Below are 57,671 nucleotides of genomic sequence, written 5' to 3'. Positions count from 1 at the left end.
ACCGATCTGCGCACGGTCGCGCCGTTGACGTGGCAGAACAATGCCGGCGCAGGCGGTATCTATTCCAACGTGCACGACATGGCGCGCTGGATGCAGGTGCAGTTGGCGCACGGCACGCTGCCCGATGGCACCGCGCTGTTCAGCGCGAAAAGCCAGCAGCAGATGTGGCAGATGATCACCCCGCAGGTGGTCGCCGAACCGACGGTGCCGGAGCTGCTGCCGGCGCGACCGAACTTCGCCGGCTATGGCGAGGGCTGGAGTCTGAGCGATTACCAGGGAAAGAAACTGGTCTGGCATACCGGGGGATGGCCCGGCATGGTCTCGCGGGTGACCTTGGTGCCCGAGGCGAATCTGGGCGTGGTCGTACTGACCAATCAAGAAGTGGGTGCGGCCTTCAACGCGATTACCCTGAGCGTGCTGGATGCGTACCTGGGACGCAGCGGGCATGACTGGGTGGATGCCTACGGCAAGGCCGTGGACAAGGGACGCGGCAAGGCGGACGAGGCGTGGGCGAAGCACCAGGCCGCGCGTGATCGGACCAGCCGGCCATCGCTACCGCTGGACGCCTACGCCGCTACCTACCGGGACAGCTGGTATGGCGACATGCACATCTCACGCAACGGCAAGGTGCTGCGCCTGCAGTTCGACAAGACGCCGCAGCTGGTCGGCACGTTGGAACATTGGCAGTACGACACGTTCATCGTGCGCTGGGATGATCGTTCGCTCAATGCCGACGCGTTCGTGAACTTCAGCCTGGATCCGGATGGAAAGGTGCGCGATGTGCGCATGCAGGCGATATCCGAGCTGACCGACTTCAGCTTCGACTTCCAGGATCTGCTGTTCGTGCCGCAAGGGTGATGCGCACCCGGGGGTGACGGGCCCGGCGGCCGTCACTACCGGGCACGCGCTTGGTGGGATAATCAGCGGGTTCCCGTGCTGTGAGCGACTGTGATGTTCCGCTGGTTTGAATCCCTGATCCCGGTGTTTCCGCCGGTGGACAAGCGCACGCCGCCGCGCAGCGTGGTGAAGTTCTATCTGTTCTATCTGCGTCCGGTATGGCCGGTGCTGCTGGCCACGCTGATCGCCGGTCTGCTGCTGGCGCTGGTGGAAGTGGCGATGTTCGACTTCCTCGGCCGCATCGTCGACATGGTGGCCGAGCAGCCCGGCGCGGGATTCTTCCAGCGCCATGCGCAGGATCTGATCTGGATGGTGGTGGTGTGTGTCATCGCCCGTCCGGTGCTGGTGGGCCTGCACAACCTGCTGGTCAACCAGGCGATCGTGCCGGGCCTGAGCAACCGCTCCCGTTGGCTGATGCACAACTACGTCGTGCGGCAGAGCCTGACGTTCTTCCAGAATGATTTCGCCGGCAGCATGGCCAACCGGGTGATGCAGACGGGCACTTCGCTGCGCGAATCGGCGGTGCAGATGGTCGACTCGCTCTGGTACATCGTGGTCTACACCGGCACCGCGCTGTTCCTGTTCGCGCAGGCCGACTGGCGGCTGATGATTCCGCTGCTGCTGTGGATGCTGGCCTACGCGGTGATCATGGTGTACTTCGTGCCGCGTGCGAAGGAGCGCGCATGGATCGCATCGGAAGCGCGATCCAAGGCAATGGGCCGCATCGTGGATGGCTATACCAATATTCCGACGCTGAAGCTGTTCGCCCACGGGGGGCGCGAGCAAGCGTACGTGGCAGAGGCAATCGAAGAACTGGCGGTCAAGCACCGTCGGCAGACGCGCATCACCAGTGGCATGGACCTGACCATCGCCATCGTCAACGGCTTCCTGATTGCCGGCACCTGCGGACTGGCGTTGTGGCTGTGGAACGACGGGCTGATCACAGTCGGTGCGATCACCCTGGCCACCGGTCTGGTGATCCGCATCCACAACATGTCCGGCTGGATCATGTGGACCATCAACGGCATCTTCGAAGACATCGGCACGGTGCAGGACGGCATCACCACGATCTCCCAACCGCTGACCGTGCAGGATCGCGATGACGCGCCCGCGCTCACCGTGAGTGCGGGCGGCGTGCATTTCCAGAACATCCACTTCCACTATGGCAAGCGTGGGGGCGTGATCGACGGGTTGGACCTGCAGGTGAAGCCGGGCGAGAAGATTGGTCTGGTCGGACCGTCGGGTGCGGGCAAGTCGACACTGGTCAACGTGCTGCTGCGGCTGTATGACCTGGAAAGCGGGCGCATCGTCATCGACGGCCAGGACATCGCCTCGGTGACACAGGAGAGCCTGCGTGGACAGATCGGCGTGGTCACCCAGGATACGTCGCTGCTGCATCGTTCGATCCGCGACAATCTGCTGTATGGCCGGCCCGAGGCGACCGACGACGCGGTGCGCGCGGCGGTGGCGAAGGCGCGTGCCGATGGCTTCATCGAGTCGTTGGTGGATGCGCAGGGGCGCAAGGGGTATGACGCGCTGGTGGGCGAGCGCGGCGTCAAACTGTCCGGTGGCCAGCGCCAGCGCATCGCCATTGCCCGCGTGTTGCTGAAGGACGCGCCCATCCTGGTGCTGGACGAGGCAACGTCGGCATTGGATTCGGAAGTGGAAGCCGCGATCCAGGACAACCTGGACGAGCTGATGGCGGGCAAGACGGTGATCGCCATCGCGCACCGCCTGTCGACCATCGCCCGGATGGACAGGCTGGTGGTGATGGACCAGGGCCGGATCGTTGAAACGGGCACGCACGCAGAGCTGGTGGAGGCCGGTGGCCTGTATGCGCGGTTGTGGGCACGGCAGACCGGCGGCTTTGTTGCCGCCGAGGGCTGAAAGGGTTGCGCCGAGCATGGCTCGGCGCATTCCGTCCGCGACTTCGGTTGGCGTTACTCGATCGGCTGGTCCAGCATCAGCTGGCGCGCGAAGCGCACCGGCGGCGCGCCGTAGGACAGCATCTTGTCGTGGTACGCCTTCAGGTTGAACTGGTCGCCCAGTTTTTCCTGCGCGGCCTTGCGGGTGTCGAAGTGCTCCTGCGCGCCGACGAAGTAGGTCGGCAGCTGCGCCGACGTCAACTGAGCGCGCACCCACTTGCCCGATGCTTCGCTGTCCTGCTGGAAGGCATCGTGGGTCATCAGGTGCATCGCCTGTTCGCGCGTCCAGTTGTCCACGTGCACGCCCTGATCGAGGATCGCGTTGGAAATCGTGCGCAGGTAGAACTTCAGCTGCACCAGGTGGAACAGCGGGTCGTTATCCAGATAGCCCTGTTCCTGCATCATGCGTTCGGTGTAGACCGCCCAGCCTTCTGCGAACAGGCCCGAACGCAGCACCGCGCGCAGGGTCGATGGGAACTTGGCCGAATGCCAGCCTTCGAGGTAGTGGCCCGGGGTGCCTTCGTGGATGCTCAGCAGGTGGATCATGCGTGAGTTGTATTCACGCAGGAACGAGTCGACCTGCTTCTGGTCCCAGTCGTCCGGGATCGGCGACACGGCGTAGAACGTCTTCAGGTTCTTGTCCAGCGGACCCGGTGAATCGCAGTAGGCCACCGCCACGCCGCGCTGGAACTCCGGCATCAGGATGATGTCCACCGGCGCGTCGGGCAGGGTCATCAGGTCATGCTCGCGGACGAACGCAGTGGACTGGTCCAGCGCCGCCTTGGCATCGTCTACCACCTTGTCGCGCGCCGGCTTGTCCGCATAGGCAAGTTCCAGCGCGGCTTCGATGGCTTTCTGCTGCTGCTCGTCGCTCGGGTTGGCCGGCATCTGCGGCGCGCCGGGCTTGTCCTTCAGCACGGTCTGGGCGATGCCATACATGTCCTGGCGCACGCGCTTGAGCTCGGCACGCGCACGCTCGCCGATCTCCTGCCGCGACAGCGACGAGTTCAGCGCAAACTTCAGCTTCTGGTCGTACAGCGCAGCACCCACGCGGAACTCACCCTTGGCGTTGGGCACCAGCGTCTTGTCCAGCCACTGCTGCTGCTCGTCCACGGCCTTCTTCAACCCATCGATGGCCGCCTGCAGGCGCTGCTGGTCGGCTTGCGGCAGTTCGCCGATGTGCGGGGTGATGAAGGTATCGACGATGCTGAGGATGCCGCGGTTCTGCTTGGCCACCGTTTCAGCATGGATCTTCGGCACGCGGGCCGGATCGAGGTTCTCGCGGGCCTGGGCGAAGATCGCCGGGATCTTTTCCATGCGCGCGGTGGCCGACTTCAGGCGCTCTGGCAGCGGGGCGAACTCACGTGCCATCAGGCCGTAAATCGCGCTGCCGGCCAGACCGTTGTACATCTGCGGGTCCCACTTGGACGACTGCAGAACTTCCGCATTCCAGATATCGGACTGCAACTGGTTGCGCAGGATTGCCGCATCCACCTGGTTCTCGCGGCCCAGCTTGGCCACGTCCATCGTGTCCAACTCGGCGAGCAGGCCCTTGTAGGCGGCGAGCGTTTTCTGCTGGCCCGCGGCGCTGAGGTCATCGATCTCGCTGTCGAACCGGTGGTCACCGATCTGCGTGGCACCGACCGGTGACCGCTGCATCCAGCTGTCCAGGGCGCGCTTGGACAGGTCGGCGAAGGCCGCATCGGCGGTGGCCGCCCCTGCCTGGGCGGCGGCGGGCGTGCTGGCAGAGGGAGCGTCGGTCTGCTGGCAGCCACCAAGGGCGGCGATCAGGGCGAGGGCAAGAAGATGCGGGCGCATCGGCAATCCTGTATTCGGGTCAATGCCCAAGCATAGGCTGGCCCCGGTGCGCTGTCTGCGTGCCAAAGGATTACCATCGTCGCATTCCCGTGCGGAGGTGTGTCATGCAGTACGAAGGAAGTTGCCATTGCGGCCGGATTGCGTTCACCGTGCAGGCTGAAGCGCCGATCACCGATGTCATCGACTGCAACTGTTCGCTGTGCCGTCGGCGCGGCGGCCTGCTGTGGTTCGCCGCCCGTGACGCGCTGGTGCTGTCCAGCGATCCGGCGCAGCTGGCGACCTACCAGTTCAACAAGCACCACCTGCATCATCACCATTGCGCCCACTGCGGCATCGCGCCGTTCAGCGAAGGGGTCGATCCGCGCAGCGGTCAGGCCATGGCGGCGGTGAACGTGCGTTGCCTGCCGGGTCTTGCGCTGGATGGCCTGTCAGTCACCGCCTTCAATGGAGCCGATGCGTGAGCCTTCCTGTAACGCGACGTGGCTTGGGTATCGGTGCGGCATTGTTCGCGCTGATGCTCGCCGGGTGTGGCAAGCCGGGGATGGCCGATGCCGGCGGCGCTGGCGCGGGCGCCGTGGCTTCTCCCGAAGGCGCATCACTGGCCTACGAGCACGATCTGGACATCCGCCTGGAGGCGATGCAGATCGGTCCGCGCGTGAAGCAGATCGCCGACGCGTGCCAATCCGCGCGCTTCGGCGACTGTGCTGTGCTGCAGGTGGGGCAGCAGGGGGGGGACTATCCGACCGGCTCCATCCGTGTCCGCATCGCGCCGAAGGGCGTGGAGCCGATCATCGGCCTGGCGGGGCAGGGCGGCGAGGTGTCCTCACGCAATACGCATGCAGAAGATCTTGCCCAGCAGGTCGCCGATACCGCGCTGGCCAAGGCGCGTCTGCAGAAAGAGCATGAGCGGTTGCTCGCTTACCAGGACAGCAAGGACATCAAGTTGGCGGACTTGCTGGTGATCACGCAGCGTCTGTCGGAGATCGAGGCGGGTGTCGAACAGGCGAACAAGGATGCGGCGCAGCAGCGCAGGCGCATCGATACGCAACTGGTGACGATGCAGTTCAACACACCGTCGGGGCAGCGTAGTCGTAGCGAAATCGGCCAGGCGTTGCGTGAATCGGGCGCCATCCTGACCAACAGCGTGGCCTTCCTTATCCGCGCCGTGGCTGCGCTGCTGCCGGTCGCGGTGGTGCTGGGTCTGGTGGGGTGGATCGGCGTGCGCCTGTGGCGTTGGCGCCGACGCCGGAAGGCCTGACCGCCGGAAGCCCGGAGGGAGCGCCAAGCCGAGCTTGGCGCCCCTTGCCCCGGATCAACCTTCGTCGGTTTCGTACTCGACGAACACATCGAGCTCCAACGCGAGCTCCTGCACGGCATCGCGCACTTTCTGCGCGGTGGCCTCATTGCCTACCTCGACCTCCAGTTCGTGGCTGCCGGGGCCCATGTCGTCGGACAGGCCGGCCGAGCTGGAATCATCGTCGTCCATCTTCGGCATCAGGTCGTCGGTTTCTTCGACATGCTCGATGCCTTCGATACCGAGCAGCAGATCGCTGATGGCACGTGCATCGTCTTCGCTACCGGTGATTCGCAGTCGCAACATGGCCATGGGGCGTTTCCTCATTGAATGCAGGCACCCAGCCTAGCCAGCAGATGGAAAAAAGCGGGTGAGGGTGGCGCATGCAGGACGGTAGCGCCGACGGGTAGAGCCGACTTCAGTCGGCTGCACAGACCATGCAGCCGACTGAAGTCGGTTCTTCCGTCGGCGCGGAACGCCACGCAGCCGACTGAAGTCGGCTCTACCCGTGACCCCGTCCAGCCCCGCCGGTGGGGTTACCGTACCGGCACCGGGATGTTGCAGAGGTCGATATGGCCGGCTGGACGCTTGTAGAAATCGTCCACGCGGTTGCGGCGCGCTTCCACCGTCGCCGCAAACGTCTTCGACTCGGTACGCAGGACCTGGATCGGCGTGCGCTCTGCTTCAGGCACCTCGCTGACGCGGCGTATCGAGATGATCGGCGTACGCTGCGCCGCATCCGCGTAGAAGCCCATCGGCGCCGGGCCGCGAGGCAGTGCGCTCAGCAGTTCCATGCCCTTCAGCACGCGCCCCACGACGGTGATGTTGCGATCCAGTTGGCGTGGCGACTGGCCGGTGACGACGTACAGCTCCGCACCGATGCTGCTGTCTTCGTCGTTGTTGCGGCCTGCACCCAGTGCGCCGTAGCAATGCGCAAGCCATGCCTTCCCCGCCTTGGGGTCCGCGCCAGTCGCGAAGCCATCGACGAACCCCGTACGTGCCGCCCAGCCATCGCGGTCAGGCAGCGCGTTGAAGGTCAGCCCGGCACTGGGGCGCTCGAACTCGGCGGGGAGCTTGCGTGCGGCCGATCCGAGCGGCTTGGCTTTCCCCGCATCATCCGCGTCTGCATCGCCGAACTGCACCACGAAGTTGTCCTGCGCGCGGTAGATGCTGGTGCCGTTCCAGAACGCCTCATGGGCGAGGGTCTGGATATTGGCGACGTGGCGCGGGGCGAATTGCGGCGCCAGTTCAAGGATTACCCGTCCCGTCGGCAGATCCATGTACAGCAGGTTGGCCGGGTCCGGCGTGCGCCAGTCACTCGCCGGGGCCGCGTCGAGGATCTGCTGCGGGCTGCGGTACGGCGTGGCGGCAGTGGCCAAGGAGGCGAGCGCACACGCTGCAAGCGCAAGGCCAAGAGCCAACTGAACAGGGCGACGATCCATGACGAGCCTTTTGACGAGGAGCCTTCGATTCTGCCATCAGACCTGCGCAGCGCACAGCCGACGGGTAATGCCATCGGTAAAAGCCATCGGGGAAACGCCATGGGGTAAACGCTGTCGGGCAAACGCCGTGGGGTAAACGCCATGCGGTAGAGCCGACTTCAGTCGGCTGCTCCAACCGCCAGCCGGCTGAAGCCGGCTCTACCCCCCGGGGCGCCGCAGGCCATCGACAGCCCGGCGCCGACAGCGAACGCAAAAGGACACCGTGACCAATGACACCTTTCACTACTCCGAACTTCACACTACTGTTCACTTCAACGTAGTGGAGCAGCCGCCATGGTCGACGAAGAGATCCAGCTGAAGAAGTTCCAGAAGGAGCTCAGTGCGGGGACCGTATCGCTGGCGCTGATGGCCGTGTTGGCCAAGGCACCGGAGCCGTTGTACGGCTACCTGATCGCCAAGGAGCTGGAGCAGGTGGGCGAGGGCGTGCTGAGTGGCAAGCAGAGCGCCCTGTACCCGGTGCTGCGCAATCTGGAAGGCGCCGGGTTGCTGGAAAGTCACGTGGAGCCGTCCAGCAGTGGACCACCGCGTCGCTACTACCGCATGAACGAGCAGGGACGCGCCGTGCTGGAGCAATGGATCCAGGCATGGCGTGCCACCCGCGATTCCGTCGATTCCGTACTGGAGGGCGTACTGCAATGAACACTGAACACACCCTGGGCAGGACCCTGCCAGCGACCATTCCCGACTACCTGGTGCAGTTGCGCGCAGCACTGCGAGGCGCCGACCCGGCGATGGTGCAGGACGCGTTGTATGACGCCGAGGAATACCTGCGTTCGGAGCTGGCTGCACAGCCGGGCCGCAGCGAAGCGGAGGTGATCGCCGACGTCGCCGGCAGCTACGGTGCGCCGGAAGAAGTGGCCGATATCTACCGCGAAACGGAGATCACCGTCAGCCGTGCGCTGCGTACGCCCAGTACGCCGCTCGGTACCCGGGTGGTGGCTGCGCAGGTCGCGCCTTCGGTTACGCCGGCAGCCAGCATCACCCCGCCGAATGGCCGGGACGGTGACCCGTCGCCGCCGCCGTCGCGTTCGCTCGCTGCGCGCTTCTTCGGCGTCGTGGTGGATCCGCACACCTACGGCGCGCTGCTCTACATGCTGCTCTCGCTGGCCACGGGCACGTTCTTCTTTACGTGGTTGGTCACCGGGCTGTCGTTGTCGGTGGGGCTGCTGATCCTGATCATCGGCATTCCGGTCGCCGTGCTGTTCTTCGGCTCGGTTCGCGGCCTGGCGTTGCTGGAAGGACGGTTGGTAGAGGCGCTGCTGGGCGAGCGCATGCCGCGGCGCCCGCGTTACAGCGACCGCAGCCGCAGCTGGCTGCAGCGGATCGGTGACATGTTCACCGACGGGCGCACGTGGCTGACCTTGCTGTACTTCGTGTTGATGCTGCCGCTGGGCATCGTGTATTTCACCGTGGCCACTACGCTGCTGGCGGTGTCGCTGGCCTTCATCTGGTCACCGGTAGCGGCGTTGGTGCCGGGCGATTATTCCGGCTTGACGATCCAAGGCCTGCCCCTGTTGGAGGGCGCATGGGCCACGCCGGTCCTCGCAGTCGTCGGTGTGCTGTTGCTGTTTGCCACGCTGCATCTGGCACGCGGCGTGGGGCGTCTGCACGGCACGCTGGCAAAGCATCTGCTGGTGCGGCTGTAACGCCGAGCCTTGCTCGGCGGCTGTCCGGTCCGGGACCTTGGCGCCTGATACCGGCCGCGCTGCGCGCTCGCCGAGCGTGGCTCGGCGCAACCGGTGCGATCCGGCGTTTGTTGTTTGCGTTCCAGTGCCGTCGCGCGGCAGGGTAGCGCCGAGCCGTGCTCGGCGGCTTTCCGGTCCGGGCCCTTGGCGCCTGACACCGGCCGCGCTGCGCGCTCGCCGAGCGTGGCTCGGCGCTACCAGTGCGATTCCGCGTTTGACGTTTGCGATCCAGGTCGTCGCGCGGCGCGGTAGCGCCGAGCCGTGCTCGGCGGCTTTCCGGTCCGGGCCCTTGGCGCGTGATACCGGCCGCGCTGCGCGCTCGCCGAGCGTGGCTCGGCGCTACGGGATGATGATCAGCCGGCTTTCCGCCGCAGCGGGGTGACGTTGCTCTTCTTCTTCGGCTTCGACGCTGCCGGTGCTTCGGCATTGGCAGCGAAGAAATCACGCACCTTCGGGTACACCACTTCACGCCAGCGGCGGCCGCTGAAGATGCCGTAATGACCCGCGCCTTCCACGATGAAGTGTTCGCGGCGGCTGGCATCGATGCCCGTGCACAGCGATTGCGCCGCTTCGGTCTGCCCCAATCCCGCGATATCGTCCAGCTCGCCTTCGATGCTCAACAGTGCGGTATCGCGGATCGCCGACGGATCCACCTTTTCGCCCTTGATGAACCACTCCCCGCGCGGCAGCAGGAAGTCCTGGAAGACCACGCTGATGGTGTCCAGGTAATACTGCGCCGGCATGTCCAGCACGGCGTTGTACTCGTCGTAGAAACGACGGTGCGCGTCGGCATCTTCCAGATCGCCCTTCACCAGATCGGTGTAGAAATCCCAGTGCGAACTGAAGTGCCGGTTCGGGTTCATGGACAGGAAGCCGGCGTGCTGCAGGAAGCCCGGATACACGCGGCGACCCGCACCGGGATAACCCGGCGGCACCGTGTGGATGACGTTGTTTTCAAACCAGGACAACGGATTCTGGGTGGCCAGGTTGTTCACGGCGGTGGGGCTGCAGCGCGCATCGATGGGTCCCCCCATCATCACCAGCGACTTCGGCGTGGGTTCGCCGCGGCTGGCCATCAGCGAAACCGCCGCCAGCACGGGCACGGTGGGCTGGCAGACGCTGACCACATGCAGGCGCTCCACGCCAAGGTGGCGGATGAACTCCTGGATATAGTCGACGTAATCTTCAAGGCCGAACTCGCCTTCGCTGCCAGGCACCATCCGCGCGTCGACCCAGTCGGTGACATACACCCGGTGATCGCGCAGCAGCGTGCGCACCGTATCGCGCAGCAGCGTCGCGTGGTGGCCGGACAACGGTGCAACGACCAGCACGAACGGCTGGTTCAACATCGTGTGCAACTGGTCAGCTTCGTTGCTATGACGTTTGAACCGCAGCAGCTTGCAGAACGGCTTGCTGACTTCTTCGTGGACCACGATCGGCACGCGTTCGCCATCCACGTCGATTTCGTTGATGCCCCACTCCGGCTTTTCGTAATCCTTGCCCACGCGATGAAAGAGCTCGTTCATCGCGGCCAGCCGGTCGGCACCGGGCATCTGCGACCACCAGTGGCCGGGATTGTTGAAGAAGTGGGCATTGGCCTGCGCCTGATGCACCCAAGGGGCGAGCAGGTTGCGGGTCAGTTCGTGCAGTTGGTAGAGCATACTGACTCAATATGTATGGTCATATGTTGCCGCGCAGCATAACCGATCAGGCCGGCCGGTATATTAATTGGGCGCGGGAAGGCGGGCCGCTGGCCCTCATGCCTTTTCCAGCGCGGATGCATCCGTTGCCAACGGCGGTCCGAGCCAGCAATGCGAGCCAACGGGCACCAGGCCCTGTTTGCCCAGCTCGCGCCGGTACCAACGGGCCGGACGTGCGTGGAAACCCTCATGATCGCCTTCGAAATCGTCTTCCGCGGCAAAGGTTTCGAGGAACGCCACGCCACCGGTGAGCTCACCCAGCCCTGCCATGCCTGCGCGCAGTTCGCGGTCGGGCACGTAATGCATCACGTCCGAGCAGATGAGCAGGTCGACCGGTGCACACGGCCGCAGCCACGCGAAGTCACCGAAGGCCGCAGGACGCAGGTTGCGCGTGCGGCCATAGCGCTGCACGGCGTAATCGCTGCTGTCGAAACCGAGGTAGTGCAGTTTTGGGCGCAGTTTCAGCAGTGGCGCGCGCCACGCGCCTTCGCCACACCCGATATCCAACACGGTGCGGATCGGCCGCTCCAGGTAGTACTCGGCGGTGGCGACGGCCAAGGCCACCTTGCGCGCCAAGCGGGCGCTACCGCCGATGTCGGCGCGGCTGTACCAATGCTGGAAATAGGCGGCGTCGTAGGTCTTGTCCATGTACGTGGGTCTGCGCATCGGTGAAAATGGCGTTCATCCTACGCCAGCCACCGGAGCAAGCGCATGCAGTCGTACTTCTGGGTCAAGACTTTCCATCTCGTGTTCGTGGTGGCCTGGATGGCGACGGTGTTCTACCTGCCTCGCATCCTGGTGAACATTGCCGAGACCGCCGGGCAGGTTGCGGTGAGCGAGCGCCTGCAGCTGATGGGGCGGCGCCTTTATCGCTTCGGGCACGCGATGTTCGGTCTGGCCTTCGTGCTGGGGCTGGTCCTGTGGATGGGATATCGAATGATTCCGGATTTCCCCACGATGGTGGCGCCGGGCGGTGCCGGTTGGTTGCATGCGAAGTTGGGTCTGGTGGTGCTGCTGCTGGCCTATTTCATCTGGACCGGGCGCCTGCTCAAGGGCGTGGCCAAGGGCCGCGCGCTGCCCTCGCCGGTCGCATTGCGCTGGATCAACGAAATCCCCTTGCTGGCCTTCATCCCGATTGTCTGGCTGGTGGTGGCCAAGCCGTTCTGACGAGTTGCTGCCGCCGGGTCTCGCACGGTAGCGCCGAGCCACGCTCAGCGAGCGCGCAGCGCGGCCTGCCTCGGGTGTGGTGGTGCCGGATCGAAAAGCCGCCGAGCACGGCTCGGCGCTACCAGTGCAAGTGCAGCGCGCTGCCGTCCGGACCGCAACGGTAGCGCCGAGCCATGCTCGGCGAGCGCGCAACGCGGCCGCGGTTTACGCGGCTTCGTACGTACCGTAGCTGCGCAGACGCGTGTAGCGTCGGGCCAGCAGTTCGTCGGTCGGCAGGGCCTGCAGGGCGTCCAGCTCGTTCAGCAGCACGGCCTTCAGGCGCTTGGCCATCTGGTTGGGGTTGCGATGGGCGCCGCCGGTGGGCTCACGCACCACTTTGTCGATCAACCCCAGGCCCTTCAACCGCGGCGCGGTCATGCCCAGCTGCTCGGCGGCTTCCTTGGCCTTGCCCGCGTCCTTCCACAGGATCGAGGCGCAGCCTTCCGGCGTGATGGTCGAGTACACGCTGTATTCCAGCATGATCGTCCGATCACCCACGCCCAGCGCCAACGCGCCGCCGGAGCCGCCTTCGCCGATCACCGTGCAGATCACCGGCACTTTCAGCTCGGACATCTCCAGCAGGTTGCGGGCGATCGCTTCGGACTGGCCACGGGATTCGGCATCGATGCCTGGCCATGCGCCGGCGGTGTCGATCAGGGTCAGCACCGGCAGGCCGAAACGCTCTGCCATCTTCATCAGGCGCAATGCCTTGCGGTAGCCCTCGGGCTTGGGCATGCCGAAGTTGCGCTTGATCTTTTCCTTGGTGTCACGGCCCTTCTGGTGACCGATCAGCATCACCGAACGGCCGCCGATGCGGGCCAGGCCGCCCATGATCGCTTTGTCATCGGCGAACGCGCGGTCACCGGCCAGTTCCTGGAACTCGTCGCAGAACAGGCGGATGTAGTCCGCGGTATACGGACGCGACGGGTGCCGGGCGAGCTGCAGGATCTGCCAGGTGGTCAGGTTGCGGAAAATCTGCGCGGTGCGCACGCGCAGCTTGTCGCGCAAGGTATTCACTTCGGCTTCGACGTTGACCGCCGGACCGGCACTGGCGCTGCGCAGTTCCTGGATCTTGGCTTCCAGGTCGGCGATGGGTTGCTCGAAGTCGAGGTAGTTCGGATTCATCGGAAGCCGTCGTGTGAAGTGAAGAGGGGGAGTTTAGCCGAATGCGTGCAGATGCCCCGTACGCCGTCGTCTGGTCAGCTCGCCCAGGGCGGGCTGTAACGCACCTTCAGGGTGCGGATCGCCGGGTCCGCGCGCAGGGCGTCGATCAGCTTGGAATCGATGCGCACCGCGCTGTCGCCGCCCACGTCCAGCATGCCCGCGAGCGAGCCTTCCTCGTCCTTCAACAGCAGGTCCAGGCGCAGGGGCGTACGGCCGGGGCGATGCCGGTCCAGCAGTGCGTTCAGGCGCTGCCACACGGGGCGTTCACGGCGCAGGTCCACCCGCAGTGAAAGCCGGGTGGCGTAGTTGGCACAGACCTCGTCGAAATCCCAGCACTGGCGGATGCGCAGGGCGAAGCCGCCATTGAACTCATCTTCGCGCAGGCCGCCCTTGACCACCAGGATGCGGTCCTTGGTCATCAGGTGGCCGAACTCGGCCATCGCATCGGAGAACGCACTGCATTCCACCCGGCCGCGACCATCTTCCAGCTGGATGAAGATCTGGCTTTCGCCCTTGCGGCGCACGCCAACCACCTGGCCGGCCAGTACCGTCTGTACTTCCGGGCGCCAGCGCTTTTCACCGCCACCACCGCCGCTGTTGGCACTCCAGATTTTTTCCACGGCGCCCAGATCGGTGCCGACCAGGTCACGCACATCGTCGCGATGCGGGTCGAACGGATGTCCGCTGAGATAGAACCCCAGCGTGTCGCGCTCGCCGGTGAGCCGCTGCAGCAGCGGCCATTCGTCGGTCTCCTGCAGTTCCAGGTGGATTGCCGGCGCACTCGGGTCCGGTCCACCGAACAGCGAGTTCTGACCCGATGCACGCTCGCGCGCCATCTGCTCGGTGGCCTTGATCACCTCCGGTAGCTGCAGCATCAACGACGCGCGGTTGCGGCCCAGTTCGTCCAGCGCACCGCAGTTGATCATCGCCTCCAGCGTGCGCCGGTTGAGCTTGGCCGAGCCGATGCGCGTGCAGAAATCCAGCAGGTTGGTGTACGCGCCCTTCTGCAGGCGCTCATCGACCACGGCCTCGCAGGCGCCCTGGCCCACGCCCTTGATTGCTCCCAGACCGTACTGGATGGTGTCCGGCGTGGCGGCCTCGAACATGTAGGCGGACTGGTTCACCTTCGGCGGCAGCACGGTCAGGCCGAGGTTGCGCACCTCGTCGAGGAAGCCGACGACCTTCTCGGTATTGTCCATGTCCGACGACAGCGTGGCGGCCATGAACTCGGCGGGATAATGGCGTTTCAGCCACGCGGTCTGGTAACTCACCAGCGCGTAGGCGGCAGCGTGCGACTTGTTGAAACCGTAGCCGGCGAACTTCTCCATCAGGTCGAAGATCGCATCGGCCTTGGCTTCGCCTACACCGTCCTTGGCCGCGCCCTCGCGGAAGATTTCGCGGTGCTTGGCCATCTCGGCCGGCACCTTCTTGCCCATCGCGCGACGCAGCAGATCGGCGCCACCCAGCGAGTAGCCGCCGACGATCTGCGCCATCTGCATCACCTGCTCCTGATACACCATGATGCCGTAGGTGTCGCGCAGGATGCGTTCGGTGCGCGGATCGGGATACTCCACATCCTCGCGCCCATGTTTGCGGTCGACGAAGGAGGGAATGAGGTCCATCGGGCCGGGGCGATACAGCGACACCAGCGCGATCAGGTCTTCGAACCGATCGGGCTTGGCATCCTTCAGCAGGCGACGCATGCCGGAGGATTCGAACTGGAACACCGCGCCGGTGTTGCCGGAGGCGAAGATGTCCTTGTAGGTCGCCGCATCATCCAGCGGCAGCGCGGCGATATCCACCGGCGGAATGCCGGCGCGCTCGTGGCGCTTGTTGATCGCCTTGACTGCCCAGTCGATGATGGTCAGCGTGCGCAGGCCCAGGAAGTCGAACTTCACCAGGCCGATTTCTTCCACATCGTTCTTGTCGAACTGGGTAACCGGGTTGCGGCCGATGCCGTTTTCATCGTGTTCGGCGAACAGCGGGCAGAACTCGGCCAGTGGTTCGGGGGCGATGACCACGCCACCGGCATGCTTGCCGGCATTGCGGGTCAGGTCTTCCAGCTGGCGTGCCAGATCGATCAGGTCGCGGACATCGTCTTCGCTCTGGTAGCGCTGGATGAGTTCCGGCGAGGCCATCTCGCTGTCCTTGCCTTCCCCCATCGCATCCTTCAGCGAAATGCCGAGGATGTTCGGAATCAGCTTGGCCACGCCATCGACCAGGCCGTACGGGAAGCCCAGCACGCGACCGCAGTCACGCACCACGGCCTTGGCCGCCATGGTGCCGTAGGTGATGATCTGGCTGACCCGCTCGCGGCCGTACTTGCGCGCCACGTAGTCGATGACTTCGTCGCGGCGGTCCATGCAGAAGTCGATGTCGAAGTCGGGCATCGACACGCGTTCCGGGTTGAGGAAGCGCTCGAACAGCAGGTTGTAGGGCAGGGGATCCAGATCAGTGATCTGCAGCGCCCACGCCACCAGCGAACCGGCACCCGAACCACGGCCGGGCCCGATCGGGATGCCCTGGTTCTTGCCCCACTGAATGAAGTCCGCCACGATCAGGAAGTAACCGGGGAAGCCCATCTTGATGATGGTATCCAGCTCGAATTCCAGACGCTCGCTGTAGTCCTGCGCGGTCATGCCCGCAGCGACCGGGTTTTTCTCCAGGCGCAGTGCCAGGCCCTTGCGCGACTCGCTCCTGATCCAGCTGTCCAGCGTCTCGTCGTCGGGCACCGGGTAGTTGGGCAGGAAGTAGGTGCCCAGCCGCATCTCGATGTTGCAGCGCTCTGCCAGCGCACGCGTATTGTCGATGGCATCGGGGATGTCGGCGAACAGCGCGCACATCTCCTCGGCCGACTTCAGGTACTGCTGGTCGCTGTAGTCCCGCGGGCGCTTGGGGTCATCCAGCACGCGACCGGAGGCGATGCACACGCGCGCTTCGTGCGCGTTGAAATCGGTCGGTTGCAGGAAGCGCACATCGTTGCTGGCGATGACCGGCAGGCCACGCTGGCCCGCTGCCATCAGCGCGAACTGGTTGAAGGCTTCTTCGCCGTCGCGGCCGGTGCGGGTCAGTTCCAGGTGCAGTCCATCGCCGAACACGCGCTGCCAGTCAGCCAGTTGTTGCTCGGCCAGCTCATGTTTGCCTGCCGCAGCGAGACGTCCGGCGAGACTTTCACGGCCGGTAAGCGCGAACAGGTTCTGACAGCCGGCCTTCAGCCATTCCGGATGCACCGCGACGCCGCCTTCCGGGCGATGGCCCTCCATCCAGGCACGCGTGAGCAGCCGGGACAGGCTGAGATAGCCCTCGCGGTCACGGCACAGCAGGGTCATCCGCCACGGATCCTGGCCTTCCTCGGCGATCATCACGTCGGCGCCGGCGATCGGCTTGATGCCCACGCCTTCGGCCGCCTTGTAGAACTTCACCAGGGCGAACAGGTTGTTCAGATCGGTGACTGCCAGCGCGGGCAGCCCGAGCTCGACCGAGCGCGACAGCAGGTTGGCCTGTTTGGCTTTCTTCGGGTCAGCCTGTTCCGGCTTCGCCGGCACACGGATGGTGGAATCCGCCAGCGAAAATTCGGTGTGGACGTGGAGATGGACGAAACGGGAGTTGGACATGCCGGACCAGGTTGGAGCGCACCGGCCCCGGGAGCAGGCGTAGGAACGGCCGCCGGGGTCACAGGTGCGCAGGAGTGCCCGCTCAGGGTACCGGCGGTGACCTGTACGGACAAGGTCTTGACGTAGAGGAAGGGGCGCGCTGCGCGGGGGGGCTTCGAAGCCAGAGCTACAGCTGCAGCTACAGCTGCAGGGCTGCTTGTTGGCGGGGCGGGGTGGGTTGGCGGGGGACGGCAACAACCGCATCCTGCGGGCCTCGTTTCGCGCCATCCATGGCGCTCAACGCCCCCGCCAACCCACCCCGCCCCACCTTCGACAGGTTCATGGCGGCCACCAGAGCGCCGTGGCGTGTCGGGGGGAGGGAGCCCCTGAGTCAGGGGCGGCCGCGAAGCGGCGGGGTGTGGGTGTTGGTGAGACGGGGCCCGCGGTTTGCGCAGCAAAGCGTGGGAGCGGCAGCGCGAATGCGATGACGTGTACCCGTGCCATGGATGGCGCGAAACGAGGCACGCATGGACGCAGTTTTTGCCGTCCCCCGCGCAGCCCCACCGCCCGGCCCCAAGCTCGGAACCCGCTGTCAGAGCCACCCGCGAGGGGGTCTCACCCGTTCGACCCACCTACAGCGCCAGCGCCATCTCCAAAGGAGCAGCAACCGGCACGGCGAGGCACTCCCGCACGGGCGCGAAGCTGCGCCGGTGTTCCAGGCACGGTCCGTGTTCGCGCAATGCCGCCAGGTGCATGGGCGTGCCATACCCTTTGTGCTGGTCGAAGCCGAAATACGGAAACTGCTCGTGCACGCGCTGCATGTAGCGGTCACGGCTGACCTTGGCGAGGATCGAAGCAGCCATGATCGCGCGGTCGATGGCGTCGCCCCCGATCAACGCTTCGCCCGGCAGCGCCAGACCCTTGGGCACCACGTTGCCATCGATGCGTGCCAGATCGGCCGCGTGCGCAACCGCAGCCACCACCTCGCGCATGCCCTGCAGCGTCGCCTGATAGATGTTCAGCCGGTCCACGGTGGGAGCATCGACCAGGACCACATGCCACGCCAGCGCACGGTCGATGATGCGGTCGTACAACTGGTCACGGCGGGCCGCAGTCAACTGTTTGGAATCGTCCAGGCCGTTGATGCGAGGCCGCGCAGGATCGAACACCACCGCAGCCACGGACACCGGGCCGGCCAACGGGCCACGACCGGCCTCATCCACGCCGGCGATACGCTGCACGACCACGGTTGCCGCTGCGGTGCCGCTGAACAGCGTCATCGTCGCGGCAGCGGCAGCACGACGGCTCACCGGGGCACCACATCGCGCGCCACCAGCTCGGCCACGGCATCGGCCGCGCGGGCCGAGGCATCACGCCGCAGCAGGGTGTGCAACTGCTGATACGTGGCCTGCAGATCGATGCTTTTCTGCGGATGGTCGAACCACTGCTGGATCGCAGCGGCCAGCTTCTCCGGCACGCAATCGTGCTGCATCAGTTCCGGCGCCAGATCCTTGTTGGCCAGGATGTTCGGCAGGGCATAGCGATCGACCTTCAGCAGGCCAAGCGCCTTGACCAGCCGGTAGGTCAGCTCGTTGACCCGGTAGCCGACCACCATGGGCCGCTTCACCAGCATCGCCTCCAGCGTGGCCGTGCCCGAAGCGAGCACCACCACGTCGGCGGCGATCATGGCGGTGCGCGCCTGCCCGTCCAGCACATGGGAATGCACCACAGGGAACGCAGAGCGGGAGAGCTGCTGGTCGATCAACTGACGGCACGCGGCGTTCGCGGCCGGCACGACGACGTGCAGTCCGGGAATGCGTTCGCATACCTGCCAGGCCGCCTCAAAGAAGGGCTCGCCCAGCCGGCTGATTTCGCCCAGCCGGCTGCCCGGCAGCACCGCCAGCACTTTCGCATTGGACGGCAGGCCCAGGTCGGCGCGTGCCTGTTCGCGATCCACGTGCATCGGGATGTCATCGGCCATCGGGTGGCCGACAAACCGCGCATCAATACCGTGCCGCGCATAGATGGGCGGCTCCATCGGGAACAGGCACAGCACCAGGTCCGCGCTCTCGCCGATCTTCTCCGCGCGTTTCTCGCGCCATGCCCACACCGAGGGACTGACGTAGTGCACGGTGCGGATGCCGCGCAGCTTCAGCCAGCGCTCCACGCCCAGGTTGAAGTCGGGCGCGTCGATGCCGATGAATACATCAGGCTGCCACTCCAGCACGCGCTGGCGGAACTGCGAACGCAGCTTCAGCAACCGCGGCAGATGGCGCAGCACTTCGGTCAGCCCCATCACCGCCAACTCGCTGGCGTCGAACCAGGTCTGGCAGCCCGCATGGCGCATCCCATCACCGCCAATGCCAGCAAACTCTGCATTGGGGAAGCGTGCCTTCAACTCCCGTACCAACCCTGCGCCCAGCTGGTCACCTGATGCTTCGCCCGCCACCAGCGCCACGCGCAGCGGACGCGTATCGACACGCGCGGGGGCGCTGGCAGCCGGTGCTTCACGCAACAGGATGACCTCGGCCGTGGGCGGCAGCGTGGTCTGGTTCATCGCAGCAGCGGCCGCTCGGCCTGTTCGATGAACTCCAGCAGCGCCTTGACGTCTTCGCTGCTGCGCGCCTGCTCGGCCAGCTGCACCTTGGCCTCGGCCAGCGGCAGGCCGGCAACGTACAGGGTGCGGTACGCGCGCTTGATGCTGGCGATGCGCTCGGCGTCGAAGCCACGGCGCTTCAGGCCTTCGCTGTTGATGCCGCGCGGACGGCCCAGCGAATCACTGCCGACCATGGTGAACGGCGGGACATCGCCATTGGTCAGCGCGCCCATGCCCAGGAAGGCATGCGCGCCGATACGGCAGAACTGGTGGGCACCGGCGAAGCCGCTGATGATCACATGGTCGCCCACGGTCACGTGGCCGGCCAGCGTGGTGTTGTTGGAGAACACACAGTGGCTGCCGACGTGGCAATCGTGCGCGACGTGGGTGTACGCCAGCATCCAGTTGTCATCGCCGACGGTGGTGATGCCACCGCCACCGCCGGTCCCCCGGTTGATGGTGACGAACTCGCGGATGACATTGCGGTCCCCCATCACCAGCTCGGTCTTCTCGGCGTTGTATTTCTTGTCCTGCGGCTCGCCACCGATGGCGGCGTGGCCGATGAACCGGTTGTCGCGGCCGATACGGGTCGGGCCGTGGATGCTGCAATGCGGGCCGATCTCGGTGTTTTCGCCGATTTCAACATCGGCCCCGATCAGGGTGAATGCGCCCACGCGGACGCCGTCGGCGAGCTTCGCCGACGGATCGATCACTGCCGTGGGGTGGATCAACGGAGCGTGTCCGCTCATCGGTGGTCCTCCTCGTAGGTTATTCGCGGGTGCCGGCACACATGACTTCGGCGCAGGCGACGATCCTGCCGTCGACGAAGGCCTTGCAGTCGTACACCGCCATGTTGCGGATCACGCGCTTGATCTCCACGTGCATCTCCAGCACATCGCCGGGGACCACCTTGTCGCTGAAGCGGACATTGTCCACCTTCACCATGTAGAACAGCTTGGACTGCGCATCCCGGCCCAGCGTGAGCTGGGTGAGCACGCCGCCCGCCTGCGCCATGGCTTCGATGATCAGCACGCCGGGCATGATCGGCTGTTCGGGGAAATGGCCCTGGAAGAACGGCTCGTTGATGCTGACGTTCTTGCGGGCGACGATCTTGCGCTTCTCGAAGTCGAGCGACACCACCTTGTCCACCAGCAGGAAAGGGTAGCGGTGCGGGATCAAGGCCCGGATCTGGGCGATGTCGGGCAGGTCGATGTCCGACGGGGTCTGTTCCTGGCTCATTCCTTCTCCTTGCTCACAGACAGGATGCGACGGGCCAGCGCATCGAGCTGTTTGAAGCGCGCGGCGTTCTTGCGCCACGTGCGGTTGTCGGTCAACGGCGTGCCGGAGGAATACTCGCCCGGCTCGGTAATGGAGTTGCGGACCACCGATTTGCCGGTGACCACGACTTTGTCGCAGATTTCAAGATGGCCCACCACGCCGACGGCCCCGCCGAGCAGGCAGTAACGGCCAATCTTCGCGCTGCCGGCGATACCCGTGCAGCCGGCAATCGCCGAATGCGCGCCGATCTGCACGTTGTGGGCGACCTGCACCAGGTTGTCCAGGCGCACGTCTTCGGCCAGCACGGTGTCCTCCAGGGCGCCACGGTCCACGCAGGTATTGGCGCCGATCTCGCAGTCGTCGCCGATGCGCACACCACCGAGCTGCGGAACCTTGATCCACTTGCCCGCGTCCATGGCCAGGCCGAATCCATCGGCGCCGAGCACGGCGCCGGGATGGATGCGCACCCGCTTGCCCAGCTTCACCCGGGTGACCAGGGTGACCCGCGCGATGAGTTCGCAGCCGCTGTCCAGGCTGCAGTCTTCGCCGATCACGCTGCCCGCGCCAATGATGCAGTTCTCGCCGATCACGCTGCGCTCGCCGATGATGACGAAGGGCCCGACATGGGCACTGGCGGCCACCTGTGCACTGGGGTCGATGACCGCGCTGGGATGGATGCCCGGCGGGCGGGTGGGGGCCACATCGAACAGGGCCGCGATGCGGGCGAACGTGTTGTACGGGTCCTTGGTGACCAGCGCCGTGCCGGGCGCGGACTCGGCATCCTCGGCACGCAGCACCACGATGCCGGCCTGGCTGTCGGCCAGCTGCACACGGTAGCGGGGATTGGCCAGGAAGGTGAGCTGGGCCGGTCCGGCATGGGCCAGCGTCGCCACGCCACCGATCACGGTGGAGGCATCGCCATGGACCTGCAGGCCGAACTGCTCGGCGAGTTGCTGGGCGGAGTAGGTAGGAGTATTCACGCGGGGAGTTTACCGTGTGGCGTGACAACGGTCATGTTACTGCCCCCACCAGGGCGGTCAGGACGAGGGCCCCGGTGCCGTTCCACCGGTCCCTCGCCACATTCGGCACGCCCACCTAGCCGTGTCCGCCACGCCCACCCACCCGTGTCCGCCACGCCCACCGACCCGTGTTGGCCACGCCCGCCGACGCCGTAGCGCCGAGCCATGCTCGGCGAGCGCGAAGCGCGGGGTGCCTTGGAACGGGAGGGCGTGTTGCCGCTGCATGAGCCCGCCAAGCATGGCTCGGCGCAACGCGGAGCTGCCAAACAGAAACGCCGGGCAATGCCCGGCGTTTTTGTGTTTCGTGCGGACTGCTTAGAACTGACCGCCGAACGTGAACTGCAGGCGTTCGATTTCGTCGCCGTCTTCCTTCTTGAGCGGGAAGGCGTAGCTGATCGAGATCGGGCCGACCGGGGCGCGCCACAGCAAGGCCACACCGGTGGACACACGCAGCTCGTTGGCCTTGAAGTTGTCCGTGCCGTTGTATACGTTGCCGAAGTCCAAAAACGCCGATACGCGGGCCGACGGGCTGTCGAACAGGCGCGGGAAGTACGCTTCCACCGACCCCACCGTTTTCAGCGAGCCGCCAAGCGGCTGGCCATTCGGATAGCCGGGTGTGACTTCGCGCGGACCCAGGGTGTTGTCCTCGAAGCCACGTACCGAGTTGGTGCCGCCTGCGTAGAAATTCTCGTAGAACGGCAGGCCGGACGCGGTAATCACGCGCTGGGTGCCATCCGCCTCGGTCACAACGCGCGACACGTCGTTTCCGTAACTATCGCCGTAGCCGACTTCGAAACGGGTGTTGATGACGAGGGACGGAATGATCGGCCAGTACTTGCTGATCTGGTAGTTCAGCTTGTAGTACTCAACGGTCGACCCAGGCAGAGTTGTTTCCAAGCCTACGCGCTGATAAGTGCCGCGGGTGGGCATGAAGTAGTCATTGCGCGAGTCACGCGCCCAGCCAAGCTCGGTACGCCAAGCGTGGAAGGTCTGATGCCCCACCGCATTGATGTAGTCCCTGATCGAAGCCGGCGTGCTGCCATACGTCTGGATCTGGTTGCTATCGATACCGAACATCAACGAGACCGTATCCGTCTCGGTGATCGGCACGCCGAACACCATCTGCGCTGCACCGTTGGTGCTGTTGTACTGCGCAGTGTTGAAGTCGGAGTAATCGAGCTCGCGCCACGACAGGTTGTAGCCCAGCGACACGCCGTCATCGGTGAAGTACGGGTTGGTGTAGCTGAAGCCATAACGCTGCAGGTAGCTGCTGCGCGACGCTTCCACCGACACGCGGTTGCCGCCGCCCAGGAAGTTGTTCTGCGACAGCTGCACCGAGGTGGTCATGCCGTACGACTGCGAGTAACCCAGGCCGAACACGAAGCTGCCCGACGTGGTTTCCTTGACGTTGTAAATCACGTCGACCTGGTCGTTGCTGCCGGTGACCGGGGTGGACTGCACATCCACCGCTTCGAAGTAGCCCAGGCGCTGCAGGCGGATCTTGGAACGGTCGATGGCGGCCTGCGAGTACCAGCTGTTCTCGAACTGGCGCATTTCGCGACGCAGCACTTCATCGGAGGTGCGCGTGTTGCCGCGGAACTGGATCTGCCGCACGGACACGCGCGGACCCGGCACCACCTGCATGTTGATCGCCACCGTGCGGTCAGCACGGTTGGTGGTCGGGATCGGGTTCACCTTGGCAAAGGCATAGCCGATGTTCGACAACGAGTTGGTGATGCTGTTCGAGCTGAATTCCAGCAGGGCGCGCGAGAACGTGTCACCCGACTTCTGGATGACCATGCGCTCGACGTCTTCCTGCGGCAGCACGGTATCGCCGCTGACCTTGATCTCGGAAATCTTGTACTGCTCGCCTTCGGTGACGCCGGCGCTGATGAACATGTCGCGCTTGTCGGGGCTGATCGACACCTGGGTGGAGTCGATGCTGAAGTCCACGTAGCCGCGGTCCAGGTACCAGGAGTTCAGTTTCTCCAGGTCGCCGGACATCTTTTCCTTGGAGTACTGGTCATCACGGCGGTACCACGACGCCCAGTTGTGCTCCTTCGATTCCCACGTGTCCAGGATGTCTTCGGCCGGGTATTTCTCGGTACCGATCAGGTTGACGTGGCGGATCTTGGCCGCCTTGCCTTCCTTGATGGTGATCGCGATATCGACCCGGTTGCGGTCCAGCGGGCTCACCGTCGGGGTGATTTCCACGTTGTATTTGCCGCGGTCGTTGTACTGGCGACGCAGTTCCTGGGTCACGCGGTCCAGGCTCAGGCGGTCGAACGTGCCGCCTTCGGTCAGGCCGATGTCGCTCAGGCCCTTCAGCAGCTGGTCGGACTTGATGTCCTTGTTGCCGGTGACGGTGAGCTTGTTGATCGCCGGACGCTCCTTGACCGTGACCACCAGGATGTCGCCCTGGCGGTCCAGCTGGACGTCTTCGAAGAAGCCGGTCTTGTACAGGGCGCGGATGGTTTCGCTGACCTTGGCGTCGGTGAGCGCCTGGCCACGTTCCACCGGCAGGTAGGTGAACACGGTGCCGGAGCTGATGCGCTGCAGGCCGTCCACGCGGATGTCGCTGACCGTGAAGGGGGCGGCAGCCTGCGCCAGTGCGGGGGCGCCGATTCCAACAGCGAGGGCGAGGGCCAGCAGGCGGCGGTTCGGGAGTCGCGTCATGTCACGTCCGGTAGAGGTCGATTGCGTAGTGCGGAATGCCGACGTTGTAGACGGCGACAGCAGGAAAAAGTTCATTACAGAGCCCATGTTCATCGCGTGACCAGGCCGAGGATGTCGTTGTAGAACGCCAATCCCATCAGCCCGGCCAGCAGCGCGAGACCGACAAACTGGCCGGCCGCCATGGCACGCTCGCTCAGCGGGCTGCCCTTGACCAACTCGATAAGGTAATACAGCAGGTGCCCTCCGTCCAAGACGGGAATGGGCAGCAGGTTGATGATGCAGAGGCTGAGCGACAGTAGGGCGAGGAACTGAAGGAACCAATCCACCCCCCGTTGCGCGGAAACATTGGCCACCCGGGCAATGGTGACGGGGCCGGAAACGTTCTGCAGCGAGGCATTGCCGGTGACGATGCGGCGCATCATCCCCAGGGAGTCGGAGGCCATGCGCCCGGTTTCGCTGATCGCCACGGGCACCGCGGCCAGCGGGCCGTACTTCAGCACGGTGTCATAAACCGGGGCGTGGGCCTCACTGAAACCGATGCCGAGCTGCCAGACGGGCTGTCTATTGCCGTCCAGGCCTTGTCGTGGCTCGACTTCCAGGGCCAGGCGCTCGCCACCGCGCAGCACGTCGATCATGCCCGGGCCGCCGCGCTTGCCCAGCGCCTGTACGGCCGGATAGACCTGGTCGGCGGCATCTATCCGCTCGCCGTCCACGGCCACGATCAGGTCGCCCGGCTGCAGCACGCCGCGCACGGCGGAATCGTCCACCAGGCGGTCCACCAACGCGGGTTGCAGCCAGAACTGCCAGTTGATGCCGGCCAACGGGGCGACGCGGCGTTCATCGAAGCCTGCCGGCAGCTGGGACAGCGGCAGAGTGCGCTGATGACGACGTTCCTGCGCATCCACTACCTGGAGGGTCACGTCATGACGGTCCATGGCGGCGGCGGTCAGCGCCATGCTGGCCTCGCCGACGGTGGCGACCGAGCGTCCATCGACCGACAGGATGCGCTCGCCGCCCTGCAGCCCGGCCACCTGGGCCATGCCGGTGGCGCGGCCGACCGTGGCCGAATAGTCCTGCTTGCCGATCACGAACATCGCCCACAGCAGCAGCATGCACAGCAGCAGGTTGGCCAGCGGGCCGGCGGCGACCACCGCAATGCGCTGCCAGACGGTCTTATGGTTGAAGGCCTGGCCGCGCTCGTGCGGATGGACCTCCACCTCACGCTCATCAAGCATTTTCACGTAGCCGCCGAGCGGAATGGCGGCAATGGCGAACTCGGTCCCATTGCGGTCGCGGCGCGACCACAGCGGCTTGCCGAAGCCGACGGAAAAGCGCAGCACCTTGACCCCGCAGCGGCGCGCAACCCAGTAGTGCCCGAACTCATGAATGGTCACGAGCAGGCCCAGGCTGACGATCATCCACCACACCGATCCGAGGAACTCAGTCATGGGAGAGCGCAGTGGTGGCGGCAGGGCAGGGCGGCATTCAGAGGGCTTCGATGGCAGTCCGGGTGATCAAACGGGCACGCTGGTCGGCGGCGAGCAGGCCGCCAAGTGTATCGGCAGGCTCGACCGGGAGTGTTGAGAGCGCGTTATCCACCAAGGCAGGAATGGCCAGAAAGCCTACCCTTCCCTGAAGAAACGCTGAAACAGCCTCTTCATTGGCCGCGTTCAGCACCGCCGGCGCCGTGCCGCCGGCCCGCATCGCGTGCCAGGCCAAGGCCAGGCACGGGAACGCGTCGGTATCGGGTGCTTCGAAGTCCAGCCGGCCTTGGCGCAGCAGATCCAGCCCGCCAACGCCGGCATCGATGCGCTGCGGCCAGCCCAGGCCCACGGCCAGGGTGGTGCGCATGTCCGGCAGGCCCAGTTGCGCCAGCGTGGACCCGTCCACGAACTCCACCAGGGAGTGCACCAGACTCTGCGGATGCACCAGTACCTCGATGCGCGCGGCGGGTACCCCGAACAGGTGGTGGGCTTCGATGACTTCCAGCCCCTTGTTCATCAGGGTGGCTGAATCGACCGAAATCTTGGGGCCCATCGACCATTTCGGGTGGGCAACGGCTTGCGCCGGGGTGACCTGCTCCAGCTCGGCGCGGCTGCGGCCACGGAAGGGGCCCCCGGATGCGGTCAGCAGGATGCGGCGCACGCCGGCCCCGTCCAGGCTGGCATCGCGCGAGCGCAGGCACTGGAAGATGGCGCTGTGTTCGCTGTCGATCGGGATGATCTCGGCGTCTGCCTGCTGCGCAATGCGCATCAGCAGTTCGCCGGCCAGCACCAGCGATTCCTTGTTGGCCAGAAGGATGCGTTTGCCGGCCCGCGCGGCGGCCAGCGTAGACGACAGCCCGGCCGCACCAACGATCGCGGCGATCACCGTATCGCAGGTGTCTCCCGCAGCCAGTGCATCCAGGGCGGCATCGCCTGCGTGGGCGGTGGTTGCCAGGCCGGCGTCGCGCAGGCCGTCGCGCAGGCGTGCATACAGCGCTTCATCGGCGATCACCGCATGCAGGGGACGATGTGCACGACACAGGGCCAGCAACGCATCGACCTGCGAGCCGGCCGCCAGCACCGTGGGCTGGAACCGGTCCGGGTGACGGGCGATGACATCCAGCGCAGAGGCGCCGATGGAGCCGGTGGCGCCGAAGACGGCGACACGGCGCAGGGCAGGGGAGGCGTGCATGGTCAGAGCCCGAAGATTTCCTTGCCGATGGCGAACACCGGCAGGGCGGCCAACACGCCGTCGACCCGGTCCAGCACGCCGCCATGGCCGGGGATGATGTGGCCGGAGTCCTTGGCGCCCGCGTGGCGCTTGAGCAGGCTCTCGAACAGGTCGCCCAGCACCGAGGCGAACACCGCCACGGTGGTCACCAGCAGCAGCCACGGCAGCTGCGCCACAGTGACCAGCGTCCAGTCGGCCACGCCGAAGCCCAGGCCGAAGGCGGTCGCGACGATCAGACCGGCGATCAGGCCGCCGAACAGGCCTTCCCAGGTCTTGTTGGGGCTGATGCGCGGCGCCAACTTGTGTTTGCCGAAGGTGCGGCCCGCGAAGTAGGCGCCGGAGTCGGCAGCCCACACCACGGCCAGTGCGGTCAGCAGCCACAGGTGGCCCTGGTCACTGGAGGCGTGCAGCAGCACCAGCGAGGCCCAGGCCGGCAGCACCGCCAACGTGCCGGCGAGCAGCTTGAGGGCGCGCGCATGGCTGTCCGGCTGCGCGCCTAAGTTGAAGAAACGCAGCCACAGCAGGGCCAGCAGCCACCAGCCGACACCGATCAGGGCGGCGACGCGGAACAGGAACAGCGACGCATCGCGGTCCCAGACCACCAGCACCATCAGCACGAGGTTGAGCAGCAGCAGGGTGGTGCGGGCCAGCGTGTCTTCCACGCCGGCCAGCTTCAGCCACTCCCACAGGCCGATCAGGAACACCGCGGCGGCGGCAGCGGCGAGCCACTGGCTGGGCAGCAGCAGGATGGCGGCAATGGCCGTCGGCGCCATGATCAGCGCGGCGAGGACTCGGGTCTTGGTCATGGGCTGGACGTCTCGGTGGCGAGAGCGGCGATCTGGGCGCTGGTCAGCCCGAAGCGGCGCTCACGGCTGGCATAGGTGTCCAGGGCAAGCTGCAGCTGGTCGGCATCGAAATCCGGCCACAGCACGTCGGTGAACCACAGCTCGGTGTAGGCAAGCTGCCAGAGCAGGAAATTGCTGATGCGGGTGTCACCGCCGGTACGGATGAACAGGTCCGGCGCCGGCATGTCCGCCAGTGCGACATGTGTGCCGAGCAGATGCTCGTCGATCTGTTCCGGCAGCAGGCGGCCGGCAGCCACTTCCTGCGCCAGGATGCGAGCGGCCCGTGCGATATCCTGGCGGCCACCGTAGCTGGCGGCGATGCACAGGGTCATGGCACGGTTGTCCGCGGTGCGTTGCTCGGCCAGCTGCATGCGGCTGACCAGCGAAGCGCCGAAGCGCTCGCGCTCGCCGATGAAACGCACGCGCACGCCGCGCCGATGCAGCTCGTCCACTTCGCGATCCAATGCGTGCAGGAACAGCTTCATCAACGACTGTACTTCGTCGTCCGGGCGGCCCCAGTTCTCGCTGGAAAACGCGAACAGGGTGAGCGCCGGAATACCGAGTTCCAGGCAACGGTCGATGGTGTGGTTGACCGCGCGCGCGCCGGCGCGATGGCCGATCATGCGCGGGCGGCGGCGCTGCTGTGCCCAACGCCCGTTGCCATCCATGATGACGGCAACGTGGCGCGGCAGCGCGCTTGGCAACGGTGGAGGGACTGAAGGCATCTGCTTCAGACCGCCATCAGTTCCTTTTCCTTCTCGGCAACCACCTTGTCGACGTCCTTGATGCTGTTGTCGGTCAGCTTCTGGATGTCGTCTTCGGCGCGCTTCTTGTCGTCCTCGGTGATTTCCTTGTCCTTGAGCAGCTTGGCCACTTCCTGGTTGGCATCACGACGGATGTTGCGGATGGAAACCTTGGTTTCTTCGCCTTCCTTGCCCACGGTCTTGGCCAGTTCCTTGCGGCGCTCTTCGGTGAGCGGCGGCAGGTTGAGGCGGATGACGGTGCCGACCACGGTCGGGGTCAGGCCCAGGTCGGACGCGTAGATCGACTTCTCGACCGCGGCGACGAGGCCTTTGTCGAACACCGAGATCACCAGCGAGCGGCCTTCAGAAACGCTGATGGAGGCCACGTTGTCCAGCGGGGACTGCGTGCCATAGGCCAGCACCGAAATGCCATTCAACAGCGCCGGCGAGGCGCGGCCGGTGCGGATGGCTGTCAGGGTTTGACGCAGAGCTTCGATGCTCTTGGTCATGCGCTCGCGCGCGTTCTGCTTGATGTCGTTGAGCATCGCCCGATCCTGGGTAGTACTGGAATCGGGCGATTATAGGCGAATAGGGCCCCAGCCGGGACCGTGCGGCCCCGTCCGTGCATCCGCCGCTCAGTTGGCCGGCGTGTTGCGGCCGCGCACCAGGGTGCCGATGTTCTCGCCGTGTAGGATCTTCAGCAGTTCGCCCGGCTGGCTCATGTCGAACACGCGCAGCGGCAGGTCGCTGTCGCGCGCCAGTGCGAAGGCGGCGGTGTCCATCACCTCCAGGCCGCGGGTGATGACATCGTCATAGGTCAGGCTGTCGAAGCGCACGGCGTCGTCGTACTTGTTCGGGTCTTTGTCGTAGACGCCATCGACCTTGGTGGCCTTCAGCAGCAGGTCGGCACCGATCTCGATGGCGCGCAGGGCGGCACCCGAATCGGTGGTGAAGAAGGGGCTGCCCACGCCGGCGGCGAAAATCACCAGACGGCCCTTTTCCAGGTGGCGGATGGCGCGGCGGCGGATGTAGTCCTCGCACACGTCGTTGATCTTGATCGCGCTCATCACCCGCGCCTTGGCGCCGACTTTCTCGAGCGCATCCTGCATCGCCAGGGCGTTGATCACCGTGGCCAGCATGCCCATCTGGTCGCCGGTCACCCGGTCCATGCCGCCCGCTGCCAGGCCGGCGCCGCGGAAGATGTTGCCGCCGCCGATGACCAAGGCGATCTCCGCGCCCGCCTGCTGCGCTTCGATGACTTCACGGGCGAGGCGGTTGATGACCTTGGGGTCGATGCCGTAGTCCTCGTCTCCCATCAGCGCCTCCCCGGAAAGTTTCAACAGGATGCGGCGATAGGTGAGCTTGGACATGGGGGCCTCGGTATGCGTGAATTCCCGGCAGATTCTACTGGCAAGCGGGCCCCCGCTGTAGTCTTTTCGTGCACTGCGGCATGTGCAGCGCCGCCAGGGCGGTGTGCTGGCGAGCCTCGGTTCAGGCCGCGCTGCCGCTTTCCATCGTGGCCCGGGTGAACGGCTCGTCGCTGGGCGAGCGGGCGATGACGCGGTTGCGGCCCAGGTTCTTGGAGCGGTACAGCACGTCATCGGCAGCGCGCAGCAGGTCCTGCACATCGGCGAAACGCTCGTAGCCCCCTTGGGTCGCGACGCCGGCGGAGAACGTTACGAACAATGGGCCGCCTTCGCTCATGGCCATCGGCGTGATGACGATGCTGGCCAGTACACGGCGGATCACATCCAGCGCGACCGATTCGGTGGTATTCGGCAGCAGCGCGACGAACTCTTCGCCACCAAAGCGCGCGACCGTGTCGCTGGTGCGCAGCTTGCCCTGCAGGTTGCCGGCGAACTCGCGCAGCACTTCGTCGCCGGTCAGGTGACCATGCGCGTCGTTGATCTTCTTGAAATCGTCCAGGTCGATGAAGGCCACAGACAGCGGCCAGCCGTGCCGCGTCGCGCGCAGGAATTCCTGCTCCAGCACGGCTTCCAGCTGGCGGCGGTTGAGGACGCCGGTCAGTGCATCGCGGTGCGCCTGCTCGGTCAGCCGCTTGGCGCGCGCTTCGAACTCATCAGCGCGGCGACGGGCCTGCTCGGCGTCCTGCAGCTGACGCAGGTTGCGCAGCGTGGCCAGTTCCTGTGCGTGGTCGATGAGCAGCTGTACGCGCGTGGGCGTGGTGGGGGCGGTGTCGAACAGGCTGGCGATGGTCGGCAGCGCCTCGCTGATTTTTGCCAGCACCTGGTCGAACTGCGCACTGTCCAGCCCAAGCCGCGCATGCACCTGGGCCAAGGCGCGTTCGCGGGCCGCGTCAGGATCGGTGTCGAGCCAGATGTCCGCCACGGTGCCGGAGAGCTGCACGCAGGCCTGGAAATGGTCGTCGGACAGCGTGGCATCCTCGCTGTGGGCGATGGAGTCGGCAAGGTAGCGCGGCAGGTCCCACTGGCCGGCCATCCATGTGCCGACGTCCGCATGCGTGCACTGCAGCTGCGTGCGCTCGGCGGCCAGCAGGGCGGCGTTGTCATCCGCCTCGCGCAGCAGCGGCTGGTAGGTATCCGCATGTGACTGCAGCAGGGCGAGGATGCCGATATCCTGCAGCAGGCCGGCCAGCATCAGTTCTTCCAGTCGGCGCAGGCCGCGGGCCTGGCCAAGCTGGCTGGCGGCCAGCGCACTGAGGATGCTGCGACGCCAGACGCGTTCGCGCAGGTCATGGCCATTGCCGCTGTCGCGGGCCAGCAGGCCCTGGGTCACGGTGAATCCAAGGGCAAGGCTGATGGTCGCGTTCAGGCCCAGCATGGTCAGCGCCTGGCCGAGATTTTCTATCCGGCGGCGGCTGGCATACAGCGGCGAATTGGCGATACGCAGCATGCGAGCACTCAGCGCCATGTCGATGGCGATGATGTCGGCGGCGGTGGTGATGTCCGCTTCGGGATCCTGGGCAAGTTCGATGATGCGCAGGGCAATGCCGGGGGGCGACGGAAGATTGCGGCAGAGCGCCAGGACGGCTGTCAGCTCAGGAGGCATATCGGGTCGTTCATTCAAATGTGGCGGGAGAGGGGTTCCGTCACAGATCTGCGTAATGCCCCTTGCACCCTACGAACTCCCCTGGAAAGAGTATCGGTCCGAACGCCACATAACGCAAAGGCGCCGCGGTGGGTAGCGCCGACCCACGGTCGGCGAGCGCAGCGGCGTTTGAGGATCCTGCCAAGCAGGGCGCGGCGCTAGCGGACGCGGCCGGCACCGTGGGAAACAAAAAAAAAGCCGCGCAGAGCGCGGCTTTTCCGTGAATCAGGTCAACCGGGCGATCAGGCCAGGCCAGCCTGCTTCATCACTTCGGCGGCGTAGTCTTCCACCACCTTCTCGATGCCTTCGCCGACGGCCAGACGCTGGAAGCCGATCACTTCGGCGCCCGCGGCCTTCAGTACCTGCTCGACCGACTGGTTGGTGTCCAGCACGTACGGCTGGCCGTACAGGGTCACTTCGTTGACGATCTTGGCGATCTTGCCGCTGATGATCTTCTCGAGGATGTCGGCCGGCTTGGCCTTGTCCTTGTCGGTCATCTTGGCCAGCTCGATTTCCTTTTCCTTGGCAACGAACTCGGCCGGCACATCGGACGCCTTGTTGTGCGGCGGGTTCATCGCTGCCACGTGCATGGCCAGGCCACGGGCCAGCTCGGCGTCGCCGCCGGCCAGTTCCACCAGCACGCCGATGCGGCCACCGTGGACGTAGGCCGCCACGTTGTGGGTGCTTTCCAGGCGCACGATACGACGCACGTCGACCTTCTCACCGACCTTGGCGATCACCGCAGCGCGGGTCTCGTTGATGGTCTCGCCCGACGCCAGCTTGACTTCGTTCAGGGTTGCGATGTCGGCAGCGCCCGAGGACAGTGCGGCAGCAACGACCGAATCGGCGAAGTTGGTGAAGTTCTCATCCTTGGCGACGAAGTCGGTTTCGGAGTTGATTTCGACCAGCACCGCGGTGCCGCCGTTCTGTGCAGCGCGGATGATGCCTTCGGCCGCAACGCGGTCAGCCTTCTTGTCGGCCTTGGCCAGACCCGACTTGCGCAGCGCTTCGATGGACAGCTCGATGTCGCCGTTGTTTTCGACGAGCGCCTTCTTGCACTCCATCATGCCGGCGCCGGTGCGCTCGCGCAGTTCCTTGACCAGGGAAGCAGTGATTTCCATGGGATTTCCTCAGAAAGAAAGGGGTTGGGCCGGCATGATGGCCGGCCCGTATGACATGGCCCTGTCAGCGCCAGTGGCGACATGCAGGGGAGGTGGGCGCAGGGCGCCCACCGGGGGCCTGGATCAGGCCTGGGCTTCGCCCGACTTCTTCTCGGCAGCCTTCTTGGCCGGAGCGCGACGGGCCGGCTTGGCCTCTTCGCCTTCAGCGGCAGCGTCGGCGAACTCTTCTTCGCGCACGGTGGCCGAATGCGGAGCAGCCGCCTTGCCTTCCAGCACGGAGTCAGCTGCAGCGCGGGCGTACAGCTGCACGGCGCGGATGGCATCGTCGTTGCCCGGGATGGCGTAATCGACCAGTTCCGGGTTGTAGTTGGTATCAACCACGGCGATCACCGGGATGCCGAGCTTCTTGGCTTCCTTGATGGCGATGTCTTCGTGGCCGATATCGATGACGAAGATCGCGTCGGGCAGACGGTTCATGTCCTTGATGCCGCCCAGCGAGGCTTCCAGCTTGTCGCGCTCGCGACGCAGGCCCAGCACTTCGTGCTTGACCAGCTTCTCGAAGCTGCCGTCGTTCTCACCGGCTTCCAGTTCCTTCAGGCGGGCAACCGACTGCTTCACGGTACGGAAGTTGGTCAGGGTGCCGCCCAGCCAACGCTGGTTCATGAACGGCATGCCGCAACGCTCGGCTTCTTCGCGGATCGACTCGCGTGCGCTGCGCTTGGTGCCCAGGAACAGGATGATGCCGCGCTTCTGTGCGATCGAGGAGATGAAGTTCATCGCGTCGTTGAACAGCGGGACGGTCTTTTCCAGGTTGATGATGTGGATCTTGCCGCGGGCACCGAAGATGTACGGAGCCATTTTCGGGTTCCAGTAACGGGTCTGGTGGCCGAAATGGACGCCGGCTTCAAGCATCTGGCGCATGGTGATCTGGGGCATTGCATTACTCCTGACAGGGAACCTGCGTGCACCGATGTCCCCTGGAGGACGCCCGCGGAAAGTGTGCGGGACGGCGCGGGCGCGCATGAATGGTTCCGGGGTTGGGCTTCCCCATCGTCTCCGTGGCCGAACCCCTTGCGGGGGCACCCCGGCACGGATCGGGACGATGGGTGTGGATTCACCGGTGACGTCCGGTGTGGACGATGTCCCGCGCATGGATGCGGCAGGAATCCGCGGATTATAGCCCGCTGCTGGCAGCCACTGCAATCTCGGCAAGGAGCCCGCTATCGGCGCCATCGCGTCGGGCCTGGAACCGCCCGCCTGCGTAGTGGTCAGCCCGCTGTGGCAGGTCCCAGCACACCGAGGCGCCGTGCAGTACATAGCCGGCCAGCCCGGACTGCAACACCTGGGTCCCGCCGTCGCGATCAACGAAAGCCAGATCGGCCAGCCGCGCCCTGCGCAGGTCCGGATTATGCAGAAACAGGCAGGACGCGTCGGCGGTGCGACGTTGCACGCCTGCCTGCAGGGTCGCCTTGCCAGTCGGCCCCGCAGGTGTGATGAACAAGGGCAGTGAGTACCGGGGCAGGCGCGGGTCGGTGGGCTCCACCAGCACGCGATACGCGCGTTCGGCGCCTGCGGGAAGGGAGTGTGGCAGCACCAGCCGGATACGTTGGCGCGTGCCACCCGGCAGGCGTGGCAGGGCAGGGCTGGCGACCACGTCCGCGCTCGGCTGCAGCGCATCGCGTCCTTCGGTCTGCACCCAGTGCAGGATCTGGATCCGACCGGCCCACGGCTCAGGGCCGGGGTTGCCCAGCCAGAGTTCCCCCTGGGCCTGCCCCTGTGCCAGCTGCAGCGTGGTCGGTTGAAGTTCCAGTGCCAGGGTGCGCGGCGCAACGCCGGTCGCTGCCAACAAGGCGGCGGTGGCGGCAACGGGCACGCGCTGCCGCATCAGAACACCACCGTATCCGCGCCGCGCTCGCTGCGTTCGCTGGGGCGCTGTGGCGGTGCGAGGCGTTGCAGCTGTGCGGGAAAGCGCGCCGGTTCGCCACGCCGGTGCGGCGCGCTGCACTGGACGGGGCCGTCGGTCGGGGCCGTTCGGGCCGGTGCGGGATCGGTGCAGCTTTCCACGATCTGCATGCGCAGGCGCAGCGTGTCCGACGCCGAAGCGCCAGCGCCGGCTGCGTACAGGACGGCCATGGCGGCCAGCAGACTCCGCCCTGTGTAATGACCCATCCTCGTTCTCCTGCAGCCGATACCTGACGGGATATCGGCTGTGACAGAGCGCGCTTTAACCCGGCAACGAGGACGGTTAATCAGTAAGTGATGGTCACCGTTATCCGATCACTGTAGTTGCCGGCCACCGGCAGGGCGCCGCTGGTGGCGGGGGCACGTCCGTGGATGGTGATCTGCTGGGCAACGCCGGTGCCGGTGCCGGCGACGGTATCGATACCGATCGCGTTGCCCCAGCGCTGGGTACGCGCGGCATTGCGGTACAGCTCATAGGGGATGAAGGCGGTGCTGCTGGTGGCGTGGCGCATCCGGCGCGTGCCTGCGGATGCGTACAGGCCGTTGTCCAGGGAGACGTTGAACGGCGTGCGGCGCACGCAGGTGAGGGTCAGCTGGGCGGTCTGGTCGATGGCGCTGCCGATGCGTCCTGCCGCGCTGCCGAAATCCATGTCGGTCACCAGATAGCTGCCGCACTGGGGCAGCACCGTCGCGGTGGCGGTGAAAGGAAAACTGTTGATGGTGGTCTTGCGGTTGGTGGCGGCCGGGGCGCTGCAACTGGCCGGCATGGTCGGTGTGCCGATGACTACTTCGTTGTAGGCATAGGTCAAGGTGACATCGGTCTGGTTGAAGCTGCTGCTGTAGCTGCCCGTGGCCAACGACTGGTTGGCGGAGACAAGCCCGTACACGGTGCTGGATGTGGTGGTGCTGCCGCCGAGCAGGGGGGCGGAGTAGCTGATCTGCAGGTCCTGCGCGGGCGGCGCACCTCCCTGCAACAAGCCCCATGGCACCTGGCGGGCCGCGTCGGTGTACAGCTGGAACGCCAGCGTATCGCCGCTGGCATTGGCCAGTTGCCGGGTTGGCAGAAGGGTGGTGCCGGCGCTGCCGCTGCCGATGCCCACGCACAGGCGCACACGGACATTGGCCAGCAGGGTAAGTCCGCTGGTGGCACACGTGATGCTGATGCCCATGCTGGCGGGCGTGGGCGAGCCCGCCATGTTGCCCACATTACCGAAGGCCACGGCCGTGGCGGTGGCGGTGCATGTCGTGTCGGCGTGGGCAGCACGCGGCCAGGCCAACAGCATGAGCAGCATCAGGATGCCGGGCAGCCCCATGCGGTTCATTGCACGTCCCCGTCGGGCACCGGCTGGCAGACAAGCGGGCCGAGGCGTGGAATGGCACCGTCGGCTGCCACCGGGAGGGGCGGTACGGTAAGCACGCAGCGTCCTTCGCTGGTGGCGATGTCCAACCTGCCGTTGCTGGGCAGGTCCTGGATGTACAGCGCGCCGTCATAGCCGACCACGGCGTCACCCTGCTCGCCAAACCGCGCCACGCTCCCCGCAGGCAGCGGTTGCCCGGCGATATCGTGCACGACCAGTTGCACCGCGCGACTGCGCCGCAACCCGAAACTCACGCCCAGTCCGGCGCCCTGGCTCGGCGTCACCCAATCGTCCACGCGTTCGGCGGCGATGTCTGCCGGCAGGCCCAGGGTATCGATGGACAGGCGGTTGCGCTGCCAGGACAGCAGCGGGCTGACCAGCAGCAGGCCGCGTCGGTTGGTGATGCCGACGGGACGGTTTTCCAGCCGCACGGGCACGCCTTCGATGCCCCCCGTGGACACCACCGCGAAGGCATCGTTGACCTCGCGCGCGGCGAACAGGTGGCCGCCCATCCACACCAGCGCGCCACCGGCGTTGGCGTAGCCATAGGTGCTGCCGCCCTCATGCACCGCCCCCAGCGCGTAGCGGCCAGTCGGGGTCAGCCAGCCGGCCTCTGCGAGTCCGCCGGTGCCGCGGTCACCCTGGCGCGCCTGCACGCGCCAGCCCATGCCATTGCCACCCCCGTCGCCGGGCACGGGTTGCGAGACGTCCACGCTGTACAGCGCGTCGCCCCCGTTGTGCTGCACGGCGGCGCTGGCTTGTCGGTCACGCCCCAGGGTCGTCGCCAGCGATGCGTAGATGCTGCGGTCGCCGCCGTCGCTCAGGTTCTGGTTCACCGACACATAGGCCGACCAGCGCTGTGCGAAGGTGCGCGACCAGAACACGCTGGCGTAGCGGTCGTCCTGGCCTTCCGCCTGGCGCAAGCGCAGGTAGCTGGCACTGAACGCACCCAGCCGGTCCAGGCTGACGCCGAACGTGGCCTGCTCGGTGATGTCCGCTGGCAGGCTGTCCTGCAGCGCGCCCAGGTCGCGGTAATCGCCGTGGGTGCGGCGACTGAGCAGGTTGAGGTTGTAGCGCCGGTTGTTCCAGTTGTAGCCCACCGAGTACTGCCCGCCCTCCAGCGCCCCCAGCGCGCTGCGTGCATAGGCCAGGGTGACCACCCCGGCGCGACCTGCCAGCCAGCCGCCGCCCACCCCGGCCGTGCGCAGCCCGCCACCGGCCTCGGCATGGGCTTCGGCGGTGAACCGGTCGCTGACGCCATGCCGCCAGGTCGCGCTGGCCAGGGTGCGGTTGTCGTAGGCAAAAGAACGCACCCCGTAGTCTTCGCGCAGACGGCCCACGCCCACTGACCAGTCGGTCAGGCCCCGCGCCAGCAGTTGCTGGGTGCCATAGAAATCGAAGTCCACGGTGCGCGTGCGTCCGAACGCATCCGTGATGACCACCTGCGCGGTGCCGGTGCCGCTGATGCCCGGTTGCGTCGCCAGCTGGAACGGGCCTACCGGCACGGCCCCGCTGTACTGGCGCAGCCCGTCCACGTACAACTCGACGTTGCTGGGCACCACGGCCTGGCCAAGGAAGCTGGGCGTGGGCGATAACACGCGGTAGGGCTGCAGGCCGTAGTTGCGCCCGATCTGCAACCCGCCCATGCGCACCGGACGACTCCAGTCGAGAAAGCCGCTGTAAAAATCGCCGACTTCCAGCGTGACCGCCTGCTGAGGGAAATCCAGGGTCCAACGTGTGTCCAGGCGCACGCTGTCGCTGCGCCAACGTCGCGCGTCACCGTCCTGGAACCTGCGCTGCAGGGCAAGGTTGGACAACGTGCCACGGCCTATGCCGAACAGACGTACTTCCGACGTCAGCGCCAGGCTGGACAGATCTGCGACGTGCGTGCCGTAGAGATCGTAGTTGAGCAGGACGCCGGGGCTGGAACTGGCTACGGGAATGTCCGCCGGGCGTGCGCCCACTGCCGTGGTGGGCAACTGTAACGCGTCCAGCGGCGCATCCAGCGCGAGCGTCTGCATGCGCGCGTCATAACGCACCTGTACGCCCATCAACTGGTCCAGATAGACCGGTGCATCACCGCGCGCGGGAAAGCCGAGCTGGCGCAGCACCTGGGGACTGGCCTGCAGTCGCCCGTGGTCGTCGGTGAAGGGCAGCAGGCCGCGCGGTGCCTGGTTCAGGCTGACCTCCAGGTACAGCGACTGGCTGGCGGTGAGCGGGGTGGGAGGCGGCAACAGCGCATCCGGCATGGCGCCGGTGGCGACCACGTCGGCGGCGTGGGCGCTCGCCGGCACCAGGCCGAGCAGGATGCGCATGGCGGCCTCAGCGAGCCGGTGCCGTCGCAGGCAGCGGCGTCTGCGCCGGTTCGCCATTTATCTTCGCCGAGAACGAGGCCGCTTCCGGCAGGGAGGCGGTGTCCAGTGTCCAGTGCATGACTTGGCCGGGCAGGACATAGCCAACCAGGCCCGGCCGTACGATCCGGGGGCGCTGCGGATCGCCCAGCGCCACGTCGGCCAGCTGGGCATGGCCATCCCCCTCGTTGCGTACCTCGATACCTGGGCTGCCATCGGCCATGGGGAGGGGGCGCGCGCTCAGCCGGGGCTGCAGCTTGGCGGCGTCAGCCGGCTGCAGGAACAGGGGGACGGAATAGCGCAGCACGAACTGCATGCCCTTGGCATCCGGATCCAAGCGGGGGAGTTCGTCAACGACCACCCGGTACGCGCGCTGGCGCGTCTCATCCGTTTCTCCCATGCGCACCAGCCGCACCAGCTGCTGCTGTCCCGCGGCGATGTCATGCACCGGGGGGCTGGGCTGGATATCCCGCGTTTCGAGCAACTGGTCCTGTCCGTCGGACTGTAGCCACTGGAACACGCGCACCTGCACCTGCATGGGGGCCGTGCCTGTATTGGTCAGCCACAGCGCCTCGCTGGTCTGGCCCGGGCGCAGCTCGATCCGCGTGGGCGCCACCTGCAGGCTGGCGGCAAGCGCGTCGAGCGGGATAAGCAGCGCGCACAGCGCCGCCAAGCCGATGGTGTGCCATCGGCATCGTTCAATGACCATCGCGATCACCCTCTTCAGTAGGTGATCGTGGCGGTGACCGTATCCAGGTAGGAACCGGCCGCGGCGTTGTTCACGCTGGGATTGAGCACGCGGCCGTACACGTTGTAGGCCTGTGGCAGGCCCGTGCCCACTGCGGCAACGGTGTTGGTGGCCGTCGTAGCGCCCCAGACGTTGGTGCGTCCCGCGTCCTGGTACAGCTGATAGCCGACGAAGTTGTTGGTGGTCACGCCTGCATCGACGTTGCGCATGCGGCGGGTGGTCACATCACCGGCGGTCGCGGCGTTGCTGCCGGCGTTCAGGGCGATCGAGTACGGCGTCAGCGCGGAGCACTGCGCGGTGATGGTGCCTTGGGCCAGCACCGGTGCGGTGGCCGTGGACGCTACCGTGCCGAAATCGACGTCGGTAGGGGCGGCCGCGGCAATGGTGCACGACGTCGTGATGGCGATACGCACATTGAACGTGACGCTGTTCTGCGCGAGGGCGGGCAGGGCCGCAGCTGCGAGGCAGAGGGTCAGGCCACTGAGGGCGAGACGGCGGAAACTACGAGTAGAGCGCATGGGCGGGATCTCCTTGGACCCTTCAGGGTCCTGAACCGGGGCGATGCAGTCGAACGCGTTGTTACATGTCGTTTATAACAAGCCGTCGTGGGCGCGAAGTGAGCGCATTCAGACCTACGTCACACTTTTGACCCATCGGCAGCGAGCCGCGAGGCCAAACCTTCGCTGTCGGTCCGTGCAGGAACCCGTTCAGCATCGGCGCCGGATCGGCGATAATGGTCCCCATGAGCGTAAATCTGAAAACCCCCCAGGAAATCGAACTGATGCGTGAGGCTGGCCGTCTGGCCAGTGAGGTGCTGGACATCGTCACGCCCTTCGTCAAGCCCGGTGTCACCACCGAAGAGCTGGACCGCATCTGCCATGATCACATCGTCAACGTGCAGAAGACCGTGCCGGCCAACGTCGGCTATCGTGGCTTCCCGAAGAGCGTGTGCACCTCGGTCAACAACGTGATCTGCCACGGCATCCCGAGCGAAGCGAAGGTGTTGAAGGACGGCGACATCGTCAACATCGACGTCACGGTGATCAAGGACGGCTGGCACGGCGATACCAGCCGCATGTATTACGTCGGTACGCCGTCGGTCATGGCCAAGCGCCTGGTCGATGCGACCTATGAAGCCATGTGGCGCGGCATCCGTGCAGTGAAGCCGGGCGCAACGCTGGGTGACATCGGCCATGCGATCCAGAGCTATGCCGAGGGCGAGCGCTTCAGCGTGGTGCGCGAGTACTGCGGCCACGGCATCGGCAAGGTCTACCACGATGAGCCGCAGGTGGTGCACTACGGCCGCCCCGGCCAGGGCCTGGTGCTGCAGCCGGGCATGACCTTCACCATCGAACCGATGATCAACGAGGGCACCCGCTACAACAAGGTGCTGCCCGATGGCTGGACCGTGGTGACCAAGGATCGCAAGCTGTCGGCGCAGTGGGAACACATGGTCGCGGTCACCGAGACCGGTGTTGACGTACTGACCCTGTCCCCCGGCGAATCGCAGGTCGCCTGACGATGTTGCCGGCGGGTTCGATGCTGGACGCGCCGGCAGACTCTGCTCCGGATGCCGACTGGGCCGCTGCGGCGCGTCAGGCGCTGCAACAGGCCGACGCGCGGCTGCATCGGCGCTTCGACCAGGGTGACCGCATCGAGCGCTTGCTTGCGCTGCGCGCGCGCGCGGCGGACCACCTGATCCGCCTGGCGTGGCAGCGCTGCATGCCGCCCGGCGATGCATTGGCGATGTTCGCCGTGGGCGGCTATGGGCGCGGCGAATTGTTCCCGCGTTCGGATGTCGATGTGCTCGTGCTGGGCGAAACCAGCGCGCAGCACGCGGCAGAAGGCGGTCTGTCACGGCTGTTCGCCCTGTTGTGGGATTGTGGGCTGCCGGTCAGCCATGCGGTGCGTTCGCTGCAGCAATGCCGTGAGGCCGCGGCCGACCAGACCGTGCTGACGGCACTGATCGAAGCCCGCCCGCTGGTGGCCGGCGATGCCGCGCGACGCGCGCTGCGGCAGGCGATGAATGATGGCACCTTGTGGCCGCCACGCGCCTTCTTCCTGGCCAAGCTGGACGAGCTGCGCACGCGTCATGCGCGTTTTGGCGATACCGCCGACAACCTGGAGCCGGATCTGAAGGACGGACCGGGCGGGCTGCGTGATCTCAATACGCTGGGCTGGATGGCGCTTCGTGCGTTTGGCGTACGTGACCTGGAAGCGCTGGTCGGCCTGGGTCATCTGGGCGCCGACGAGGCCGCTGCGCTGCACCGCGAACGCGGCGTGCTGGCCGGGCTGCGTTACGGCCTGCACCTGGTCGCCGGCCGGCCCGAAGAGCGCCTGCGTTTCGACTACCAGAAAACGTTGGCCGCGCGCTTGGGCTTCGCCGACGACATCGAAAGCCTGGGCGTCGAGAAGATGATGCAGGGCTTCTACCGCGCCGCGTCGGTGGTGCGCCGGATCAGCGACCGGCTGCTGCAGCGCTTCGAAGAACAGTTCGACGGCGAAGCCGTGCCCGAGCCGCTGACCGTGGGCTTCTCGCTGCGCCGGGGTTATCTGGCTGCCAATGATGCACACTGGCCCGACGATGACATCAGCGCGATTTTCTCCCTGTTTTCCAGTTGGGCCAACAACGCGCAGGTGCGCGGGCTGCACTCACTGACTGCACGTGCCTTGGCAGAAGCCCTGCCGCAGTTGCCCAGCTTCGAGCACGCTACCCAGGCCGCCCGCCAGCAGTTCCTGTCGCTGCTGCGCCAGCCACGACCGGTGGATACGCTGTCGCGCATGGCCAGGCTGGGCGTGCTGGGGCAATGGATTCCCGCGTTTGCGCAGGTGAGCGGGCGGATGCAGTTCGATCTGTTCCATGTCTATACCGTGGACCAGCACACCCTGATGGTGCTGCGGAACATCGGCGAATTTTCCAGCAGCCGCGCGGCGGAGCGGTTCTCCATCGCCCACGAAGTGTGGCCGCGTCTGCGGCGGCCGGAGCTCCTGCTGCTGGCCGGGCTGTTCCACGACATCGCCAAAGGTCGAGGCGGAGATCATTCCGAACTCGGCGCGGTGGATGCACGGCAGTTCTGCCAGGCACTTGAACTGGGTGCAGCGGACACCGATCTGGTGGCGTGGCTGGTGGAGCAGCACCTGCGCATGTCGGTGACCGCGCAGAAGCAGGACATCTCCGACCCGGCGGTGATCCATCGCTTTGCCAGCCTGGTGGCTACACGTGAGCGGCTGGATTATCTGTACCTGCTCACCTGCGCGGATATCGCCGGCACCAGCCCCAAGCTCTGGAATGCGTGGAAAGACCGGCTGCTCGCCGACTTGTATTTCGCAACCCGTCGCGCGCTGCGCGAGGGCCTGGAGCCGCCGCTGCCAGCAGCCGAGCGGGTTGCCGAAGCACGCGATACCGTGCGCCAACTGGTGCGCGAGCATGGCTACGACGACGCCACCATCGACCGCCAGTTCGCCGTGATGCCCGATGAAAGCTTCATCCGCCTGCGCCCGGAACAGTTGGCCTGGCAGGCGGCCGCATTGGTGCCCGTGCGCCAGGGGCATACGCTGGTGAAGGTGCGACCGATCAGCGTCGACGACCCGGCGCTGGAAGTGTTCGTGCATTCGCCCGACCGTGATGGTCTATTCGCGGCCATCGTCATGACGCTGGACCGCAAGGGCTACGGCATCCACCGCGCGCGCGTGCTGGACGGCCCGTCGGACACGATCTTCGATACGTTCGAAGTCAATCCGGCCGACACCTACGCCGATGGCGACCCGCTGCGGCTGGAGGTTGCCCTGCGCGACGCGCTGTCGGGCGATCTGTCGCAGTTGCGCCCCTCGCGTCGGGCCATTCCCCGTCAGCTTCGCCACTTCCGTTTCGCCCCGCGCATCGAGTTCCGCGATGAGGCCGGCGAAGCGGCAGGAACCCGTTTCAGCCTGGTGGCACCGGACCGCCCCGGCCTGCTGGCCGATGTGGCGCACGTGCTGCGCAACCAGGGCCTGCGTGTGCACGATGCACGCATTGCCACGTTCGGTGAACGCGCCGAAGACACCTTCGTGATCAGTGATGAGCACGACCTCCCCCTTGATGAAACCGCCAGGCAGCAGTTGCAGGACGCGATGTTGTCCTGCCTGGACCCTGACAGAAACGCCGGAGATACCCTCTGATGGCCACCAAGCCGAGCAAGAAAGCGTCCCCCCAGCCGAAGGCGGGTCAGGCACCTGTTGCCACCCCGACCGCGTCAGCGAAGAAGAAGGCTGCAGGCACGGCCAAGGTCGCCAAGGCGGCACCGGCAGCAACGAAGAAACCGGCGGCGCGCAAGGCCGTAAGCAAGAAGGTGCCAGTCGAGAAGGCGCGGGAGGACAACATCGCGCGCAAGTCGCTGCGCAAGCCGCCGGCGCCGGGCGTGTCGGAGCTGAAGTTTGGTATCGAAAGCGCGTTCGAGCGCCGTGCCACGCTCACCCTGCACGAGCTTGAAGGCTCCACCAAACCGCTGGTCAACCGGGTCATCGACGGGCTGGAAAGCGGCGAATTCCGCGTGGCCGAGCCGGACGGGCAGGGGGGCTGGAAGGTCAACGAGTGGCTGAAGAAAGCCGTACTGCTGTATTTCCGGGTCAACGACATGGCGGTGGTCGATGCACGTCCTGCGCCGTTCTGGGACAAGGTGGAATCGCGCTTCGCCGGTTACGATGAAGCGAAGTTCCGCCGTGGCGGCGTGCGCGTGGTGCCAGGTGCGATCGCACGCCGCGGTACGTATTTCGGCAAGGACGTCGTGCTCATGCCGAGCTTCACCAACATTGGCGCCTATGTGGGCGAAGGCACCATGGTCGATACATGGGCCACGGTGGGATCGTGCGCGCAGATCGGCCAGCACTGCCATCTGTCCGGGGGCGCCGGCATCGGCGGCGTACTGGAGCCGCTGCAGGCCAGCCCGACGATCATCGAAGACCATTGCTTCATCGGCGCGCGTTCGGAAGTGGTGGAGGGCGTGGTCGTCGGCCATCACAGCGTGATCGGCATGGGCGTCTTCCTGAGCCAGAGCACCCGCATCTACAACCGCGCCACCGGCGAAGTCAGCTACAGCTACATTCCGCCGTACAGCGTAGTGGTGTCCGGGTCGCTGCCGTCCGCCGATGGCAGCCATTCGCTGTATTGCGCGGTGATCGTCAAGCAGGTGGACGCCAGGACCCGCAGCAAGACCAGCGTCAATGACCTGCTGCGCGGCCTGGCTGACTGATCGCGATGACCACGACCGTCTACGGGTTGAAGAACTGCGATACCTGCAAGAAGGCGACGAAGTGGCTCGACCGCTTCGCCGTTCCCTACGTATTCGTTGATTACCGCGACGCCAAGCCGGACCCGGATACCTTGATGGCCTGGGCGGCGCAGTTGGGCGGGCTGGGCGCCATGGTGAACCGGTCTTCGACCACGTGGCGGCAGTTGCCGGACAACCGCAAGGCAGCCGCCTCCGATGCGGAGTGGAAGCTGCTGCTGCGCGAACATCCACAGCTGATCAAACGTCCGGTGGTCGTGACCGAGGACGGCACGGTCAGCCAGGGATTCACCGACAACGGCTTCAAGGCACGCTTCGGAGTCGGTGCGTGAGCGCGGTGCTTGAGCTTGCCTGCGATCTGATCGCGCGCCCGTCGGTCACGCCGGAAGACGCCGGCTGCCAGCAACTGATTGGCGGCCGCCTGCAGGCGGCTGGTTTTTCCTGCGAGCACCTGCGGCTGGGCGAGGTCGACAACCTGTGGGCCACCCATGGCAGCGGAGCGCCGGTGCTGGTGCTGCTCGGCCACACCGATGTGGTGCCCACCGGCCCCGCCGCGGACTGGGCCAGCGATCCCTTTGTTCCGACGGTCCGCGATGGCGTGCTGTATGGGCGTGGCGCTGCAGACATGAAGGGCAGCGTGGCCGCGTTCGTGATCGCTGCAGAGCAGTTCGTTGCCACACATCCTGATCATCCAGGCACCTTGGCGGTGCTGTTGACCAGTGACGAGGAGGGCGATGCCATCGACGGCGTACGCCACGTCGCGCGCTTGTTCGCCGAACGCGGCCAGCGCATCGACTGGTGCATAACCGGCGAGCCGTCGTCCACTGCGCGGCTGGGCGATCTGTTGCGGGTGGGCCGACGTGGCAGCCTGTCGGCAAAACTGCGTGTGCAGGGTGTACAGGGCCACGTGGCCTATCCGGAGAAAGCACGCAATCCGATCCATCTCGCTGCCCCGGCACTGGCCGAGCTGGCGGCGCGTCACTGGGATGATGGCTTCGAGAGTTTTCCACCGACCAGTCTGCAGGTGTCCAACATCCAGGCCGGTACCGGGGCCAACAACGTGATTCCGGGCCACCTCCAGGTGGACTTCAATCTGCGTTACAACCCGCATTGGAACGCGGACAAGCTGGAGCGGGAGATCGCCGCGCTGCTGGATCGGCATGACTTGGACTACACGCTGGCCTGGCACCGCAGCGGAGAGCCGTTCTATACGCCGGAAGGCACACTGCGTCGCGTAGCGCGCGAGGTGCTGGGCGAGTTCGCCGGTGCCGCGCCGGCAGAGAGCACCGGGGGCGGTACCTCCGACGCACGCTTCATCGCCCCGCTGGGCGCCCAGTGCATCGAAGTAGGGCCGGTCAACGCCAGCATCCATCAAGTAGACGAAAACGTAGCCCTCGCCGATCTGGAGGCGCTGCCCGCGCTGTACCAGCGTCTGGTCGAGCGCCTGCTGGCCGGGTAGAGCCGCTTGGTAGAGCTGCTTGGTAGAGCCGACTTCAGTCGGCTGCCCCCACCCACGAGCGCTGACCCATTCCGCCGAGCACGGCTCGGCGCTACCAAAGCCCTTCCACCGCTCGCCCGGTAGCGCCGAGCCACGCTCGGCGAGCGCAGCGGCGGCATTGGCTTCAACCGCGCGTGGTAGAGCCGACTTCAGTCGGCTGCCCCCACCCGCACGCGCCCACCCATTCCGCCGAGCACGGCTCGGCGCTACCAAAGCCCATTCACCGCTCGCCCGGTAGCGCCGAGCCACGCTCGGCGAGCGCAGCAGCGGCCGTGGCGTCTACCGCGCGTCAGTCGAACGTCCAGAACGGCGGCTCTATGCTTTTGCGCCATATCGCCTCGCCGGCCAGGTGGAAATCCTGCGCATGGGCCTTTGCGAACCACCCGGCGGCTGCGTCCAGATCGCGCGTCACGCCCGCCCGGCCACGACCCAGCAGCAATCCGCTGAAGTACTGCCCGTAAACGTTGCCCCGGTTGCCGGCCCGCTCATACCACTGGAGCGCCTGCACGCCATCGCGCTCCAGTCCGATACCGGTCTCAAGCAGTGCGCCCAGATCCACCTGAGCCTCCACATCCCCGGCCTGCGCACGTGCCCGGATATCGGTGACCAACGGATGCTCCTGTCCGTCCTGCGGTGCGACGGCCTGTGGCAGTCGCGAAGATTCCGACGACATGTGGTTGTACACCGTTGCCCGCAGGTCCCAGCGCAGTGCTAGCCGCGCATCGCCCTGGAGTCGGTGGAGCCTTGCCAGTTCCAGCATCGCCAACGCATTTCCGTGCTCGGCCGAAGCGCGGTACGCGCGTTCCGCGCGACGCGGCGACGCCCGCAACGGCGACGCCTGCACGATATCCGGGCCATCACCGTGCAGCAGTTGACCACTCTCCCAGATGCGCCCCAATGCCGACTCGGCGCGCGTGGTATCGAAGGTACGTGGCGTCACCGCCGCAGCGCGCTCGTACCAGTACACCGCGCGCGGATCATTGAATATTTCATAGCGCTGGGCCGCCTCCAATGCACTATCGACACGCCCATCGGCGGCCTCGCGCTCGATCTGCGCAGCGCGGGCGACAGGCGTACGCGGCACACTGCTGCAGGCCTGCAGCAGCACCATGATGACAAGGCCGAAAGGCAAGATACGTAGTTTCATCCCACCCATTATCCGCGCAACGGCGCCCACGGTCCCGATCGCATCGCGCGGTCCCGCGCTTCCTCTTTTTTCCGCGGCTGGCGGCCATCGGAATCTGTCAGGGGCTGGACGGGGAGGGACTGCGGGGCCTTGAGCGGCAGGAGCTGCGAAGAGCTCCATGGAAGGATTCACGCGTGCCCCCGCATTGCCTCCCCGTCCGGTCCACACCGCAGCCCGTTTCTCGGCCCGCCACCACGAGGGGCTCCGCCGCTCGATGACCGTTCGTTGCCAACGCAACAGTTGCGCCCGCCGCACAGGCGCGCTACGTTCAATCCCATGCACCGCCACTTGGCCACCGCCGTCACCACCACCAACCGCAATAATCTGCGCGCGAATAATCGTGCGCGGCCGATGCGGGACTGCGCCCAGGGTAGATAAAGCACCATCACACCCGGACACCAGAAACCCGCATCGACCGATGCGGGTTTTTTTGTGCCCGGAGCAGACCCCGGGCCAGGGTGGCCGGTCGAACACCCCCATCGCGTATACACCCCTAAACAGGAGTTGCACCCCATGTGTTCGATCTTCGGAATATTCGGCCTGCAGGCCGGCGACGACCTCCCTGCGCTGCGTCGCCACGCGCTCGAATCCTCGCAGCGTCAGCGTCATCGCGGACCGGATTGGAGCGGGGTCTATCTCGATGACGGTGCCCTGCTGGTGCACGAGCGCCTCGCCATCGTCGACCCGGCCGGCGGCTCGCAGCCGCTGCTGTCCGAAGACGGAGAGCTGGCGCTGGCGGTCAACGGCGAAATCTATAACCACCAGCAACTGAAGGCCGAGCTCATCCAGCCCTACGCGTTCCAGACCGGTTCGGACTGCGAGGTCATCAATGCGCTGTACCGCGAGGGTGATCCGACGCGCTGGCTGGAACGTCTCAACGGCATCTTCGCCTTCGCCCTGTGGGACAAGGCGAAGGCGCGCGTGTTGATCGCGCGCGACCCGATCGGCGTGGTGCCGCTGTACTGGGGCCATGACGCGCAGGGACGGCTGCGGGTGGCGTCCGAGCTGAAGGCATTGGTCGACACCTGTGCCGACGCCGCGCAGTTCCCACCCGGCCACTTCTACGACAGCGCCAGCGATGATCTGGTGCGCTACTACCAACCGTCCTGGCGTGACTACGACGCCGTGCAGGGCACGCCGGTGGATCTGGCCGAACTGCGCGTTGCCTTTGAGCGTGCGGTTGAACGCCAGTTGATGAGCGATGTGCCGTACGGCGTCCTGCTGTCCGGTGGACTGGATTCGTCACTGGTGGCCGCCGTGGCGGCGCGTTATGCGCGAAGGCGCATTGAAGACGGCGGCGAGAGCGAGGCGTGGTGGCCGCGCCTGCATTCCTTCGCCATCGGCCTGAAGGGCTCACCCGACCTGGCCGCCGCGGCCATCGCTGCCGAAGCGTTGGGCACCGTGCACCACGGCTTTGAATACACCTTCGAAGAAGGCCTGGACGTCCTGCCCGAGGTGATCCGTCATATCGAGACCTATGATGTCACCACCATCCGGGCGTCGACGCCGATGTTTCTGCTCGCACGTCGGATCAAGGCGATGGGGGTGAAGATGGTGCTGTCGGGCGAGGGCAGCGACGAAATCTTCGGAGGCTACCTGTACTTCCACAAGGCGCCGGATGCACGTGAGTTCCATGCCGAGCTGGTGCGCAAGCTTGATGCGCTGAGCAACTACGACTGCCTGCGCGCGAACAAGTCGATGATGGCGTGGGGTGTCGAGCCGCGCGTGCCGTTCCTGGACCGCGAGTTCCTCGATGTGGCGATGCGTTTCGATGCCGTGCACAAGATGGTGGGCAGCGATGCATCTGGCGGGCGCCGGGTGGAAAAAGGCGTGCTGCGCGCAGCGTTCGAAGGTTACCTGCCGGAAAGCATCCTGTGGCGTCAGAAAGAGCAGTTCAGCGATGGCGTGGGCTATGGCTGGATCGACGGCCTGAAGGCGCACGCCGAGGCGCAGGTCAGTGAACGGGTGCTGGCCGCGGCGGACAAGCGCTTCCCGCACAACCCACCGCAGACCAAAGAAGCGTATTACTACCGCCACGTGTTCGAGCAGTATTTCCCCAGCCATGCCGCCGCCGAAACGGTGCCCGGTGGCAAGTCGATCGCCTGCTCGTCGCCGGCGGCCATTGCGTGGGATGCCAGCTTCGCCAACGCGGCAGACCCGTCAGGCCGCGCGATTGCCGGCGTGCACGAATCCGCGCTGGCGTAACCCGTCCGATTCGGCGCTGCCCTGGCGGGGCAGATCCGCCGGGTAGAGCCGACTTCAGTCGGCTGCACCCAGACCACACGTGCTGACCCGGTCCGCCGAGCACGGCTCGGCGCTACCAAAGCCAGTTTACCGGTCGCCCGGTAGCGCCGAGCCGTGCTCGGCGAGCGCAGCGGTTGCACGCGGAGGTAAATGGAACGCGTTGGCGGAGACGTCATGGTAAAGGCAGCCGACTGAAGTCGGCTCTACCAAGTCGGCTCTACCACGTCGGCTCTACCGGATCAGCGTGCGGGCTTCAGGGTCAGTGTGTGTGTGGTCGGACCCGGCAGGAACGGGGTGGGGCGCCCGTGCACGTAGTCGTCGTGGCCGGCGGCCCAGAACGGTGACAGGGGATGTCCACTCTGGCCGCCCGGCATGTGGATGATGCCGTCGGCTTCGTGCCCGGGTGATACCACCATGCGCTGCGATGCACCGAAGGCGGGACCTTGCACGCGCGGCATGTTGTTGTCGCCAGGCAGCGGATCGGCTGGCATGCACAGCCAGCGCTGCGCCAGCGCAGGCAACGCGCGGCTGATCGGGTGACAGATCGCCGCCGTATTGCGTTCGCCCCAGGTGCGCTCGGCCAGCGGTCCCTGCGCGGACAGACTGGTTTCCAGGCCCTTCGCCGCATCGATCAGCAGGGCATCCCACGTGGCATATGTCGCCGGCAGCAGATGCGCCGGGCGCTGGCTGACCAACGGCCACAGCACCCCTTCGAACTGCACCAGATTCGGCTCCAGCCATTCCTCGCCTAGTGCCTGTTTCGCCGGTGCCAACAGTCCGGCGGTTACGGCATCCTGCACCCTGCCACGGAATCCGCGGACCATCCGGTAGCTCACCGAATCCACGGACGCATGGCCGTCCCAGACGCGGGTGACGGCTTCCAGCCGTTGCAGCGCTGGATCCTGCGAATCCTTCACCACAGTGCGCAACACGACCCACCAGCGCTGCAGGAACAAGGCCCGATCGTCGAGCTGGATGGCCAGCAGGTCTTTCTCCGTGAAGCGCTCGCTGGCCTGCAGTGCATCGCGGATCTGTCCCGCACGTGCACCGAGGTCATACCCTGCGTCACCGGCAATCGTCAGCTCGGCACCATCCAGCACACGCCCGTTGGCGGTCCACAGTCGCTGCCCGGGGGGATCGATCAACGAAGGGGCTGCATCACTGCGGATCGGCCACGCGGCGCAACCGGCATGCGGCAGCGCATGCATGTCGGCCGGCAGGCAGTCAGCCGTGCGCGCAGGCCGTGCACCCAGCAGTCGCCACGCGATGCGTCCACTGCTGTCGGCCAGCAACAGATTCTGCGCCGGAATGCGCGTGCGGTCGGCGACGCGCAGCGCAGCGTCCAGGTCTCCCGCGCGCGCCAGATCAGCGAGCGCCAGGCTGATCGCACCGGGCTGGTGTGCGACCCAGCGCAGTGCCTCGCCCGAGCCATCCGGACGCTGATGCAGCACCGGCCCCCATGCCGTCTCGCGCACGGTGAAGTCCACGGGGTCGCCGCCCGCCACCTCGATGCGTTCTCGGTGTTCGGTCATCGAGGCCCCTGCGGGGACCGGCTGGAAATCGGCGGTATCGATGAAGCTGTTGGTGAAGCCCCAGGCAACGTGGCCGTTGCTGCCGACCACGATGGCGGGCAGGCCGGGCAGTGAGAACCCACTGACATCCACCCGCCCACCCGGTGCCTGGGCATCGGGGTAGCGCAGGCGCACGCGGAACCAGATGTTCGGGGCGCGCTGTCCCAGGTGCATGTCGTCGGCCAGGATGGCGCGGCCATCCGCCGTCAGCGCGCCGGCCACGGCGAAATTGTTGCTGCCGGTGACGTCCTTTTCCGCAGCAGGGGCCACCGGCCCGGAGGGCAGTGCGCGCAGGTCCAGCACATCGGCACCGGGCAGCGTCGCATCGCCGCGCGCATCACCCATCAACGGTGCGTCCCAGCTGCTGCCGCCGTGGCTGAGCAGCCCATACAGCGCGGGTGGCATCACCTCGCGCAGGCGACGGTAGGCCAGCTCGTTCTGGTTCGAAGGATCCTGCAGGTCGGCGTACATGGCATAGCCGGTCAGCAGGCTGTCGCTGGCCTGCCACGGGGTGGGGCGCTGGCGCAGCAGCAGATAGGGCCAGGGCCGCACGCGCAGCCCGGACATGCCCTCGTTCACGCCCTCGACGTACGCGCGCAGCTCGGCACTGACCGGCTCGCGCGCTGCCCGGTCACGCAGGCGATGCACGCGCATGCGCTTGTCCAGATCCAGTGCAGCAGGACCGAACAGGGCGGACAATTCACCGGCGGCACTGCGCCGCATCAGGTCCATCTCGAAGCCGCGTTCCTGCGCATGCACCTGGCCCAGCGCGCGCATGACATCGATCTGGCTGCTGCCTTCGAGGGTCACGACCCCCAATGCATCGCGGGTGATCGTCACCGGTGCCTGCAGCCCGGTAAGGGAGGCCTCGCCGTCCAGCGGCGCCAGGCTGCCACGCAGCATCCACCATGCCGAACTACCCGCAGCCACCAGCACGACGACGAACAACCAGAACAAGCGCAACAACCATCGACGCATGGGACGCTTCCTTGCCGGACCGGGGGTGAACCGATTGTAGCCACCCTTCAGGACAGATCGCAGGAGAGACGCGACTGCGATTGATTCCGATTAGATCACCGGGTTTCTGGATAGGGCACCATGGCGTCATCGAGTCACAGGAGCATCCCCCATGAAAGGCAACCCGGACGTCATCGCCTGCCTGAAAGAACTGTTGCGCGGCGAGCTTGCCGCCCGCGACCAGTACTTCATCCATTCCCGCCGTTACGAGGACCAGGGCCTGTTCGCGCTGTACGAACGCCTGAACCACGAAATGCAGGAGGAGACCGAGCATGCCGATGCGCTGCTGCGGCGCATCCTGTTCTTGGGCGGCGACCCGGACATGCGCGCGCACGCCTTCGAGCCCGGCGTCACCGTCGAGGAGATGCTGCGCAAGGACCTGGATACCGAGTACGCGGTGCGCAACAACCTGGCTGCCGGCATGAAGCTGTGCGAAGCCAACGGTGACTATGTCAGCCGCGACATGTTGCTGGTACAGCTGAAGGACACCGAGGAAGACCACGCGTGGTGGCTGGAGCAGCAGTTGGGTCTGATCCAGCGCATCGGCCTGGAGCTTTACCAGCTGAGCAAGATCGACGGCAAGGGCGCTGTCGCGCACTGACCGTGTAGCCAGCCAGCCTCGCGCCAGCCAGCAATGAAAAAGCCGGGGATTCCCCGGCTTTTTTGTGTCTGACAATGCGTTGGTGGAGCTGGCTGGTGGGCTGACGGGTGGCACCGACTGGTAGAGCCGACTGGTAGAGCCGACTTTAGTCGGCTTTTCCGGACCAGCCGACTGAAGTCGGCTCTACCCGCAGGCAGGACGGAGTCAGCTCACTCCACCGACAGCCCTTCCACCTTCTGCCAGCCGCGCGGCAGCAGGTGGCCGCGCGTGGCACGCGTGCCCAGGTAGGTGTCGAGCTCGCTGAACTTCAGGCCCATCGTGCGCTGGCCGCTGCGGACCTGCAGGGTCTGGCCGGGGCTGATCGCCACCACCGCCACCACCCGCTCGGTGGCCAGCTTGGCCTTCGGGATCTCGATGATCTTGTTGCCCTTGCCCTTGTCCAGTTCCGGCAGGTCGCTGGCGGCGATGGCCAGCAGGTTGCCCGAACTGGTCACCGCGACGATGCGGTCCGTGTCCACGTTGGCCAATACGGCCGGCTGCAGCACCGACGAGCCCGACGCGAGGTTCAGCATCGCCTTGCCGGCCTTGTTGCGGCCGATCAGGTTCTCGAAGCGGGTCACGAAGCCATAGCCGTGCGTGGAGGCCAGCACGAAGCGTCCGGTCGGTTCGGCGCTCGCCAGGGTGACGAAACTCGTCCCCGATGCAGGCGAAAAGCGCCCGGTCAGCGGCTCGCCATTGCCGCGGGCCGAGGGCAGGGTGTGCACCGCGGTGGAATAGGCGCGGCCCTCACTGTCGAGGAAGGCGACCTGCTGCGTGCTGCGGGCGCGGACCGAAGCCAGCAGGCTGTCACCGTCGCGGTAGTTCAGCGATGACGGGTCCACGTCGTGGCCCTTGGCCGCGCGGATCCAGCCCTTCTCCGACAGCACGACGGTCATCGGCTCGCTCGGTACCAGCTCGGTTTCATCGATGGCCTGTGCCGCACCGCGCTGCACCAGCGGCGAACGACGTGCGTCGCCGAACTTCTTGGCATCGGCCGTCAGTTCGTCCTTGATCAGCTTCTTCAGCTTGGCCTTGCTGTCCAGGATGCCGAGGATCTTGTCGCGTTCCTTGGCCAGCTCATCCTGCTCGCCGCGGATCTTCATTTCTTCCAGGCGCGCAAGCTGCTTCAGCTTGGTTTCCAGGATGTACTCGGCCTGGTCGTCGGACAGGCCGAAGCGCGCGATCAGTGCGGCCTTCGGTTCGTCTTCGGTCCGGATGATGTGGATCACTTCATCCAGGTTGAGGAAGGCGACCAGCAGGCCTTCCAACAGGTGCAGGCGACGCTCGACCTTCTGCAGGCGATGCTGCAGGCGGCGGACCACGGTGCTGCTGCGGAACGCCAGCCATTCGCTGAGCAGGGTCTTGAGGTTCTTCACCTGCGGGCGGCCGTCCAGGCCGATCACGTTGAGGTTCACCCGGTAGCTGCGTTCCATGTCCGTGGTGGCGAACAGGTGGCCCATCAGCTGGTCGGCATCGACGCGGTTGGAACGCGGCACCAGCACCACCCGTACCGGGTTGGCGTGGTCGGACTCATCGCGCACGTCTTCGATCCACGGCAGCTTCTTGGCCCGCATCTGTGCGGCGATCTGTTCGATCACCTTGGACGGCGACACCTGGAAGGGCAGGGCGTTGACCACCACGTTGCCGTTCTCTTTCAGGTAGGTCGCCCGCGCACGCACGCTGCCGTGGCCGGTTTCATACAGGTGCAGCAGATCGGCGGCGGGGGTGATGATCTCCGCGTTGGACGGGTAGTCCGGCCCCTTCACGTGCTCGCACAGGTCGCGCACGCTGGCATCGGGATCTTCCAGCAGATGCAGCAGCGCGCTGACGATCTCGTTGAGGTTATGCGGGGGCACATCGGTGGCCATGCCCACGGCGATGCCGGTAGTGCCGTTGAGCAGCAGGTGCGGCAGCCGCGCCGGCATCCAGGTCGGCTCCTGCATGGTGCCGTCGAAGTTCGGCGTCCAGTCGGTCGTGCCGTGGCCGAGCTCGCCCAGCAGCACTTCCGCGATCGGGGTCAGCTTGGATTCGGTGTAGCGCATCGCGGCGAACGACTTCGGGTCATCGCTGGAACCGAAGTTGCCCTGGCCTTCGATCAGGGGATAGCGGTACGAGAACGGCTGGGCCATCAGCACCAGTGCCTCGTAGCAGGCGCTGTCGCCATGCGGATGGTACTTGCCGATGACATCGCCGACGGTGCGCGCGGACTTCTTCGGTTTGGAACCTGCGTTCAGGCCCAGCTCGCTCATCGCATAGATGATGCGGCGCTGCACGGGCTTGAGGCCGTCGCCGAGGAAGGGCAGCGCACGGTCCAGGACCACATACATCGAGTAGTCGAGGTAGGCGCGCTCGGCATATTCGCGCAGCGGCAGCTGTTCGAAGCCGTGGAAGACGGGGCGGGCAAGATCGGTCATGCGGGGTTGTTACCTGTGTTCGGAGGCGGCGACGGCCGTCGCCCTCGCAATAGGGTGATTATCCGGATGCGGCCGGAGAAGCCAAGCCGCGCGGTGGATCGAGTCCCTGCGCTGCCCGTGCAAGATAGCGTCCCGGCGGCACGCCGAAGTGGCGGCGGAACACCGTGACGAACGCGCTGGAACTGCTGAAGCCCAGCCCGTGGGCGATATCGGCCACCGGTCGTCCTTCGCTGAGCTGGCGCAGCGCCTCGGCCAGGCGGGCCTGTTGCCGCCAATGGGAGAAGCTGAGCGTGGTCTCCTCGCGGAAATGGCGGGTCAATGAGCGGGTCGACAGGCCTGCCCACGCGGCCCACTGCGCAAGACTGCGGTCATCGGCGGGGTCGGCGAGCAGCTGGGAGGCGATCTTCAGCAGGCGCCTGTCGCGCGGCATGGGCAGGTGCATCCGTTGTCGCGGGGCCGTGCGCAGCTCGTCAAGCAGCACCTCCACCAGGTGCTGCTGGCGCGAAGTGACGCGCTCGGCAGGTGTCCATTCGCATACCCGCAAGGCCACGGCCTGCAGCAGGGGGGAGATGCCGATCACACAGGGATCAGCGGGCAGGTCATGGCACAACGTCGGCGCCAGCACCATGCCCCAGCCCCGCAGAGGCCCGTCGATGGCCACGGTGTGCGGTTCGCCCGCAGGCATCCAGCCCGCCGAGCCGGGCGCCAGCGACCACGTGCCGTGATGCGTACGCGTGGTCAGCAGACCACTTTCCACGCAGATAAGCTGGGCGCGGCCATGGGCATGCCAATCCACCTCATGCGCCAGCCCTTTCGCGCTGTCGATGTGGAAGCCCACCACGGGCAGGCCATCCAGGCGCTCGAACCACTCCAGCGCGCTTTCCCGCATCACCTGCCGGGCGGCCACGACGTCCGGACCCTGGCGTACCGGCAGCGGCACGTCCGGTGGACTGATGAGGGTCGCAAGTGGCTCGATAACACCATTCATTGGCTGGATTGTACTACCGGGCCAGCCCGAACGCTCATTAAGGTAGCCCTCTCCCGATCACTCACATTGTTGCAACACAGCATTCGATGCCAGATCGAATATTTCCATTGAGAAATATATTTTTTGGAAGAGAATGTGCGGCATGATCTGTCCCGATACGACACCTCCCAGTTTCGGCCTGTTGTTGCGCCAGGTGCGCGATGGCCTGGTCCGGCAGTTGGACGCCTCCATGGCCGAAGAGAACCTCGGCCTTAATTTCACCCATTACATCGGCCTGAAGGTCCTGTCCCGGACCGCACCGTGCACGGCGAACGAACTGGCCAAGGCCATCGACCAGGTACCCAGCGCGGTCACGCGCCTGCTCGACAAGCTGGAGGCGCTGGGCTGTGTGCGCCGCGAAGCGCATGCGATGGACCGGCGTGCGCTGCAGATCGTGCTGACCGATGAAGGTCGCGCGCTGTGGGCACGCCTGCAGAAGCGCGGCGAGGATGTGATCGATTACGCCTCCCGCGAGCTCAGCGCCGACGAACGTGCGCAGCTGCTCTCCCTGTTGACCCGAATCCGCGACTCATTGACGACCCCATGACTTCCATCCCTCTTGTTTCTACATGGCGCCAGGGCCGGCCCCTGTTGCTGGCCGGCCTGGTGTTGGCACTCGCCGCTTGTGCCAGCAGCCGCGGGCTGCAGCCGCACGGCGCGCTGTTGGATGCCGATGCGCTGCACAGCAGCCGCACGTTGACGGGCGCCTCGCTGGGCGCGGCCGGCTTCCCCGCGCAGGACTGGTGGAAAGCACTGGGGGACCCGCAGCTGGATGCCCTGATCGAAGAAGGGTTGGCCAGCCACCCCAGCCTGGATGCGGCCGATGCGCGGCTGCGCCAGGCACGATCGCAGGTGGGTGGGGCGCGTGCCGACCAGTTGCCCAGTCTTTCGGTATCCGGCGGCTATACGGGTCTGCGCTTACCCGAATCCATGCTGGGCGATGAAACCGGCGGTCACTACGCGGGCAGCAGCCAGCTCGCCCTCAACTTCAGCTACGGCGTGGACCTGTGGGGCGGCAAGCGCGCCACTTGGGAAGCGGCGGTGGACAGCGCGCATGCGGCGGCGATCGACGCGCAGGCGGCGCGCATGAATCTGTCCTCCAACATCGCTCAGGCTTACGCCGGGCTGGCCTACGCATGGCAGTTGCACGATGTGGCCGAAGAAGAGTTGGCACGTTCGCAGAAAACCCTGCAGCTCACCCGCCAGCGCCGCGCCGCCGGCATCGACAGTGACCTGCAGGTGCGCCAGGCCGAATCGCGCGTGCCGGCGGCGCAGCAGCAGCTGCAGGCCGCCCAGCAGCAGATTGACGAAGGGCGTACCGCATTGGCGGCGCTGGTCGGGCAGGGGCCGGACCGGGGCCTGCAGATTGGGCGTCCGCACGCATTGGACCCGATGGCGCTGCAGCTGCCGGGCGTGTTGCCCAGCGAACTGCTGGGGCGCCGCCCGGACATCGTGGCGGCGCGCTGGCGGGTGGAAGCGGCCGGCCGGCAGATCGATGCAGCCAAGGCGGCGTTCTATCCGAGCCTGAATCTCACCGCGCTGGCC

The 57,671-nt window shown here is 66.1% G+C and carries 48 protein-coding genes (2 of these 48 only partly in view); 16 read left to right on the top strand and 32 right to left on the bottom strand.

Features of this window, described 5'->3' with window-relative positions; genetic code table 11:
• Both ABRP17_RS03310 and smrA read left to right on the top strand, forming a co-directional pair.
• Positions 1-858 carry the 3' portion of a serine hydrolase gene (locus tag ABRP17_RS03310; protein WP_349986630.1) on the top strand. 702 nt of this gene lie to the left of the window's left edge, so the window shows 858 of its 1,560 coding nt (coding positions 703-1,560); its start codon lies off the left edge, out of view; it ends in the stop codon at positions 856-858.
• Positions 859-951: 93 nt separating this feature from the next.
• Entirely contained in the window at positions 952-2,784 is a 1,833-nt protein-coding gene (gene smrA / locus ABRP17_RS03305) for a multidrug efflux ABC transporter SmrA (RefSeq protein WP_192095755.1), read from the top strand.
• Between the two features lie 53 nt (positions 2,785-2,837).
• On the opposite strand, the gene ABRP17_RS03300 is transcribed toward smrA, so the two are convergent.
• Positions 2,838-4,640, bottom strand: a complete 1,803-nt coding sequence (locus ABRP17_RS03300) for a DUF885 domain-containing protein (RefSeq protein WP_349986631.1) — start codon at positions 4,638-4,640, stop codon at positions 2,838-2,840.
• Positions 4,641-4,744: 104 nt separating this feature from the next.
• Here ABRP17_RS03300 and ABRP17_RS03295 point away from each other — a divergent pair, with 104 nt between their 5' ends.
• A complete protein-coding gene (locus ABRP17_RS03295; RefSeq protein ID WP_188324593.1) occupies positions 4,745-5,101 on the top strand; it encodes a GFA family protein in 357 nt (118 codons plus the stop codon).
• Between the two features lie 53 nt (positions 5,102-5,154).
• Positions 5,155-5,898 (top strand): DUF4349 domain-containing protein, encoded by a 744-nt coding sequence (locus tag ABRP17_RS03290; RefSeq protein ID WP_349986637.1) that lies wholly within the window; start codon positions 5,155-5,157, stop codon positions 5,896-5,898.
• A gap of 54 nt (positions 5,899-5,952) precedes the next feature.
• Here ABRP17_RS03290 and ABRP17_RS03285 read toward each other — a convergent pair whose 3' ends face one another.
• Together ABRP17_RS03285 and ABRP17_RS03280 are read right to left on the bottom strand one after the other, a co-directional pair.
• The gene (locus ABRP17_RS03285) at positions 5,953-6,246 is read right to left on the bottom strand and encodes a hypothetical protein (RefSeq protein WP_188324592.1); all 294 of its coding nucleotides are present in this window, start codon (positions 6,244-6,246) and stop codon (positions 5,953-5,955) included.
• A 224-nt stretch (positions 6,247-6,470) separates the two neighbouring features.
• On the bottom strand, positions 6,471-7,376 hold the full coding sequence (locus ABRP17_RS03280) for a peptidylprolyl isomerase (protein WP_349986633.1): 906 nt from the start codon (positions 7,374-7,376) through the stop codon (positions 6,471-6,473).
• 333 nt (positions 7,377-7,709) lie between these two features.
• Here ABRP17_RS03280 and ABRP17_RS03275 point away from each other — a divergent pair, with 333 nt between their 5' ends.
• Both ABRP17_RS03275 and ABRP17_RS03270 read left to right on the top strand, forming a co-directional pair.
• A complete protein-coding gene (locus ABRP17_RS03275) occupies positions 7,710-8,075 on the top strand; it encodes a PadR family transcriptional regulator (protein ID WP_349986634.1) in 366 nt (121 codons plus the stop codon).
• Positions 8,072-9,082, top strand: coding sequence for a sensor domain-containing protein (locus ABRP17_RS03270; RefSeq protein WP_349986635.1), 1,011 nt, complete (start codon positions 8,072-8,074; stop codon positions 9,080-9,082). Before ABRP17_RS03275 ends, ABRP17_RS03270 begins: the two co-directional genes overlap by 4 nt.
• Positions 9,083-9,474: 392 nt before the next feature.
• Here ABRP17_RS03270 and ABRP17_RS03265 read toward each other — a convergent pair whose 3' ends face one another.
• The gene (locus ABRP17_RS03265) at positions 9,475-10,782 is read right to left on the bottom strand and encodes a polyhydroxyalkanoate depolymerase (protein ID WP_188324588.1); all 1,308 of its coding nucleotides are present in this window, start codon (positions 10,780-10,782) and stop codon (positions 9,475-9,477) included.
• A 96-nt stretch (positions 10,783-10,878) separates the two neighbouring features.
• Entirely contained in the window at positions 10,879-11,469 is a 591-nt protein-coding gene (locus ABRP17_RS03260; protein WP_349986638.1) for a class I SAM-dependent methyltransferase, read from the bottom strand.
• Positions 11,470-11,532: 63 nt separating this feature from the next.
• Here ABRP17_RS03260 and ABRP17_RS03255 point away from each other — a divergent pair, with 63 nt between their 5' ends.
• Entirely contained in the window at positions 11,533-11,988 is a 456-nt protein-coding gene (locus ABRP17_RS03255; RefSeq protein WP_188324587.1) for a CopD family protein, read from the top strand.
• A gap of 204 nt (positions 11,989-12,192) precedes the next feature.
• Here ABRP17_RS03255 and ABRP17_RS03250 read toward each other — a convergent pair whose 3' ends face one another.
• From ABRP17_RS03250 to ABRP17_RS03140, 23 genes are all read right to left on the bottom strand, one after another.
• Positions 12,193-13,152, bottom strand: coding sequence for an acetyl-CoA carboxylase carboxyltransferase subunit alpha (locus ABRP17_RS03250; RefSeq protein ID WP_349986636.1), 960 nt, complete (start codon positions 13,150-13,152; stop codon positions 12,193-12,195).
• Between the two features lie 74 nt (positions 13,153-13,226).
• Complete coding sequence (gene dnaE, locus ABRP17_RS03245; protein ID WP_188324585.1) at positions 13,227-16,805, bottom strand: DNA polymerase III subunit alpha; 3,579 nt, start codon at positions 16,803-16,805, stop codon at positions 13,227-13,229.
• A gap of 611 nt (positions 16,806-17,416) precedes the next feature.
• Positions 17,417-18,094 carry a ribonuclease HII gene (locus ABRP17_RS03240; RefSeq protein ID WP_349984848.1) on the bottom strand — a complete coding sequence of 226 codons (678 nt, stop codon included), beginning with the start codon at positions 18,092-18,094 and terminating at the stop codon, positions 17,417-17,419.
• Entirely contained in the window at positions 18,091-19,341 is a 1,251-nt protein-coding gene (lpxB, locus tag ABRP17_RS03235) for a lipid-A-disaccharide synthase (RefSeq protein WP_188324583.1), read from the bottom strand. The genes ABRP17_RS03240 and lpxB overlap by 4 nt, the downstream gene beginning before the upstream one ends.
• Positions 19,338-20,129 carry an acyl-ACP--UDP-N-acetylglucosamine O-acyltransferase gene (gene lpxA / locus ABRP17_RS03230; RefSeq protein WP_188324582.1) on the bottom strand — a complete coding sequence of 264 codons (792 nt, stop codon included), beginning with the start codon at positions 20,127-20,129 and terminating at the stop codon, positions 19,338-19,340. The genes lpxB and lpxA overlap by 4 nt, the downstream gene beginning before the upstream one ends.
• A 19-nt stretch (positions 20,130-20,148) precedes the next feature.
• Positions 20,149-20,619 (bottom strand): 3-hydroxyacyl-ACP dehydratase FabZ, encoded by a 471-nt coding sequence (fabZ, locus tag ABRP17_RS03225; protein ID WP_188324581.1) that lies wholly within the window; start codon positions 20,617-20,619, stop codon positions 20,149-20,151.
• Positions 20,616-21,638 (bottom strand): UDP-3-O-(3-hydroxymyristoyl)glucosamine N-acyltransferase, encoded by a 1,023-nt coding sequence (lpxD, locus tag ABRP17_RS03220; protein ID WP_349984847.1) that lies wholly within the window; start codon positions 21,636-21,638, stop codon positions 20,616-20,618. The genes fabZ and lpxD overlap by 4 nt, the downstream gene beginning before the upstream one ends.
• Before the next feature lie 354 nt (positions 21,639-21,992).
• On the bottom strand, positions 21,993-24,353 hold the full coding sequence (gene bamA / locus ABRP17_RS03215) for an outer membrane protein assembly factor BamA (RefSeq protein ID WP_349984846.1): 2,361 nt from the start codon (positions 24,351-24,353) through the stop codon (positions 21,993-21,995).
• A gap of 89 nt (positions 24,354-24,442) precedes the next feature.
• Positions 24,443-25,801: an RIP metalloprotease RseP gene (rseP, locus tag ABRP17_RS03210; protein ID WP_188324577.1), complete on the bottom strand. Its 1,359-nt coding sequence runs from the start codon at positions 25,799-25,801 to the stop codon at positions 24,443-24,445.
• Positions 25,802-25,838: 37 nt separating this feature from the next.
• Positions 25,839-27,029, bottom strand: a complete 1,191-nt coding sequence (gene dxr / locus ABRP17_RS03205) for a 1-deoxy-D-xylulose-5-phosphate reductoisomerase (RefSeq protein WP_349984845.1) — start codon at positions 27,027-27,029, stop codon at positions 25,839-25,841.
• Positions 27,030-27,031: 2 nt separating this feature from the next.
• Complete coding sequence (locus ABRP17_RS03200; protein WP_349984844.1) at positions 27,032-27,874, bottom strand: phosphatidate cytidylyltransferase; 843 nt, start codon at positions 27,872-27,874, stop codon at positions 27,032-27,034.
• Positions 27,871-28,638, bottom strand: coding sequence for a polyprenyl diphosphate synthase (uppS, locus tag ABRP17_RS03195; protein ID WP_349984843.1), 768 nt, complete (start codon positions 28,636-28,638; stop codon positions 27,871-27,873). The genes ABRP17_RS03200 and uppS overlap by 4 nt, the downstream gene beginning before the upstream one ends.
• A gap of 5 nt (positions 28,639-28,643) precedes the next feature.
• Positions 28,644-29,201: a ribosome recycling factor gene (gene frr, locus ABRP17_RS03190; protein WP_188324573.1), complete on the bottom strand. Its 558-nt coding sequence runs from the start codon at positions 29,199-29,201 to the stop codon at positions 28,644-28,646.
• Positions 29,202-29,291: 90 nt separating this feature from the next.
• Positions 29,292-30,026 carry a UMP kinase gene (gene pyrH / locus ABRP17_RS03185; RefSeq protein ID WP_188324572.1) on the bottom strand — a complete coding sequence of 245 codons (735 nt, stop codon included), beginning with the start codon at positions 30,024-30,026 and terminating at the stop codon, positions 29,292-29,294.
• 121 nt (positions 30,027-30,147) lie between these two features.
• On the bottom strand, positions 30,148-31,686 hold the full coding sequence (locus ABRP17_RS03180; protein ID WP_349984842.1) for a GGDEF domain-containing protein: 1,539 nt from the start codon (positions 31,684-31,686) through the stop codon (positions 30,148-30,150).
• Between the two features lie 281 nt (positions 31,687-31,967).
• Complete coding sequence (tsf, locus tag ABRP17_RS03175; RefSeq protein WP_349984841.1) at positions 31,968-32,846, bottom strand: translation elongation factor Ts; 879 nt, start codon at positions 32,844-32,846, stop codon at positions 31,968-31,970.
• 123 nt (positions 32,847-32,969) lie between these two features.
• Positions 32,970-33,782, bottom strand: coding sequence for a 30S ribosomal protein S2 (gene rpsB, locus ABRP17_RS03170; RefSeq protein WP_188324569.1), 813 nt, complete (start codon positions 33,780-33,782; stop codon positions 32,970-32,972).
• A 238-nt stretch (positions 33,783-34,020) separates the two neighbouring features.
• The gene (locus ABRP17_RS03165; RefSeq protein ID WP_349984840.1) at positions 34,021-34,731 is read right to left on the bottom strand and encodes a fimbria/pilus periplasmic chaperone; all 711 of its coding nucleotides are present in this window, start codon (positions 34,729-34,731) and stop codon (positions 34,021-34,023) included.
• Positions 34,731-35,015, bottom strand: a complete 285-nt coding sequence (locus ABRP17_RS03160; RefSeq protein WP_349984839.1) for a hypothetical protein — start codon at positions 35,013-35,015, stop codon at positions 34,731-34,733. Before ABRP17_RS03160 ends, ABRP17_RS03165 begins: the two co-directional genes overlap by 1 nt.
• Positions 35,016-35,095: 80 nt before the next feature.
• Positions 35,096-36,130, bottom strand: a complete 1,035-nt coding sequence (locus ABRP17_RS03155) for a spore coat protein U domain-containing protein (RefSeq protein WP_349984838.1) — start codon at positions 36,128-36,130, stop codon at positions 35,096-35,098.
• Positions 36,127-38,481, bottom strand: coding sequence for a fimbria/pilus outer membrane usher protein (locus ABRP17_RS03150; protein ID WP_349984837.1), 2,355 nt, complete (start codon positions 38,479-38,481; stop codon positions 36,127-36,129). The genes ABRP17_RS03155 and ABRP17_RS03150 overlap by 4 nt, the downstream gene beginning before the upstream one ends.
• A gap of 7 nt (positions 38,482-38,488) precedes the next feature.
• Positions 38,489-39,226: a molecular chaperone gene (locus tag ABRP17_RS03145; RefSeq protein ID WP_192080362.1), complete on the bottom strand. Its 738-nt coding sequence runs from the start codon at positions 39,224-39,226 to the stop codon at positions 38,489-38,491.
• Positions 39,227-39,240: 14 nt separating this feature from the next.
• Positions 39,241-39,783 carry a spore coat U domain-containing protein gene (locus tag ABRP17_RS03140; protein ID WP_349984836.1) on the bottom strand — a complete coding sequence of 181 codons (543 nt, stop codon included), beginning with the start codon at positions 39,781-39,783 and terminating at the stop codon, positions 39,241-39,243.
• A gap of 224 nt (positions 39,784-40,007) precedes the next feature.
• On the opposite strand from ABRP17_RS03140, the gene map reads away from it, so the two are divergent.
• The 5 genes from map to dapE are packed head-to-tail and all read left to right on the top strand — an operon-like array spanning position 40,008 to position 45,988.
• A complete protein-coding gene (gene map / locus ABRP17_RS03135; protein WP_197973995.1) occupies positions 40,008-40,784 on the top strand; it encodes a type I methionyl aminopeptidase in 777 nt (258 codons plus the stop codon).
• Between the two features lie 20 nt (positions 40,785-40,804).
• Positions 40,805-43,423 (top strand): [protein-PII] uridylyltransferase, encoded by a 2,619-nt coding sequence (locus tag ABRP17_RS03130; RefSeq protein ID WP_372486951.1) that lies wholly within the window; start codon positions 40,805-40,807, stop codon positions 43,421-43,423.
• Positions 43,423-44,493, top strand: coding sequence for a 2,3,4,5-tetrahydropyridine-2,6-dicarboxylate N-succinyltransferase (dapD, locus tag ABRP17_RS03125; RefSeq protein ID WP_349984834.1), 1,071 nt, complete (start codon positions 43,423-43,425; stop codon positions 44,491-44,493). The genes ABRP17_RS03130 and dapD overlap by 1 nt, the downstream gene beginning before the upstream one ends.
• Positions 44,494-44,498: 5 nt before the next feature.
• The gene (locus tag ABRP17_RS03120; RefSeq protein WP_349984833.1) at positions 44,499-44,861 is read left to right on the top strand and encodes a Spx/MgsR family RNA polymerase-binding regulatory protein; all 363 of its coding nucleotides are present in this window, start codon (positions 44,499-44,501) and stop codon (positions 44,859-44,861) included.
• Entirely contained in the window at positions 44,858-45,988 is a 1,131-nt protein-coding gene (dapE, locus tag ABRP17_RS03115) for a succinyl-diaminopimelate desuccinylase (RefSeq protein ID WP_349984832.1), read from the top strand. Before ABRP17_RS03120 ends, dapE begins: the two co-directional genes overlap by 4 nt.
• 328 nt (positions 45,989-46,316) lie before the next feature.
• Here dapE and ABRP17_RS03110 read toward each other — a convergent pair whose 3' ends face one another.
• On the bottom strand, positions 46,317-47,174 hold the full coding sequence (locus ABRP17_RS03110; RefSeq protein ID WP_349984831.1) for a tetratricopeptide repeat protein: 858 nt from the start codon (positions 47,172-47,174) through the stop codon (positions 46,317-46,319).
• Between the two features lie 552 nt (positions 47,175-47,726).
• Here ABRP17_RS03110 and asnB point away from each other — a divergent pair.
• Positions 47,727-49,418 (top strand): asparagine synthase B, encoded by a 1,692-nt coding sequence (asnB, locus tag ABRP17_RS03105; protein ID WP_349984830.1) that lies wholly within the window; start codon positions 47,727-47,729, stop codon positions 49,416-49,418.
• A 278-nt stretch (positions 49,419-49,696) separates the two neighbouring features.
• On the opposite strand, the gene ABRP17_RS03100 is transcribed toward asnB, so the two are convergent.
• Entirely contained in the window at positions 49,697-52,006 is a 2,310-nt protein-coding gene (locus ABRP17_RS03100) for a penicillin acylase family protein (RefSeq protein ID WP_349984829.1), read from the bottom strand.
• 151 nt (positions 52,007-52,157) lie between these two features.
• Between ABRP17_RS03100 and bfr the strand changes: the two genes are divergently transcribed.
• A complete protein-coding gene (gene bfr, locus ABRP17_RS03095; RefSeq protein ID WP_188324554.1) occupies positions 52,158-52,646 on the top strand; it encodes a bacterioferritin in 489 nt (162 codons plus the stop codon).
• A gap of 209 nt (positions 52,647-52,855) precedes the next feature.
• Here bfr and parC read toward each other — a convergent pair whose 3' ends face one another.
• Positions 52,856-55,099, bottom strand: coding sequence for a DNA topoisomerase IV subunit A (parC, locus tag ABRP17_RS03090; protein ID WP_188324553.1), 2,244 nt, complete (start codon positions 55,097-55,099; stop codon positions 52,856-52,858).
• Between the two features lie 58 nt (positions 55,100-55,157).
• Positions 55,158-55,988 carry a helix-turn-helix transcriptional regulator gene (locus ABRP17_RS03085; RefSeq protein WP_349984876.1) on the bottom strand — a complete coding sequence of 277 codons (831 nt, stop codon included), beginning with the start codon at positions 55,986-55,988 and terminating at the stop codon, positions 55,158-55,160.
• A gap of 241 nt (positions 55,989-56,229) precedes the next feature.
• Between ABRP17_RS03085 and ABRP17_RS03080 the strand changes: the two genes are divergently transcribed.
• Complete coding sequence (locus ABRP17_RS03080) at positions 56,230-56,673, top strand: MarR family winged helix-turn-helix transcriptional regulator (RefSeq protein WP_188324551.1); 444 nt, start codon at positions 56,230-56,232, stop codon at positions 56,671-56,673.
• A protein-coding gene (locus ABRP17_RS03075) for an efflux transporter outer membrane subunit (RefSeq protein ID WP_349984828.1) crosses the window boundary here: on the top strand, positions 56,670-57,671 show its 5' portion. Its footprint extends 492 nt past the window's final position; the window shows 1,002 of its 1,494 coding nt (coding positions 1-1,002); it begins with the start codon at positions 56,670-56,672; its stop codon lies off the right edge, out of view. The genes ABRP17_RS03080 and ABRP17_RS03075 overlap by 4 nt, the downstream gene beginning before the upstream one ends.

The sequence above is a fragment of the Stenotrophomonas sp. WHRI 8082 genome (assembly GCF_040223995.2).
Lineage (GTDB): Bacteria > Pseudomonadota > Gammaproteobacteria > Xanthomonadales > Xanthomonadaceae > Stenotrophomonas.
This window is presented reverse-complemented; position numbering and strand designations above follow the sequence as displayed.

Bases quoted from the DNA above. Each gene is read 5' to 3' on its own strand.
- smrA (WP_192095755.1), top strand. From the start codon at position 952: ATGTTCCGCTGGTTTGAATCCCTGATCCCGGTGTTTCCGCCGGTGGAC.
- ABRP17_RS03300 (WP_349986631.1), bottom strand. From the start codon at position 4,640: ATGCGCCCGCATCTTCTTGCCCTCGCCCTGATCGCCGCCCTTGGTGGC.
- ABRP17_RS03295 (WP_188324593.1), top strand. From the start codon at position 4,745: ATGCAGTACGAAGGAAGTTGCCATTGCGGCCGGATTGCGTTCACCGTG.
- ABRP17_RS03290 (WP_349986637.1), top strand. From the start codon at position 5,155: ATGCTCGCCGGGTGTGGCAAGCCGGGGATGGCCGATGCCGGCGGCGCT.
- ABRP17_RS03285 (WP_188324592.1), bottom strand. From the start codon at position 6,246: ATGGCCATGTTGCGACTGCGAATCACCGGTAGCGAAGACGATGCACGT.
- ABRP17_RS03280 (WP_349986633.1), bottom strand. From the start codon at position 7,376: ATGGATCGTCGCCCTGTTCAGTTGGCTCTTGGCCTTGCGCTTGCAGCG.
- ABRP17_RS03275 (WP_349986634.1), top strand. From the start codon at position 7,710: ATGGTCGACGAAGAGATCCAGCTGAAGAAGTTCCAGAAGGAGCTCAGT.
- ABRP17_RS03270 (WP_349986635.1), top strand. From the start codon at position 8,072: ATGAACACTGAACACACCCTGGGCAGGACCCTGCCAGCGACCATTCCC.
- ABRP17_RS03265 (WP_188324588.1), bottom strand. From the start codon at position 10,782: ATGCTCTACCAACTGCACGAACTGACCCGCAACCTGCTCGCCCCTTGG.
- ABRP17_RS03260 (WP_349986638.1), bottom strand. From the start codon at position 11,469: ATGGACAAGACCTACGACGCCGCCTATTTCCAGCATTGGTACAGCCGC.
- ABRP17_RS03255 (WP_188324587.1), top strand. From the start codon at position 11,533: ATGCAGTCGTACTTCTGGGTCAAGACTTTCCATCTCGTGTTCGTGGTG.
- ABRP17_RS03250 (WP_349986636.1), bottom strand. From the start codon at position 13,152: ATGAATCCGAACTACCTCGACTTCGAGCAACCCATCGCCGACCTGGAA.
- dnaE (WP_188324585.1), bottom strand. From the start codon at position 16,805: ATGTCCAACTCCCGTTTCGTCCATCTCCACGTCCACACCGAATTTTCG.
- lpxB (WP_188324583.1), bottom strand. From the start codon at position 19,341: ATGAACCAGACCACGCTGCCGCCCACGGCCGAGGTCATCCTGTTGCGT.
- lpxA (WP_188324582.1), bottom strand. From the start codon at position 20,129: ATGAGCGGACACGCTCCGTTGATCCACCCCACGGCAGTGATCGATCCG.
- fabZ (WP_188324581.1), bottom strand. From the start codon at position 20,619: ATGAGCCAGGAACAGACCCCGTCGGACATCGACCTGCCCGACATCGCC.
- bamA (WP_349984846.1), bottom strand. From the start codon at position 24,353: ATGACGCGACTCCCGAACCGCCGCCTGCTGGCCCTCGCCCTCGCTGTT.
- rseP (WP_188324577.1), bottom strand. From the start codon at position 25,801: ATGACTGAGTTCCTCGGATCGGTGTGGTGGATGATCGTCAGCCTGGGC.
- dxr (WP_349984845.1), bottom strand. From the start codon at position 27,029: ATGCACGCCTCCCCTGCCCTGCGCCGTGTCGCCGTCTTCGGCGCCACC.
- ABRP17_RS03200 (WP_349984844.1), bottom strand. From the start codon at position 27,874: ATGACCAAGACCCGAGTCCTCGCCGCGCTGATCATGGCGCCGACGGCC.
- uppS (WP_349984843.1), bottom strand. From the start codon at position 28,638: ATGCCTTCAGTCCCTCCACCGTTGCCAAGCGCGCTGCCGCGCCACGTT.
- frr (WP_188324573.1), bottom strand. From the start codon at position 29,201: ATGCTCAACGACATCAAGCAGAACGCGCGCGAGCGCATGACCAAGAGC.
- pyrH (WP_188324572.1), bottom strand. From the start codon at position 30,026: ATGTCCAAGCTCACCTATCGCCGCATCCTGTTGAAACTTTCCGGGGAG.
- ABRP17_RS03180 (WP_349984842.1), bottom strand. From the start codon at position 31,686: ATGCCTCCTGAGCTGACAGCCGTCCTGGCGCTCTGCCGCAATCTTCCG.
- tsf (WP_349984841.1), bottom strand. From the start codon at position 32,846: ATGGAAATCACTGCTTCCCTGGTCAAGGAACTGCGCGAGCGCACCGGC.
- rpsB (WP_188324569.1), bottom strand. From the start codon at position 33,782: ATGCCCCAGATCACCATGCGCCAGATGCTTGAAGCCGGCGTCCATTTC.
- ABRP17_RS03165 (WP_349984840.1), bottom strand. From the start codon at position 34,731: ATGCGGCAGCGCGTGCCCGTTGCCGCCACCGCCGCCTTGTTGGCAGCG.
- ABRP17_RS03160 (WP_349984839.1), bottom strand. From the start codon at position 35,015: ATGGGTCATTACACAGGGCGGAGTCTGCTGGCCGCCATGGCCGTCCTG.
- ABRP17_RS03155 (WP_349984838.1), bottom strand. From the start codon at position 36,130: ATGAACCGCATGGGGCTGCCCGGCATCCTGATGCTGCTCATGCTGTTG.
- ABRP17_RS03150 (WP_349984837.1), bottom strand. From the start codon at position 38,481: ATGCGCATCCTGCTCGGCCTGGTGCCGGCGAGCGCCCACGCCGCCGAC.
- ABRP17_RS03145 (WP_192080362.1), bottom strand. From the start codon at position 39,226: ATGGTCATTGAACGATGCCGATGGCACACCATCGGCTTGGCGGCGCTG.
- ABRP17_RS03140 (WP_349984836.1), bottom strand. From the start codon at position 39,783: ATGCGCTCTACTCGTAGTTTCCGCCGTCTCGCCCTCAGTGGCCTGACC.
- map (WP_197973995.1), top strand. From the start codon at position 40,008: ATGAGCGTAAATCTGAAAACCCCCCAGGAAATCGAACTGATGCGTGAG.
- ABRP17_RS03130 (WP_372486951.1), top strand. From the start codon at position 40,805: ATGCTGGACGCGCCGGCAGACTCTGCTCCGGATGCCGACTGGGCCGCT.
- dapD (WP_349984834.1), top strand. From the start codon at position 43,423: ATGGCCACCAAGCCGAGCAAGAAAGCGTCCCCCCAGCCGAAGGCGGGT.
- ABRP17_RS03120 (WP_349984833.1), top strand. From the start codon at position 44,499: ATGACCACGACCGTCTACGGGTTGAAGAACTGCGATACCTGCAAGAAG.
- ABRP17_RS03110 (WP_349984831.1), bottom strand. From the start codon at position 47,174: ATGAAACTACGTATCTTGCCTTTCGGCCTTGTCATCATGGTGCTGCTG.
- asnB (WP_349984830.1), top strand. From the start codon at position 47,727: ATGTGTTCGATCTTCGGAATATTCGGCCTGCAGGCCGGCGACGACCTC.
- ABRP17_RS03100 (WP_349984829.1), bottom strand. From the start codon at position 52,006: ATGCGTCGATGGTTGTTGCGCTTGTTCTGGTTGTTCGTCGTCGTGCTG.
- bfr (WP_188324554.1), top strand. From the start codon at position 52,158: ATGAAAGGCAACCCGGACGTCATCGCCTGCCTGAAAGAACTGTTGCGC.
- parC (WP_188324553.1), bottom strand. From the start codon at position 55,099: ATGACCGATCTTGCCCGCCCCGTCTTCCACGGCTTCGAACAGCTGCCG.
- ABRP17_RS03085 (WP_349984876.1), bottom strand. From the start codon at position 55,988: ATGCGGGAAAGCGCGCTGGAGTGGTTCGAGCGCCTGGATGGCCTGCCC.
- ABRP17_RS03080 (WP_188324551.1), top strand. From the start codon at position 56,230: ATGATCTGTCCCGATACGACACCTCCCAGTTTCGGCCTGTTGTTGCGC.